Consider the following 45,183-nt stretch of genomic DNA (forward strand, 5'->3'; position numbering starts at 1 on the left):
GAGGCAGGCTGCCGCGCAGGCCGCCGCCGACGCCATCGCCCGGCTCACCGAGCAGGTGCGCGAAGCCGAGCTGATCGCCGCCGCAGCGAGTGCTACCAGCACCGCGTCGAGCGCCGCCCACACCGAGCGGCTTCGGTTGTGCACCGAAAACGACTCGCGCACGGCTATAGTCGCGGCACTGGAAGACGAGGCCCGCGAGGCCGCCGAAGCACAGGCGCTCGCGCGCGACGTCACTGTCGAGGCCGACGCCGCCGTCGAGCGGGCCGATGAACTTCTGGTCGCCGCCCAGCAGCGCGCCGACACCGCGCGCCGTCAAGTCGACGACCTGGTTCGCCGCGACGAGACGCAGCGCCTGACGACCAAGATCACGAAAATCGATGCCGCGCTCAGCGAGCGGGACGAGGTCACGAAAGAGCTGTCGACGATCACCGTGACCGACGACCTGCTCCGGCAGATCGAACAGGCCGCGGTGGCCGTCGAGCGGACGGAAAGCCAACTCGCATTGGTTTCGGCGACAGTCGAATTCGTCGCCGTCGCCGACATCGAGCTGGTTGTCGGCGATCAGCGGGTGTCGCTACCTGCCGGCGAACGCTGGTCGACCGTCGCGAACGCCGAGACCGAGATAGCGATTCCGGGCATTGCGACCGCCCGCGTCACGCCTGGCGCGTCAGCACTCGATATCCAGGAGCAATACGCTGCGGCGCAACAGAAGTTGGCCGTCGCGCTGGCGCTCGCACAGGTCGCGGACCTCGCTGCGGCACGGCACGCCGAGCGGCGGCGCCGCGAACTCGAGAGTTGTCGCGATCAGCTCACCGCGACGCTGACCGGGCTGTGCGGCGACGATGATGTCGAGCAACTGCGCGCCCGGCTTGTGGAATTGCAAGCATTGCCAACATTTCCCGACGACGCCACGGTCGACGGCGGCGCCGCGCGCGCCGAACTCCTCGAAGCGGTCGCGGCCCGCGCGCAGGCCGGTGTGGACTGCGAAACCCACCGCAAAGTTGCGGCGCTGGCGATGAAGAAACTCACCGAGGTATCCACGCGGGCAACGCGGGTGCACGACAAGCTGGCGGCCCAGCGAACCGAGCTGGTCACCGTCACCAGCCGGCTGGCCGAACAACGCGCCGTGGTGCCCGACGAACGACTGGCAGCGGACGTCGACGCCGACACGACCGCGGCGCACACCGCTGCAAGCCGCGTCGCCGAACTGTCCGAGCAGTTGGCCGCCGCGGCTCCCGATGCGGTCGCCGCGGAGCGCACCGATGCCATCGCGGCCGCCGCGGCACTGCGTGAGCGCCACGACAAAATCGCGCGCACCCTGCATGAGATCGCCGCGCAGCTCACGGTATTCGGCACCGAAGGCCGCAAGGGCAAGCTCGACGCCGCGGAGATTCAGCGCGAACACGCCAGGAACGAGCACGATCGGGTCGGTCGCCGGGCCAGGGCCGTGCAGTTGCTCCGCGACGTGATGGTGCGTCACCGCGACACCACCCGCCTGCGCTATGTGGAGCCGTTCCGCGCCGAACTGCAGCGGCTCGGCCGCCCGGTTTTCGGCCCGAGTTTCGAAGTCGACGTCGACAGCGACCTGTGCATCCGCAACCGCACCTTGGACGGTTGCACCGTCCCCTATGAATCATTGTCGGGCGGGGCCAAGGAACAACTCGGCATCTTGGCGCGACTGGCCGGCGCGGCCCTGGTTGCGAAGGAGGACGCCGTCCCGATCATGATCGATGATGCGCTCGGCTTCACCGATCCGCAGCGGTTGGTGAAGATGGCGACGGTGTTCGACACGCTGGGCGAACGCGGCCAGGTGATCGTATTGACCTGTACGCCAGGTCGATACGACGGCATCAAGGATGCGCAGCGGATCGAACTGTGCGCCTGAGGGTTCGCTAGGTACACACCTCGCGTCGGCTATTTCACCGTCGCGCGTCGACGTGGGCCGGGATCGGCCCCTTCGCGACAGTGGTGCACGGCGACTCGAGCGGAAAGTCCTTGTCCGTCGAACGGATCCGGATAGACCGAACGACGGTGGCGAGCGCGAGGGTCGTCACCAACATCGCGAAGTGTTCACCGATGCACGAACGTGGCCCGGCGGCGAACGGGATGAACTGCCAGCGGTCGCGGTTCGTGGAGTTCTCCGGGCTGAACCGATCGGGGTCGAAGACCAGCGGGCGTTCCCACAAGGCCGGATCCCGGTGCAGGGCATTGATCCCGACGGCCACAATGGTGCCCGCTTCCACTCGGTAGCCGTCTACCGCGATGTCGCACAGCGCCAACCGGCCGACCCCCGCGGCCGGCGGGCACAGTCGCAACGACTCGTTGAGCACCTGGGCGGTGTATGCGAGCCGGGGGACATCGTCGGGTGTCAGTTCTCTATCGCCGATCTCGGCGACCTCGGCGGCGATCCGGTTCTGGATGTCGGGATGGTGCCCCAGTTCCCACAAGGCGTAGGTCAGCATCGTCGCCGTTGTGTCGTGGCCGGACAGCATGAAGATCAGCAGCTCGTTGCAGATGTCGTCGTCGGAGAGCGGCCGGGCGGTGTCTGGGTCAGTGGCCGCGATCAACGCTTGAACCAGCGGTGCATCGCGGGTCGGATCTGCGCGGCACGCCTGCAGGATGTCCATGGTGACCTGGCGCATCGCCGCCACCGCGGCGCGAGCGCGACGGCGTGACGGCGTCGGGAGCCACCGGGGCGCCCGTATCGGCCGTAACGCACGATCGGTCGCGTAGGCCGATGCGACGTGCATGTTCTGTGCGATCTGGCTACCGAATTCGTTGACGTCGACACCGAGAATCGAGCGGCCGAGCGACCGCATGGCGAGTCGGCGGCACTCAGCATCGAGGTCGACGTCACCTACCTCGCGCCAGTGATCGGCGAACGTTTGCGCCGCCTGCGTCATGTGTTTGCCGAAGCCGTCGACGTTTTGTTTGGTGAATACCGGTTGTAGTGCGCGTCGGCGCGGAGCCCATTCTCGGTTGGGCAGGACAAACAGGTTGTCGCCCGCCACGTTCCGCACTTCCTGGTGGATCTGGCATCGCTCGGTGAGTCCGTCCGTGCGACCCAACACATCGCGCACCCCGTTGGGCGAGGTGACCAACACGAGGGCCGGGGCAACGAACCTTGGCAGCGGTACGAAGCGGGTCACCGGTCCGCCTGCTTTGCTCAGCAGTGGTAGTCCGGTGTGCAAGACTCGCGCCGCCGACAGCACCTGTCGAATGGGCAGCGGATTTTTCGGCGCGAGCGGAAGCGCGGCAACGTCGAGTCGGCCGATCGTCGCGGTCATGGCATCAAGAATTATGCACGTGTCTAGCGGATTGCAAGACTTTGCGCGTATTCCTGCCGCCAGATCCGGGTCCACGCTGCTACCTCAGCGCATGAAGCCGATCGCGGTGTAATCCAGGTCGGCCAGCCCGGCCGCGCCGAAGTTGGCCAGCGAGCTGTTGACCGCTAGGTTGCCGGGGGACTGGATCAGCGGCAGGCTGAATCCCTCGGCCCAGATCAGCTTGTCGACCTCGTTGGCCCGTGTCCGTGCTTTGGCCGGGTCCAGCTCTTGGAGCGTCTGCTCGATCTTGGCGTCGATGTCGGGGCCGCCGATCTTGCCGAAGTTGCTCTCCCCGGTGGACGCGTAGATCTGGGTGAGCGCCGATAGCGGGAAAGCGTCTCCCATCCAACCGAATTGGGCGATGTCGAACGCCCCGACGTTGATGTAGTTGGTGAAGAAGCCGCTGCCGGCCTTGGCCATCAGTTCGAGTTTGACACCGATTTGGGCGAGGCTGTGCTGCGCGATCAGACCGAACTGCCGACTGGTCTGCGCGTCGTAGAACAGGTCGCGCACCACCAACTGCTGGCCGTCACGTTCACGGAACCGCCCGTGGAGTTTCCAGCCAAGCGCATCGAGGTCGCGTTTGGCCTTCTCCGGGTTGTAGGCGACGACGCCGCTGTTGTCTTCGTAGCCCTGCTGGCCCTCGACGTAGATGTGGTTGTTCAGCGCCGCCGGGTGGCTGCTGAGCCCGTGCTGGGTAACGGCGGCGATGCTCTGCCGGTCGATGCCCTCGGCGACGGCGCGGCGCAACGCCGGGTCGGACAGGATCGAGCCCTTCGCGCCGTTGAAGGTGAAGTGATACCAGCTGGGAGTCGGCGCGCGCCGGATCGAGATACCTTCGGTCCGCCGAGCGATCGTCATCTGGTCCAGGCCGGCCACGCCGGTCGCGTCGATGGCCTTGTTCTGCAACGCCGGCAGGCGTGCGGCATCGTCGAGCACCAGGAACGTCATGCGATCCAGCCGTGGCCGCTCACCCCACCATTTGGGGTTGCGGGTCAACACAATTCGCTGCTTAGTCCGATCCAGCGCCGAGACGACGAATGGCCCGGCCGACGGTCCGGGACCGGAAAGCTGTGCGGTGTTGAACGCCTCGGGAGTTGCGGTCATGCGCTTTGGAAGAAGCATGGTGTTGCCGGCGAACATGCCGCGCCACTCGGCATACGGCTTGGCGAAGGTAACCACCGCCTGGCGGTCGTCGACGCCTTGAGTCACCGACTTGACCCGCTCGCTGCCGTTGGTGCCGGCGATCGCGAAGTTTTTGTCAGCCCCGCTGGTGGCATGGACCTGGCTGGCGATGTCCTCCCAGTTGAGCGGTGTGCCGTCCGACCAGATTGCTTTCGGGTTAATGGTGTAGGTGACGACCTGCGGGTTGGTCCCGGTGAGTTCGACGCTGCTGAAGTAGTCGGTGTCGACGGTGGTGGAGCCATCGGGCCCGATGACGAACGCACGCGGCATGGTGGCTTTCAGCATCGCGCCGACATCGGCGGAGTTGCCGTCGATGTGCAAGGTATTGAAGTTGGACGGGAATTCGGTCAGCGCTAGCCGCAGGTCGCCACCGTCGCGCAGCGTCGCGGGGTTCTGCGGGTTGATATCGCTGGTGGCGCCGACGGCGGTGGCAGGACCGGCCGGCACATAGTCGGCGCCCGACGAACAACCGCCTGCGATCAGGCTCACGGCGAGCGCGATCGCCGGCACTAAACGCTTAGCCACGAGCCGAATCCGGTTGCGGCACCGCGGCCAGCAAGCGCCGCGTGTATTCGTGTTGTGGCCGGTCGAAGATGTCGTCGCTGTCGCCCTGCTCCACGATGACACCGCGCAGCATCACCGCGACCTGGTGCGCGAGATGCTTGACCACCGAAAGATTATGCGAGACGAACAGATACGACAGGCCGAGCTCTTGCTGCAGGTCGAGCAGCAGGTTGATGATGCCGGCCTGGATCGAGACGTCGAGCGCGGAGACGGGTTCGTCGAGCGCCAGGATCTTGGGCCGCAGCGCCAACGCGCGCGCGATCCCGATGCGCTGCTTCTGCCCGCCGGAGAATTCCGCCGGGTAGCGGCTGGCATCGGCGTGCGGCAGCCCGACCGTGTCGAGCAGCTCGGCGACCCGCTTGCTGGTATCGGCCTTGCTGAATCCGTTGGCGTGCAACGGCTCCGCCAGCAATTCGAATACCGGCAGCCGCGGATCCAGTGACGCCGCCGGATCCTGAAAGATGACCTGAATGTCGCGCCGCATCGCCCGGCGACTCGAGCTGCTCAGCGTGGCGACGTCGGCCCCCAGCACATCGATCGAACCCGATTGCGGTGCAACCAACTCGAGAATCTCGTGCAGCGTCGTCGACTTCCCCGAGCCCGACTCGCCGACGATGGCCAGCGTGCGCCCCTGCCGCAGTTCGAAGCTGACGCCGTCGACCGCGCGGACCTCGCCGATATTTCGGCGAAACAACACGCCTTTGGTCAGCGGATACGTTCTGACCAGATCGCGGACCCGCACCACGACAGATGGTTCGCCGGGCGCGACGGCGTCGGCCTCGGTGCTGACTCCGTAGATCTCGGGAGCAGTACGGCCGACAACGTGTTCGGTGCGGATGCAGGCCGCCCCGTGCTCGGGAGCCACCGTTAACAGCTCGGGCTCCGCGGCGCGACACTCGTCGACGACCAGCGGACATCGAGGCGCGAATGGGCATCCCGGTTCAAGGGCCGACAGCGACGGGGGAGCGCCCGGGATCGGCACCAGCCGGGTTCCCTGTGGGGCGTCCAGCCGCGGTACCGAACCCAATAACCCTACGGTGTAAGGCATCCGGCGATCGCGGTAGACATCTCCGACGGCGGCCGACTCGACGATCTTGCCGGCATACATCACCAGTGCGCGGTCGGCGAATTCGCCGACCACCCCCAGATCGTGCGTGATGATGAGCACCCCGGCCCCGGTGACGTCCCGAGCGGTCTTGAGCACCTCGAGAATCTGCGCCTGCACGGTGACGTCGAGTGCGGTTGTGGGCTCGTCGCAGATCATCAGGTCGGGGTCGTTGGCGATCGCAATCGCGATGACGACGCGCTGGCGCTCGCCGCCGGAGAGTTCGTGCGGAAAGGCGCGTGCGCGCCGATCGGGCTGGGCTATGCCGACCAGTTCGAGCAATTCGACCGCGCGCCGGCGGGCCGCCTTCCTTCCGGTGCCCGGCTGGTGCACCTCAATGGCCTCCGCGATCTGATCGCCGACGGTGTACACCGGCGTCAGCGCCGACATCGGGTCCTGAAACACCGTGCCGATCGTGTTGCCGCGAAACCGTGACATCGCCTCGTCGGGGAGTCCGACCAGCTCGTTTCCCTGCAGCCGAACCGATCCGCGAACATCGGCGTACTCGGGAAGCAGGCCCACCACCGCCATCGCCGCGGTCGACTTGCCCGAGCCGGATTCGCCGACGATCGCGACGACCTCGCCGGAATCGACATGAAAGCCGATGCCGCGCACCGCTTTCAGTGGGGCACCGTCGGTTGGGAAGGTGACGGCCAAGTTGGTGACGTCCAGTAGCCGGCTCACCGGCGGCCTCCTCGCAACGCGCCGCTGGCTGGATCAAGCGCGTCGCGCAGACCGTCGCCGGTCAAATTGGCGCACACCAGGATCAACACCAGGACGCCCGCGGGGAACAGGAACACCCATGGGAAGCTGGTCGCAGACTGGGTGCCGTCGGCGATCAGTGTCCCCAGCGACACATCGGGAGGCTGGATACCGAAACCGAGGAAGCTCAGACCGGTCTCGGCCAAGATGGCCACGGCGACGTTCAGCGCGCTGTCGATGATCAGGATCGACGCCACATTTGGAACCACGTGATGGGTGATGATCCGCCGGCTGGAGACGCCCATGTACCTTGCGGCGCGGATGAATTCGCGTTCGCGCAGGCTCATCGTCATGCCGCGGACCATCCGCGAGCTGACCATCCAGCCGAATCCCGACAGCAGCAGCACCAGCACGATGACGTTGCCGGAGCTCTTGGTGCGCGGGGTCAGGATCATGATCAGCAGAAAGGCCGGCACCACAAGCATGAGGTCGACCAACCACATCAGCGCCCGGTCGCGCCAACCACCGAAGTAGCCCGAGATCGACCCGACGGTGGCCGCGATGCCGGTGGAGATGAGGGCCACGCACACCGCGATCAGCATCGACTTCTGCATGCCGCGCAAGGTCTGGGCCAGCAGATCCTGGCCAAGTGCGTTGGTACCCAACCAGTGTCGGGTGTCGGGCGGCTGGAGGAGTGCGTTGAAGTCGAGATCGGAGTAGGAGTAGGGCAGAAACGACGGCGCCGTGTAGCAGCCGATGAACAGCACCAGCAGCACGATCAGCGACGCCACCGCCGACGGGCGGCGCAGAAAACGACGCAACACCAACGTGCGTCGCGAGGCGAATTCCGGTGTCTCCAAGCCTGATTTGGCGTGCAGGGCGGCAGCGTCGGTCATGACACCCGAACCCGGGGATCAAGCGCGGCGTAAATGAAATCGGAGAGCAGACCCGCCAGCAACACCACCGCGCCGGCGAACACCGTGATCGCGGCGACGATGTTGGTGTCCTGGGTCGCCACGCCCTGCACCATCCACTCACCCATGCCGTGCCAGCCGAAGATCTTCTCGACGAACACCGCGCCGGTGACCAGACCGGCCACGCCGTAGGCGAACAGGGTGGCCAGCGGTATCAGTGCCGTGCGCAGACCGTGCTTGATCAGAGCGCGGCGGCGGCTCAGGCCTTTGGCGCGTGCGGTGCGGATGAAATCCTGGCCGAGTACGTCGAGCATCGCGTTGCGCTGATAGCGACTGAACCCTGCAGCGGTGCCCAGCGTCAGCGTGAGCGTGGGTAATACCAAGTGCTGCAAGCGATCCACGAATTGTGGCCACGCTCCGTCGATCAACGCCGGCGACGTTTCTCCGGTGTATTGGAACAGTTGTGTACCCAGTGCCCAGTTCACCCGCAGGGCCCCGAGGATCAGCAGGTTGGCGATCACGAACGTCGGGGCGGACAGCACCAGCAGCGACAGCATCGTGATGACGCGATCGCTCAGCCGGTACTGGCGGATCGCCCCCCAGGCGCCGAGCACGACCCCGATGATGGTGCCCGCCACCGAACCGATGACCAGCAGTCGAAGGCTGACGCCGATGCGGCGCCACAACTCGCCCGACACGGGCTGGCCGGTCACGGTGGCGCCGAAATCACCGCGCACCGCGTGTGCGGCCCAGCCCGCGTAACGCAACGGGACGGGCTTGTTCAGGCCGAGCTGAGCGGCCTTGGCATCGATCACCGCCTGCGGCGGACGCGGGCTGCGCTGCATCAGGCTTTCCAGCGGTGAGAACGCCACCGAGGTAAGGCAGAAGGTCAGAAACGACGCCAACGCCAACAGCACGACGTAATTCAACATGCGACGTGCGAGGAAGCGGGTCATGGCTACTGCCTTCGCCGCTGTCGCATTCGCACAGACTAAGAGACGCATCATCGATCAGCGTGAGCAACTGCACTGCGTATTGGGATCGGGTTGAGCCGGACCGGTGAAGTAATGGCCGTCAACTCGTAAAATTGTTGGCCGAACTGCTGGATTCAGCGATCGGACGAGGAGACGGCTGTGACGGTCACCGATGACTACTTAGCCAAAAATGCCGAATATGCCAAGTCCTTCGAAGGTCCATTGCCGCTGCCGCCGAGCAAGCATGTCGCGGTGCTGGCGTGCATGGATGCCCGACTCGACGTGCACAGCCTGCTCGGCATCAAAGAGGGCGAGGCGCATGTCATCCGCAACGCCGGCGGGGTGGTCACCGACGATGCGATCCGGTCGCTCGCGATCAGCCAGCGATTGCTGGGAACCACCGAGATCATCCTGATTCACCACACCGACTGCGGGATGTTGACCTTCACCGACGACGACTTCAAGCGTGCGATCCAGGACGAGACCGGGGTCAAGCCGCCGTGGTCGGCCGAAGCCTTCCCCGACCTCGCCGAAGATGTCCGGCAGTCGTTGCACCGCATCAAGCACAGCCCGTTCGTCACCAAGCACTCGTCGGCGCGTGGATTCATCTTCGACGTCGCGACCGGCAAGCTCACCGAGGTCACCGGCTAGCGATCGAGCCCGCCCCATCAGACCCAACAGTCTCTTCAATCGCTGAGCCAGGGACTGCTGTCTCCCGCGTTTCGACACCACCGGCGATATCACTCTCGAGGAGCGAGCTTGTCGCTCGAAGGCGGGCACATCGATCGCCAGCGAGGCCGGGGGATTGCAGGGGCAGAAGTGGTTGACAGAGCCACCCTCGGCTGGTTTCATACTGGGTATTGCTCATAATCTTGACCAAAACTACCAACTTTACCGAGAATCGGGGGCTGATGACCAGCCAAGAGGCAACCGCCGGCCCGGCAGCGGGGCAGTACGAATTGAGTCATCTGCGCTCTCTGGAGGCCGAGGCGATCCACATCATCCGCGAGGTGGCCGCCGAGTTCGAGCGTCCGGTGCTGCTGTTCTCGGGCGGCAAGGACTCGATCGTGATGCTGCATCTGGCGCTGAAGGCCTTCCGCCCCGGCCGCCTGCCGTTCCCGGTGATGCACGTCGATACCGGTCATAACTTCGACGAGGTCATCGCCACCCGCGACGAGTTGGTGGCCGAGACCGGCGTCCGGTTGGTGATCGCCAAGGTGCAAGACGACATCGACGCGGGCCGGGTGGTCGAAACCATCCCGTCGCGCAACCCGCTTCAAACCGTGACGCTGCTGCGCGCGATCGGGGAGAACAAGTTCGACGCCGCATTCGGCGGAGCCCGCCGTGACGAGGAGAAGGCACGAGCCAAAGAGCGGGTGTTCAGCTTCCGTGACGAGTTCGGTCAATGGGACCCGAAGGCACAGCGGCCCGAACTGTGGAACATCTACAACGGCCGGCACAACAAGGGCGAGCACATCCGCGTGTTCCCGCTTTCCAACTGGACCGAATTCGACATCTGGTCTTACATCGGCGCGGAGAAGATCAAGCTGCCGTCGATCTACTACGCCCACCAGCGCGAAGTTTTCGAGCGCGACGGAATGCTGCTGGCGGTCCACCGCCACCTGCAGCCGCGGGCTGACGAGAAGGTGGTCGAGAAGACCGTCCGGTTCCGCACCGTCGGCGACGTCACCTGCACGGGCTGTGTCGAATCCGACGCTTCCACCGTGGCCGAGGTCGTCGCCGAGACGGCGGTGTCACGGCTGACCGAGCGAGGTGCCACCAGAGCTGACGACCGGATCTCCGAAGCCGGGATGGAAGACCGCAAGAGGCAGGGGTATTTCTGATGGGTGCATCCACCACGCTGCTGCGCATCGCGACGGCCGGTTCGGTCGACGATGGCAAGTCCACTCTGATCGGGCGGCTGCTCTACGACTCCAAGGCCGTCATGGACGATCAGTGGGCCTCGGTCGAGCGGACCTCCAAAGATCGCGGCCACGAGTACACCGACCTGTCACTGGTCACCGACGGGCTGCGCGCCGAGCGGGAACAAGGCATCACGATCGACGTCGCCTACCGCTACTTCGCCACTCCCAAGCGCAAATTCATCATTGCCGACACCCCCGGTCACATTCAGTACACCCGCAACATGGTGACCGGCGCATCCACCGCCCAACTGGCCATCGTGCTCGTCGACGCCCGCCACGGTCTGCTGGAGCAGTCCCGTCGGCACACCTTCCTGGCGTCGCTGTTGGGCATCGAGCACATCGTGCTCGCGGTCAACAAGATGGACCTGATCGATTGGGACAAAGAAGCTTTCGAGGCGATCCGCGACGAGTTCTACGCCTTCGCCACCCGCCTGGACGTCCAAGACGTCCTCACCATCCCGATGTCGGCGCTACACGGCGACAACGTCGTCACCAAGTCCGAGCACACCCCGTGGTACGAGGGCCCGACGCTGCTGTCACACCTCGAAGAGGTCTACATCGCGGCCGACCGCAACCTCGTCGACGTCCGGTTTCCGGTGCAGTACGTCATCCGTCCGCAGACCCGCGATCACCAAGACCACCGCAGCTACGCGGGCACCGTCGCCAGCGGTGTGATGCGTCCCGGCGATGACGTCGTCGTGTTGCCGACCGGCAAGCCCAGCAGCATCACCGCGATCGAGGGCCCGAACGGGCCGGTGGACGAGGCATTTCCACCGATGGCCGTCTCGGTGAGCCTTGCCGACGACATCGACATCTCGCGCGGTGACATGATCGCCCGGCCGGCAAATGCGCCCAGGGTCACTCAGGACTTCGATGCGACGGTCTGCTGGATGGCCGACGCCTCGGCGCTGGAGCCCGGGCGGGACTATCTGATCAAGCACACCACCCAGACCACGCGGGTCAGGATCACCGGGCTGGATTACCGGCTCGACGTCAACACGCTGCGCCGAGACAAGGACGCAACGGCGTTGCAGCTGAACGAACTTGGCCGCGTCTCGCTGCGCTCCCAGGTGCCGCTGCTGCTCGACGAGTACACCCGGAACGCCAGCACAGGGTCTTTCATCCTGATCGACCCGACCACCAACGGGACCGTTGCGGCCGGCATGGTGCTGCGCGAGGTTTCCAACCTGTCGTCGAGCCCCAACACCGTGGTGCACCAGTCGCTGGTGACCGCCGAGGATCGGATGTCGAGGGGCCGCACCCTGTGGTTCACCGGGCTTTCGGGTTCCGGCAAGTCGTCGGTGGCCATGCTGGTCGAGCAGAAGCTGCTCGAAAAAGGCGTTCCCGCTTACGTTCTCGACGGCGACAATCTGCGCCACGGCCTCAACGCCGACCTGGGTTTCAGCATGGCCGATCGGGCCGAGAACCTGCGCCGGCTGGCACACGTCGCGGCCCTGATCGCCGATTCCGGCCACACCGTGCTGGTGCCCGCGATCAGCCCGCTGGAAGAGCATCGCGACCTGGCCCGCGCGGTGCATGCCGACGCCGGCCTCGACTTCGTCGAGGTGTTCTGCGACACCCCACTCGAGGACTGCGAGCGTCGAGACCCAAAGGGCCTCTACGCCAAGGCGCGGGCGGGTGAGATCACGCACTTCACCGGAATCGACAGCCCGTATCAGCGACCGAAGAACCCCGACCTGCGGCTCACGTCGGACCGCAGTTGTGACGAACTGGCTCAGCAGGTCGTCGAGCTGATCGAGGCCCGGAGTTGAGCGACCACAGTGACTACAGCGACCATGCGGTTGCCGCCCGGCTGGCTACCGAAGCCGGACAGCTGCTGCTTGAGGTGCGCGAGGAACTCGCCGACGCCACCGAGGCCGATCGAAAAGCCGCGGGGGACAAGCGGTCCCACGATTATCTGATGGAAGCGCTGGCGCGCGAGCGCCCGGATGATGCGGTGCTGTCCGAAGAGGGCATCGACGACCCGGTGCGCTTGACCGCACAACGGGTGTGGATCGTCGACCCGCTGGACGGCACCCGGGAGTTCTCCGAGCTCGGCCGCGAGGACTGGGCCGTGCACGTCGCGCTGTGGCAATCCGGCGCGCTGATCGCCGGCGCGGTTGCGCTTCCGGCGCAAGGCGTTACGTTGGCCACGCCCGATCCGGTACCGCCGCCGTCGTATTCCGGAGCGCCCCGCATCGTGGTTTCGCGTACCCGCCCGCCGGCGGTTGCGCTGGAGGTCCGCGATCACCTGAACGGCGCGCTGGTGGAGATGGGTTCGGCGGGAGCGAAGGTGGCCGCCGTCATTCAAGGGTTGGCCGACGTGTATGTCCACGCCGGCGGGCAGTACGAGTGGGATTCGGCGGCTCCGGTCGCGGTGGCCCGCGCCGCCGGGCTGCATACCTCGCGCATCGACGGGTCGCGGCTGGAGTACAACCGGGCCGACCCGCGGCTGCCCGACCTGGTGGTGTGCCGCCCCGAATACGCCGACGCCGTGCTCGCGGTGACCGGCTGAGTTGCAACCGGTGGGAGAATCCCATTCCATGCGGATGTCGGCGAAGGCGGAGTACGCGGTGCGGGCGATGGTCGAGCTGGCCACCGTCGATGACGGCCTGCTGGTCACCACCGACGATCTCGCCAACGCGCAGGGAATTCCGCCGCAGTTTCTTGTCGACATCTTGTCCGTCCTGCGCGCCGACCGGCTGGTGCGCAGCCACCGCGGACGAGACGGCGGCTACGAATTAGCCCGTCCCGGAACCGAAATCAGCATCGCTGACGTGTTGCGCTGCATCGACGGCCCACTGGCCAGCGTCCGCGACATCGGGCTGGGCGATCTGCCCTACGCGGGTCCGACCGCGGCGCTGACCGATGTCTGGCGGGCGCTGCGGGCCAGCATGCGCTCGGTGCTGGAGCGGACCAGCCTGGCTGACGTCGTGGCGGGGGCTTTGCCCGAGCACGTCGGTCGGCTGGCCGACGACTACCGCGACCAGGAGAGCCGCCGGCACGCCCAGCGCGGCGCCGGCTAGCTGCCCGATCCGTAGGGACGGGTGAGGATCTCCATGGAGTGCCCCGCCGGATCGGGAAAGTAAACCCCGCGGCCGTCGTCGCGGGTGTTGATCTCGCCGGGCCGTTGGCGGCCCGGGTCCGCCCAATGTTGCAGCCCGCGGGATTGGATTTTGCCGTAGATCGCGTCGAAGTCATCCTCGGAGACCAGGAACGCGTAGTGCTGCGGTCGGATCTCCTGGCCATCGGACACATCGGCATAGTCAAGGGTCGCGCCGTGCTCGAGCGCGATGGTGATGAAGGGCCCGAACGGCACAGGGCTGGGCAACCCGAACAGCTCGCTGAGAAACTCCGCCGACTTCCGTTTGTCGTGTGCGGCGACGATGGTGTGGTTGAACGCAATAGGCATTGTGCTTGCCAGTCAACCACTCTGGCCGGCCCGCCGCCATAAGCCGGCGCTACTTGGGTGCGGTCAGCTCCAGGGCGATGTTGTCCGGGTGGCGGAACTCCAGAATGTAGCTCGGTCCGATGTCTTTGACCGGCTCGTGGTCGATGCCGAGCTCGTCGAGATGCTCTGCCGCGAATTCCAATTCGGACTTGTCGGCTGCCCGGAACGCGATGTGGTCCAGGCCGGCGCGGTCCTCGTGGAAGCGGTCGGTGGCCACCGGTCGCAGCGCGAGCAACGCGCCGCCGAGGTCGTAGATGACACCGCCGAACAGAAACGCCAACTGGCTGCGGGTTGCCTCGTCGGCATTGTCGGGCACCTCGAGCAGGACGGGCCACCCGAAGACGCTCTCGTAGAACCGTCGAGATCGCTCGATGTCGGTGACGGTGAGCCGCACGTGTGCGATCGAGTTGGCGGTGATGACCATTCCGACGATGCTGCCACGTCGGCGGCCCTGGGCACCCAACAGTCTGCATGTCAGAATCGCGGTCGTGCAGGTAGCGATGACCATGCCGGTCATGGAGCCGGACTTGGACGCCGCCGTGCTGCGGAGTTGGGCGGCGGCCGTCGACCAGGGCCCGTTCTCGGCGCTGTGCTGGGGCGAGCGGATGGCCTTCGACAACCCGGAGACATTGACGTTGATGGGCGCCCTGGCCGCGTGGACCGATCGGGTCCGTTTGGTGACGACGGTGATCGTGCCGCAATTGCACGACCCGGTGATGCTGGCCAAGGCGTTGGCGACGGGGGACATGCTGTGCGGCGGCCGGTTGACCGTGGGCCTTGGTGTCGGTGGCCGGGTCGAGGATTACCACGCGGTTGGCGCGGATCCGGCTACGCAGACCATCCGCGGGCTGGCCGAGCTGGTCGCGGTGATGAAGCGGGTATGGGTCGGCGAGAAGATCACCGAGTCGCGGCTGCCGGTCGGGCCCGCACCGGCTCAGCCGGGTGGGCCGCCGCTGCTGGTCGGAACCATCGGGCCCAGGACCCTTCGCAGCGCCGCGGCATGGGCCGACGGACTGGCCGGCACCACGCTGGATCTCGACGTGGCCAAGCAGAACGAGTTGTTCGACGTCGCGCGCGACGCTTGGGCCGAGGCCGGCAAGCCCAAGCCGCACCTGGCCACCTCGTTCTGGTTCGCGCTCGGTGACGTCGACAATGCCCGCACGCAGGTGCACCGGCACCTGCGTCGCTACATGAACTGGATACCGGCCGAATACGTCGACGCGATGGCGCCCACGACCGGCTTCGCCGGAAGCGAAGAAGGTCTCGTCGCGGTGCTGCGCGAATTCGAAGCTGTCGGAACCGACGAAATCCAGCTCATTCCAACCAGTTCCGATGTCGATCAACTTCGACGCGTGGCCGAGATTGTGAGGGCGATCGATGGCTGACCGTAATGTGCTTGGTGGTCCGCTGGAACCGTGCGGTAGCGAGCCACTCACCGGCTTCTACCGCGACGGCTGCTGCTCGACCGGGCCGGAAGATCTTGGTTTGCACACGATCTGCGCGGTGGTGACTGCGGAATTCCTCGAGCATCAGCGCATGATCGGCAACGATCTGTCGACACCGATGCCGCAGTTCCGGTTTCCGGGCCTGGTGCCCGGGGACCGTTGGTGCGTCACCGCGGGCAACTGGCTGTTGGCTTATCGCGACGGTTTCGCCGCTCCGGTGGTGCTGGCGTCCACCCACGAGCGCACGCTCGACATCGTGCCGCTGGAAGCGCTGCAGCAGCACGCCGTCGACGTTCCCGACGACCTGGGTGGCTTGTAAGGTTTTTGCCCGGTATCGCGCGTTGGGCAGCTCAATCCGTTGGTGAGATATAGCCTTCCGCCATGATGCGGATCGCGATCGTGGGTGGTGGAGCTGCGGGGGTGCTCGCCGCGGCGCATCTGCGCCGGCGCAAGCCGGACGTACAGATCACAGTGATCGACGCGTCCGGGCATCCCGGTACTGGCGCGGCATACGGCACCGACGATTCCACCCACTTGCTCAACGTTCCCGCGCAACGCATGTCGGCGTGGCCGGACGATCCCGATCACTTTTGCCGCTGGCTCGACGAACGAGCGGTCTGGCCGTTCGAGGGCTTCGCCCCGCGGCTTGCCTACGGCCGCTACCTGCAAGAACAGCTCGCGGTCGCCGATGTGCGAATGGAAAATGCCGAGGTTGTGGGAGTGACACCGGGCTCTCCCGCGCGTCTCGCGCTGAAGGACGGGCGGTGGTTATCGGCCGACGCCGTCGTGCTGGCGTCCGGTCGCCCGCAAGGAAGCATGCCCGACGCGTTGGAACGGGCCTTCGCTCCGGTACTGGCCGCAGGAGCCGACGGCCGAGTGGTGCTGGACCCTTGGGCACCCGGCGCACTCGCGGCTCTTGGTGCCCGTCGGCCCGCCGACGCCTTGGTGATCGGTTCGGGACTCACCGGCATCGACGTTGCGCTGCACCTCATCGCCCGGGGGGCCACGGTCACGCTGCTGTCACGTCACGGCGCGCTGCCGCGTCGATTCCGCGCCACGGGCGCGCCGACGGAGTTGCCTCACCTCGATGCCCTCGCTGAGGAGGTCTCGCTCGAGGAATTGCGCACCGCGCTCGCCGCGGACCTTGCCCACGCGCGTGTCGCCGGCGCGGATTGGCGCCAGGTCGTCGACGCGGTACGGCCGCACACCGCCCGGCTGTGGCAGTCCTTGGGATGGGAAGACCAGCGTCGGTTCCTGCGCGAGGATCTGCGGGAGTGGGAGGTGCTTCGACACCGGATGCCGCCCACGATTGCCGACGCGATCAACGACGCGATCGACAAGGGTCAACTGATCATCGAGGCGGGCGAGGTCGCCGATGTGTCGTTGCACGGCAAGGGCGTTCAGCTGGTTGTCACGACGAGCGACGGATCGGTGCGCCGGCGGGGTGACGCGGTGGTCGTAGCGACCGGCGGAGCCTGGGATCGGCGGTCACTGCATCGTTCCCCGCTCTGGGTGAACCTCTTGGCCAACGATGTCGCGTCATTGCACCCGTGCGGCGTCGGCGTGCGACTCGATGCGGATGGCCATCTGATCGATGGGTCCGGTCACACGGTTCCGAACATCGTCTGCATCGGCTCCATCCGTCAGGGTGAATTGTGGGAAACGACTGCGATTCCCGAGATCCGAACGCAAGCAGCCGCCATCGCCGAGTTGCTTGCCGACGACACTCGTGACCACCCGGTGCGGGCGCCAGGTCTCATCCGGGCTGCCCCGGAGTTGACGGGTGCCGCCGCGTCGTATGCCGAGGGTGTGCGTCGTCTGCTCGCCGTTCAAGACGGCGCGTCGACCGCCTTCGCCGCCGCGGTGGCCGAAGATCCGAACCATGCGCGGGCTCATGTAGCGCTGGCGATGATCGCGACGGAACGGCCCGACCGCGCGGGCGGGCCGGACGCGGTGACCGGTCACCTCGCCCGGGCGCGCGCCGCGCTGGCACACGGCAGCGACGAAGACCGTAGCCACGTCGAGGCGATCGCGACGTGGTGCGAGAAGGGCAACGCGGCGGGAACCGACGCCCTCATCGACCACCTGGACCTCGTCCCGGACGACGCGGTCGCGTTGCTGGTGCTCGCGCCGTCGATTGCGTTCGCCGGCGCCGGAGACGCGTTGCCGGATGCGTGGCAGTACGTCGAGCGATTTACCGGCGTGCACGGCGAGGCGCCGTGGTACCTCGGGTTACGCGCCTACGGCCGAACGGAACAGGGCCTGTGGTACGACGCAGCCGACTTAGCCGACGCCGCATTGGAACTCGATCCCGGCAACGGCAACGCCGCGCATGCGCTGACACACGTGCACTATGAAACCGATGCGCATGGGGCCGGGCTCAAGTGGCTGACGGACTGGATCCCTGGCGACGGCAGCACGCAGCGCTACGTTCCGCACTTTCAGTGGCACGCCGCGCTGCACGAACTCGCGATGGGCGATGCGCCCGCTGCGGCGCGACGGTACAACGCCTTTCTGGCGCCGCCCCATTCGAAGGACGTGCGATGTCTGGTCGATGCGGGTTCACTGGCATGGCGGGCGCGGCTGCATCCGGATTGGGTCACTCCACCGGATCCGATGCTGATCATCGCCGAGGTCGATTCGCTGGCATACCGGCCGCAAACCCCGTTCATCGCGTTCCACGCGTTGCTGGTGCTGGCCGCGGCGAATGATCCGGCCGCGATCCGCGCGATCGACGTCCCGGGCGCGACGGATGCGCAGGCGATGACGTTGCGTCTGATCGGTGAAGGGCTTATCGCGCTGACGGCGGGTGAGCCGCGCGCCGCACTCGACTATCTCCTCGAATCGCTTCCCGGCCTTCCGTCGATCGGCGGCAGTCGGGTGCAACAAGAGGTGGTCCTGGAGACGGCGTTGGCCGCGATGCTTCAACTCGGCGCACCGGGCCAGGCCGCGCGCCTGTTGTCGCGGCACCGTGCCGCGCCGGGGCCGCAGGTGACCCGCGGCGCGGTGAACTGACCTGGCGTGCAAGGGATCACGACGTCTCGATGCTGAACCCCCGGTCAGCTGAAGCCGTATTCCGGTTGCACATGATTCCCGGCAGAGCCACGCAGCCGGGCATAGACACTGGCTACGGCGCTGAAGCGGCGTTCGACGGCGAGGCGGTCGAACTCTTCGGGCACTGACTCGACGTTGGCGCGTTGAATCATGTCGGCTTCGTTCATCAGTGCACGAGCCTGATCGGGGTCGGTGGTCTGCTCCATGATCGCTTTGATCGCTTCAAGTTGGCGCATCAGTAGGGCGGGCATACCGCGACTGGCCTGGCGGATCTTGTCGAATGACCGCTGTACCAAATTTTGGTAACTGACCTGTTCGCAAATGACCCGGATGGCGCCGGTGCGGTCGCGGTAGGCCTGTGCCGGCGTCCACACTTTCGCGAGCTTGCACAGCGTGTTGCTGAGCCAGTCCACGCAGGTCAACGCCGTGTATGTGTCGTTGACCGCCGGCGAGAGTGCCCGGATGGCGATCTCGACCAGTTGGTCGATACCGAAGGCGGGGTCCTGGGCCAGTGTGCGGACCGGGCCGGTGACCTGTGCTCGTTTCAGGCGGCGGGTCATGCGGTCGGCAGCCTCGGGCGGCCACACTGCGGCGAGTTCACTGTCCTCGACCAAGAAGTTCCCCGGGCGATAGGGCAGGTGCACCACCGCGTCGGCGGCCGACGCGGCGCGAATCAACATGCCGTAGCGGATGGCCTGCAGGTAACCGCCTTTCGGGGTACGGATCGTCGCGCCTGAAGACTTGATGGTGTCGACCAGGGCGGCGATTTCTTCACTGTCATCTGGCTCGTCTGCGGTGGCCATCCGGATGTCGGGCCTTCGCACATGGAGGTAGCGCCTCAAATCTCCGGCAATACTGGCGATCACGAAGGGCAGCTGAATCTGGATGGCGATGTGGTGCAGGAAGTAGATGAGTACCGCCAAATCGACGAGCACCAGCAGGAATACCACGTCGACGGAAAAGTGCGGCACGAACACTCCGTGCTCTGCCGGACCGATTGCCAGCAGCACCAACACGCAGTACACCGCGGTCGCCACAAAGGTGCCCAGCGTCAACTGGGTACCGCGATCGCGGATGAAGTTACGTAGCATTCGGGGCCCGAATTGCGTTGACGCCAGCGTCAAAGTGACGATCGTGACCGAGAAGTTGATCCCGATCACCGTCATGATCGCTGCGGCCACAGCGAGGAGAATCTCGCGTGCGGTGTCTGCGCTGCCGGCTTCCACCCATTTCGGAAGTGTGAGTGCGCCGTGGTAGACGGCACGATCTACCTCCAAGGTGGCCCAAAATAGGAAGACCGACGCGACCACTTCCATGCTTGGGACCAGCCAGAAGTTGGTCCGCAGTATTTCGCGTCGCCACTGCGACAAAGACATCCCCGCGATAAATTGCATCAGGCCAGGCTAAAGGACCGAGCCAGTTCTCCCCGGCTCGGGTCTCGCCGATTCGGAAATCTTTGAATTACGCATGAGTCGGGCCTAATATCGGCCACAATATCCTTAATTGAATCCTGACACGGCATCCGAGTGCCATGAGCAATTGGGGAAATCATGAAGCCGTTACGGACATTGGCCGCTTCACTCGTCGTTGCGGCCGCAACACTGACTCTGCCCGCTACTGCGTTCGCCGGTGGACCACCCAATGACGGCGGCGGTGGCGGTGCTGCGGCCACGTCAGGCACGTGTGGCGATGGCGACCTCGCGGTCACCAACGGGCCGATCGAGCCGGCCAACACGTTGCGCCGGGTCGTCGTCTCGTTCAAGAACACATCGCCGAACATGTGCATGCTCGTCGGCTACCCCGACGCGAACCTGGTCACCGCCGCAGGCGGCGTGCTGGTTCACGTCGAGCCACGGCAAGCCCCGGCGGCACATGTGCTGCACCTCAACCCCGGCGACATCGCGAACGCTGACGTTCAGTCGTCTGCGCTGGACGTCAATGGGTCGGGAAACCCTTGCCCCCGCGAAGGCACGCTGGTAGTGACCGCGCCGAAAGGCTCAGTCGCGCACACGCTTCCAATCGCATTACCCATCTGCAGCGCGACGATCAGCTCGGTGGACTAAGGCCGTTATGCGACGGCTTATCGTGTGGTTCGGCGCGATGAACTGACCGGCTCGCGCGGCTACTCGAAGAGTTGCAGAAACCGTTCGACGGCGTCGGCCGCTGCGTGCCCGCGCCCTTGTAGCTCGGAAACGCAGTAGATGGCCAAGTCGACGGATCCATAGATGTGAAAAGCGATCATCGCCAAATGTGAAAGCTGTTCGCTGTCGAGTCTTTCCGGGTGAGCGAGGTCGCGGACGTAGACGATGTCGGCCTCGAGCAGCTGGTTACCCGGGTTGCGGGCGTCGCCGCTGAACACCGTTGGAGCAATCGGCCACTTCTTCACCTCGGGCATCGCATGCGGCGCAAACCCCTGCGACCGCAACTCGCTATCCACTTCGCCGAACGTGGGCTGATCCTGGTAAAGCGGGACGAAAGACACCTCGGTCTGCACTGCGACCGCGTTGCGCAGTCGTTCGCGTCCATGCTGCAAAACCATCAACTCTGCGCCCTGGATATCGATCTTCAGCAGGTCGAAGTCGTCGATGTCGAGGTCATCGAGGCGATGGGTCTGGACGTCGACCTCCTCGACGACCGAACCCCAATCTGGGAACGGCGTGAACAAGCGGAGCTGATTGACGTCGGGCGTCAGCAGGCTGGTCATGCCTTCCGCTTTGGTGATTTTCAGCCGATGCGGGTGGCCGTCGCCCACCACGTGCGGAAGGTATCGCTCCATCGGCCCCTTGCGCAGCTCCAATTCGGCCAGCGCGCGCCGCTGAGGCTCGAACCCGGTGACCCAGCACAGGCCGTCATCAAGCATCTGCTGGTAGCGCGGAGCACCGTCGACGGGGTTGGCGCCGATGTCGAGAATGCTGGTCGGCCGGGAGCAGCCCACCAGATCGCGAAGGAGCAGCGTAGACGTCATGCGCGCGCGACTGCCCAGCCACTATGCGACGCCGAGATTTTGGACACACCGTGCGCTTTCATCCCGCAAAGCATGGCGAACTGATGCCGTTGGCAGCAAGATGCCGACTATGAAGTATGTGATGACCGCGGCACTGATCGCCGCCACCATGCTGACCGCGCCGGTCGGGTCTGCCGACCCCGACCCGCATAAGCCCGACCCGGGTGCCCACTACTGCCCGGGTGGTGGGACGGTCGACATGATGTCCCCTCTCGAGCCGTCGTGCGACGGTGTGCCCTATGACGATGGCGCATACTGGCGCGCCATAAATCGGGGCGCCCCAGGGACGGCATCAATGGTAGTTGTGCAGTGCGTCAAGCCCCCGCCACCGCCCGGACCCTTTGGTGGTCTGGTGCCGCAACAGACCGCACCCGTACCGGCACCGCCAGGCAGTTGCCAGTAAGCCTCTGAACTGCGGTTCGTAACTGCCCCTGGCAGGATTCGAAGCCGAGGCCTTCGGGACGCAAGGATTCCGCAAGGTGTCTGCGGGACGATGCTTTCACTACAGAGGGAGTTGTTATGCAGGTTCGGACAGTGGCGGCTGCTGCGGCGGTCGCGTTCGGGTTGTCTCTTGGTGCGCCGGCGATAGCGTCGGCTGATCCGTGGGTGCCGGGCAGTGGCCCGTTGCATCCGATTCGGCACTATGCCGCGGATTTGACGCACCCGTTCTGGGCGATGAGGCACCCAATCCGCGCGATGATTCCCTGATCTACTGCGGTAGCCCGTGGTCAGGGACTTTTGGTTCTCTGACCTAATTCACCAGGAACTTTCTGGGGACCTGGGACCGCAGACGTCAGTTGCTGTGGTTGACGGCGGATACAGAGCCGGCATCACTCGACGAACTCCCCCGCCGGTGAACGACCGCCCGTGAGCGGCGAGCCGGCACCCAGACGATACCGTCGTTGTGAGGGCGTTCGCCTCGCGCATCGGTTGGCGCGAAACGGAATTCCCGCAGCAGCGTGCGCAGGGTGATGTCCATCTCCATGTTGGCGAACGATGCGCCGGGGCAGCGGTTTACGCCCCCGCCGAACGGAACCCACACGTACGGCGGCGGGCTGGCGCCGACGAAACGGTCCGGGTCAAACGACCCCGCATCCGGAAAAATCTCTTCGGACATATGGGCCAGTTCGTTATAGACGAGCACCGAGGTGTGCTCAGGAATGACCCACTGCCCCAACCGGACTCGTTTATTCGTGCGCCGCACTGAGCCGTCGGAAACGGACCGCACGCGCTGGACTTCGAAGATCGTCGCGTGCCGCAATGCAGATCCGCCGGCGTCGACTTCCTCAGTCAGTCGCGATAGAAGTTCTGGATGACGGCGCAAGCGCTCCAGTATCCAGGCCAATTGTGAGGCGGTTGTCTCGTGACCAGCGGCGACGAAGGTCAGTAATTCGTCGGCGATATGCCGATCCGGGATCGGCTCGCCGTTCTCGTCACGGGCCCGCAACAGAAGCGCGAGCACGTCGGTGCGCTCTTCGAAGGCCGGGTCGGCACGGGCATCGGCGATGAGCGAGTCGATGACAGCATCAAACCGGCGTCGGTACTCCTTGTACCGTCCTCCCGGGCTCCACCGACCGAAGTCACGCCGCACAATCGGCGGAACCATGATGAGTCGGGCGCCAAGCGCCACCAGGGGCGGCAGCAGGGCGCGAAGTTCGTCCAGTGCGGCTTTCTCGGCGCCGAAAACGGCCCGCAGGATCGCGCCGAGGGTGATGCGCAGCATCGGCGCGAGTGTTTCGAACTCGCGGCCCTCCGGCCAGTTCGCGATTTCGCGTATCACCTCGTCTTCGACGATCTGGTCATAGTTTTTCATCCGCTTCCCACGAAACGGTGGGGTCAGTAGTCTGCGGCGCGCGAGGTGCTGCTCGCCGACCAGGCTAAATGTCGAGCCAGGACCGAAAAGCTCACCCAGAGTAAGGAGATCAATCGGGCGTTCGATCAGATCGGTGCTCGCGCTGTAGAGATCCTTGAACAAGGTTGGGTCGCTGACTATTACGGTCTGGCCCATGACCGGCAAATTGAGGGTGAACGTGCCGCCCCACCGCCGGGACAGAGCGCCAAACATTTCACGCTTTGCAGCCAACCATACGATGCCCTGGACCGCCTTCGGCAGTCGAAGCCGGGGCGGTAGCCGCACCGGTTCGGTTGTCGCCGTTGCCATCTCGTATCCTCCCGATATCGTATTTCAACGATCCCCGCGCCGGCACTCCAAAATACCCGAGGTCATCGTGTCCCGGAGACGTTTGCTCGAAAGGCGGAATCCGGCGTTCGTGCAGTGCACTGACAGGAATTAGAACGAGCGCTGGGCCGGCCTCCGCGCGACCGACGTCGCTCAATCCTTGACGAAGCTATACATCCGGTAGGAGTTCCGTCCCCGTTCTAGTTCGCGGTATATCAACGTGCCCGGCACCCCGGCGAATAGTCGGCCGAACGGGCGCATGATCGCGGGCAGACGGTCGACTAGTTGCAGAGACCCAGTCGAATTCTTCCCTAACGCGCGCAGAACCTCCGGATTGATGACGCGTTCGGAAAGCAGCCGCAGCGGGGCGTCGGCCAGTTCCGTCTCCCACTCGGAAATCTCTTGGTGGCCGCGCATATCGGCGTAAAGGAAATGCCCTCCCGGGCGCAGCACACGCGCCACTTCCGCGATGAAACGCGGAAACTGAGGGTAGGCGTGCGAGGCTTCGACATTGAGCACCGCGTCGAAGGATTCATCGGGGAAGGGCAGGTTTTCGGCGTCGCCGTGGACGAAATCGAGGCCCGGCAGCTGGTGTCTTTTTTGGCAGAAGGCGATGCCGTCCGGGTTGAAGTCCAGCCCCGTGTAGGCGACGGGACGTAGCGTCCGCATCAGGTAGGAGGCTCCGCCGCCATGGCCACAACTGACTTCCAGCACCTTCTTGCCGCTGAGGTCAACCTGAGTCGCGGTCTGGTGGTAGAGCTGGATGCCGTACCGGTTTCGCTCGTCGGATTCGTCGAGCGGCAGCCCCAGCGGTGGATCGGCCTCGTAGCCGTAGTTGAGAAATACGACGTCGTCCTCGCCGAACCGGCGGCTAAGCAGGGGGTACCAGTACTTGCTGATGAATTTTTTAGACAACTTGGTCATGCCGATGGGCTTGATGCGAGGCTTGTGGCTGACGGGCATAGCAGGGGAGTATGCCAGCCACAGCAGATCACCGCGCGGGACTCGCCAATCTCGGTGCGCCAGCGCGCTGCCGGGGTATGCGCATTGGCGGGGTTGAAAGTGTCCTATCGGCTCGCATAATTTGCACGCCCAGGTTGAGCAGACCGTAACGAATGAAGACGTTTGGGAGTTCCCTCAAAACGGCCCGGAGCGGGGTGTATTCGCTAAGTCCTCGAACAGCTTTCGCTGTTTTGCAAGCGACGCAATGATGACGAAGATCTCTCGTGCGACCTCATTGCCCTCGGTCAGCAGCAGGACGCCGTATGCATGGAAAGTTGCACGTCGAAACGGCTCCCAAAGTTTTTCGGAGAGCATAGCTCGATAGGTTTGCTCATTTGCTTTGGGGTAGAAGGATTTTCGACGCTAACGCTCCGCGATCCGTCGAGGCGGCTATCCTCAATGTCGTTCAGCGTGCCTGGGCGGCTCTGCGCAGATTGTGCCGCGCTACATCACAGCGTGAGCACGTTGAACCGACCGCTGACGATGATCGCGACGATGGCGACCGTCACGGTCGCGATGTTCCCCTAGTCGACCTCGCCCTGCCGGCCGTAGCCGATGCCCGAGTACGAAGACCAGCACCAGGACGGCGACGATGCCGCCAGCCATCGCCCACGGCGGCGAACGCATGACCCGGAAGTGCTGGCGATGGCTCGCCGGCGCTGGGGAAACATCGCACCCAGATCGCGCGACCGGGGCTGCTACACCGTCCAAATCGCCTCTGAGCTGCAACAAGGCATCGTGCCCCCGGCAGGATTCGAACCTGCGGCCTTCTGCTCCGGAGGCAGACGCTCTATCCCCTGAGCTACGGGGGCGCACACCAAAAACGTTGCGCCAACGGGCCACGACAGACTAACGCATCACAGCGGCCGGTCGAGCACCGGAATGGATTCGAGGGCTGAGGACCTCAGCCAATAGGATGGCCTGCGTGAACCCCGCCGACCTGGCCGAGCTGCTGAAGGCCACCGCGACCGCGGTGCTGGCCGAGCATGCGCTCGACATCGCCGCGCTGCCGCCGACGGTCGCCGTCGAGCGGCCGCGTAATCCCGAGCACGGCGATTACGCCAGCAACCTGGCGCTGCAGCTCTCCAAGAAGGTCGGTGTCAACCCGCGCGAGCTGGCCGGATGGCTCGCCGACGCACTGGCCCAGGCCGACGGCATCGCCTCGGCCGAGATCGCCGGGCCGGGCTTCATCAACCTGCGGTTGGACGCCTCGGCGCAGGGCCTGATCGTCAACAACGTCATCGACGCCGGTCGCAGCTATGGCAACTCCGATGCCGAGGCCGGCCGCAAGATCAACCTCGAGTTCGTCTCCGCCAACCCGACCGGACCGATTCACATCGGCGGCACCCGGTGGGCCGCTGTCGGCGACGCCCTGGGTCGGCTGCTGACCACGCAGGGCGCCGACGTGGTACGCGAGTACTACTTCAACGATCACGGTGCCCAGATCGACCGGTTCGCCAACTCGTTGATCGCCGCCGCCAAGGGCGAACCCACCCCGGAAGACGGCTACGCGGGCACATACATCGCCGACATCGCCGCGCAGATCCTGCAGCAGGAGCCGGACGCGCTGACCCAACCCGACGCCCAGCAGCACGAAACCTTCCGCAGCATCGGCGTCGACTTGATGTTCAGCCACATCAAGAAATCGCTGCACGAATTCGGCACCGACTTCGACGTCTACACCCACGAAGAGTCGATGCACACCAGCGGCCGCGTGGAGCAGGCGATCGCACGTCTGCGCGAGAACGGCAACATCTACGAGAAAGACGGCGCAACCTGGTTGCGCACCAGTGCTTTTGGTGACGATAAGGACCGGGTCGTGATCAAGAGCGACGGCAAGCACGCATACATCGCCGGCGACCTCGCCTATTACCTGGACAAGCGGGGTCGCGGTTTCGACCTGTGTATCTACATGCTCGGCGCCGACCACCACGGCTACATCTCCCGGCTCAAGGCCGCGGCCGAAGCGTTCGGCGACGACCCCGGCACCGTCGAGGTGCTGATCGGCCAGATGGTCAACCTGGTCCGCGACGGGCAGCCGGTGAAGATGAGCAAGCGGGCCGGCACCGTGATCACCCTCGACGACCTGGTCGAGGCGATCGGCGTCGACGCCGCGCGCTACAGCCTGATCCGGTCGTCGGTGGACACCCCGATCGACATCGATCTCGCACTGTGGTCATCGGCCTCCAACGAAAACCCGGTCTACTACGTGCAATACGCACACGCCCGGCTTTCCGCGTTGGCCCGCAGCGCCGCCGAGCTGGGCCTGATACCCGACACCGGCCACCTCGAGCTGCTCACGCACGACAAGGAAGGCGCGCTGGTCCGTAATCTCGGCGAGTTCCCCCGGGTGTTGAAAACCGCTGCTGCACTGCGCGAACCGCACCGAGTGTGCCGGTATCTCGAGGATCTCGCCGGCGACTATCACCGGTTCTACGACTCGTGTCGGGTGTTGCCGCAGGGTGACGAGGAGCCCAACGAACTGCACACCGCACGTCTGGCGCTCTGCCAGGCGACCCGCCAGGTGATCGCCAACGGACTGACCATCCTCGGCGTCAGCGCTCCGGAGCGAATGTGAACGCGCACCCGGCTGGTCCCCGACACGCCGAAGAGTTCCATCACGGCGGCGTTCCACCCTGCCCGAAAACGGTGCAGGAACTCCTGGAGCTGGCGCCGAATGTCTGGCCGCGCAACGCTGTTCGAGGCGAAGACGGCGGTGTCATCATTGCCGGCGTCTCGCTGCAATCACTTGCCCAGGAATACGGCACACCGCTGTTCGTGATCGACGAAGACGACTTCCGATCGCGGTGTCGCGAGATGGCGGCCGCGTTCGGTGGCGGCGTCAACGTGCACTATGCCGGAAAGGCCTTCCTATCCAGTGAAATAGCGCGCTGGATCGACGAGGAGGGCCTGTCGCTGGACGTGTGCACCGGAGGCGAGCTGGCGATCGCTCTGCACGCGGATTTTCCACCCGAACGAATCGCGTTCCACGGCAACAACAAATCGGTTCCCGAACTGACCGCGGCGGTCAAGGCCGGCATCGCACACGTGGTGGTCGACTCAATGGTCGAGATCGAGCGCCTCGACGCCATCGCCGGCGAAGCGGGCATCGTCCAGGATGTGCTGGTGCGCGTCACCGTCGGCGTCGAAGCGCACACCCACGAGTTCATCTCCACGGCCCACGAAGATCAGAAGTTCGGGTTGTCACTGGCCAACGGTGCGGCGATGGCCGCGGTTCGGCGAGTCTTCGCGAGCGAACATCTCCGCCTGGTGGGTCTGCACAGTCACATCGGTTCGCAGATCTTCGATGTCGGTGGTTTTGAAATCGCGGCGCACCGCGTGATCGGCCTACTGCGCGACGTGGTTGCCGAGTTCGGCGTCGACAAGACCGCGCAGATCGCCACCGTCGACCTTGGTGGCGGACTGGGTATCTCGTACCTACCCAACGACGATCCGCCCCCGATGGACGAGCTGGCCAACAAGCTCAGCGACATCGTGCGCAACGAGTCGGCTGCGGTCGGACTGCCGGCTCCGCGACTGGTCGTCGAGCCCGGACGCGCGATTGCCGGACCGGGGACAGTGACCCTGTACGAGGTCGGCACCGTCAAAGACGTCGGCGTGAGCGCGACAGCACACCGGCGGTACGTCAGCGTGGACGGCGGCATGAGCGACAACATCCGCACCTCGCTGTACGGCGCCGATTACGACGTGCGTCTGGTCTCCCGCGCCACCGAGGCGATGCCGACCATTGCTCGCATCGTCGGAAAGCATTGTGAGAGCGGCGACATCGTGGTCCGGGATACCTGGGTCCCGGATGACATCACGCCGGGTGACCTGGTTGCGGTGGCCGCGACCGGCGCCTACTGCTATTCGTTGTCGAGCCGCTATAACCTGATCGGCCGCCCCGCAGTGGTGGCTGTGCGCGACGGACGGCCCCGTCTGATTCTGCGCAGGGAGACGGTCGACGACCTGTTGAGTCTGGAAGTGAGGTGAAGCGTGAGCAGTGATGAAAAGCCGGTCGGTGTAGCGGTATTGGGACTGGGCAATGTGGGCAGTGAGGTTGTTCGCATCATCCAGGAGAGCGCTGACGACCTTGCCGCCCGGGTCGGTGCGCCGCTGGTACTGCGCGGCATCGGCGTTCGCCGGGTGGCCGACGACCGCGGTGTGCCCGCCGATTTGCTCACCGACGACATCGAGAAACTCGTCTCCCGCGACGACGTCGACATCGTCGTGGAGGTGATGGGTCCGGTCGAGCCGTCGCGCAAGGCAATCCTGTCCGCGCTCGAGCACGGCAAGTCGGTGGTGACGGCGAACAAGGCGCTGCTCTCGGTCTCCACCGGAGAGTTGGCACAGGCCGCCGAAAACGCCCGGGTGGACCTCTATTTCGAGGCCGCCGTGGCGGGCGCCATCCCGGTGATCCGTCCACTGACCCAGTCGCTGGCCGGCGACACCGTGCAGCGGGTAGCCGGCATCGTCAACGGCACCACCAATTACATCCTGTCCGAAATGGACAGTACCGGAGCCGACTACGAGCGGGCACTGGCCGATGCCAGCGCGCTCGGCTACGCCGAGGCCGACCCCACCGCCGACGTCGAAGGCTTCGACGCCGCAGCGAAGGCCGCCATCCTGGCGTCGATCGCGTTCCACACCCGAGTGACCGCCGACGACGTGTACCGCGAGGGCATCACGAAGATCAGCCCCGACGATTTTCTGTCCGCGCGTGCACTGGGCTGCACGATCAAACTGCTGTCGATCTGCGAGCGGATCGCAGGAGACGATGGGCAGCAGCGGGTTTCGGCTCGCGTCTACCCCGCGTTGGTGCCGCTGGAGCATCCGCTGGCCACGGTCAACGGCGCATTCAACGCCGTGGTGGTCGAGGCAAAGGCCGCGGGCCGGCTGATGTTCTACGGGCAGGGTGCCGGCGGAGCGCCCACCGCATCGGCGGTGACCGGCGATCTGGTGATGGCGGCCCGTAACCGGGTACTGGGCAGTCGGGCGCCCAAAGAGTCCAAGTACGCCCAGCTGCCCATCGCACCGATGGGCGTGATTCCCACCCGCTACTACGTCAGCATGGACGTCGCCGACAAGCCCGGTGTCTTGTCCACCGTCGCAGCGGAATTCGCCAAACGCGAAGTCAGCATCGCCGAAGTTCGCCAGGAGGGCGTGGTCGGCGAGGGCGGACGACGCATCGGTGCGCGCGTTGTGGTGGTCACCCACACCGCCACCGACGCCGCCCTGTCCGAAACCGTGGCCGCGCTGGCCGAGCTTGACGTAGTGCTGGGTGTAGCGAGTGTTCTGCGCTTGGAAGGGACCAACGCATGAGTTCGTCCAAGGCCGCCATTCATCAGCAGTGGCCGGGCCTCATCGAGGCATATCGGGACCGGTTGCCGGTCGGCGACGACTGGGTCCCTGTCACCCTCTACGAAGGCGGCACACCGCTGATTCCCGCGCCCAGGCTCTCGGCGACGACCGGGTGCACGGTGCATCTCAAGGTCGAGGGGCTCAATCCCACCGGCTCCTTCAAGGACCGCGGCATGACGATGGCCGTCACCGACGCGGTGGCCCGCGGTCAGCAGGCCGTGCTGTGCGCGTCGACGGGTAATACGTCGGCGTCGGCAGCCGCGTACGCCGCGCGCGCCGGTATCACCTGCGCGGTGCTGATCCCGCAGGGCAAGATCGCGATGGGCAAGCTCGCGCAGGCCGTCATGCACGGCGCCAAGATCATTCAGATCGATGGCAACTTCGACGACTGCCTGGAGGTTGCCCGCAAGATCGTCGCCGACTTCCCGACGATCTCGTTGGTCAACTCCGTCAACCCGCTTCGCATCGAGGGCCAGAAGACCGCGGCGTTCGAGATCGTCGACGTGCTGGGCTATGCGCCGGACATCCACGCGCTGCCGGTCGGCAACGCAGGCAACATCACCGCCTACTGGAAGGGCTACACCGAGTACCACGGTGACGGCGTCATCGACAAGCTGCCGCGCATGCTGGGCACCCAAGCGGCCGGCGCGGCGCCGTTGGTGTCCGGTGAACCGGTGAGTCATCCCGAGACCATCGCCACCGCGATCCGCATCGGCTCGCCGGCGTCGTGGGGGCCGGCCGTTGCGGCGCAGGAACAGTCCAACGGGCGTTTCCTGGCCGCCACCGACGACGAGATCCTCGCCGCATATCACCTGGTCGCCGGCACCGAGGGCGTTTTCGTCGAGCCAGCGTCGGCGGCAAGTATCGCGGGCCTGCTCAAGTCAGTCGAGGACGGCTGGGTGACGCCGGGGTCGACCGTGGTGTGCACGGTGACGGGCAACGGCCTCAAGGACCCCGATACCGCGCTGCGCGACATGCCTACCGTGTCACCGGTTCCCGTCGACCCCGTCGCCGTCGTGGCGAAGTTGGGGTTGGTCTGATGCTTGCTTCCGGGCTGCTGGCCCGCTCGGTGGTCGCGGCCTCCAGCGCGAACCTGGGCCCGGGCTTCGACAGCATCGGCTTGGCACTGAGCCTCTACGACGAAATCATCGTCGAGACAACCGATTCCGGACTGGTCGTCGAGGTCGAAGGGGAAGGCGCCGGAGAGCTGGTGCTCGACGCCGGCCACTTGGTGGTTCGTGCCGTCGAGCACGGACTGAAGGCAGCCGGTGTCAGCGCGTCCGGCTTGAAAGTTCGGTGCCGCAACGCAATCCCGCACTCACGGGGGCTCGGGTCTTCGGCCGCCGCAGTTGTCGGCGGCCTTGCAGCAGTCAATGGTCTACTCGCGCAAGCGGGTTTGACGCCGTTGAGCCAACCCGAGCTGATTCAATTGTCGTCGGAATTCGAAGGTCATCCGGACAACGCGGCAGCTGCGGTGTTGGGTGGCGCTGTCGTCTCGTGGACCGACTCCAGCGCCGGACCGCCGGCCTTCTCGGCGGCGCCGCTGCGGCTGCACCCCGACATTCGGTTGTTCCCGGCGATTCCCACCCAGCGTTCATCGACGGTGGAGGCGCGGGTACTGCTGCCTACCCAGGTCAGCCACGAGGACGCTCGCTTCAACGTCAGCCGGGCAGCGCTGCTCGTAGTGGCGCTCACCGAGCGACCGGATTTGCTGATGGCCGCCACCGAAGACGTCCTTCATCAGCCGCACCGCGCGCCCGCGATGCCGTCGTCGGCGGAATTTCTGCAGCTATTGCGTCGTTATGGTTTGGCAGCTGTGCTTTCCGGCGCCGGTCCGGCGGTGATAGCGCTGAGCACGGCGGCTGACCTGCCTGTCGAGGTGCTCGATTACGCCACTGAAAACGGGTTTGATCTCAGCGAAATGAGCGCAGGCGAAGGTGTTCGCTGGAGTTCTGGGGTAGCAGTTCCCAGCTAGCGTCCCCGGGCGCGGCAGACGAGCTTCTTGCTTCCGGCATCGAAGCAGGTTATCCTCGTAGCCGTCCAGCAATCGCAGCATCTGTACCTGCGTTGACATAGGACGAACACCAAATTCTTCTCGTGGACGATGGTTCGCCATTTAAACCGCCAATCTTGGCAATCACCGTTGCAGAGTCGACCTTTGGCAGCACTCGGCGATTTGGCTGAATGCAACTAACCCCTGGCTTGATTCGATCGGCGAGGGAGAGAAAGGAAATCCGTGACTGATACGGACCTCGTTACGGCTGGCGACAGCACCGAAAATGACAAGCTGTCCCAATCCGCGACTCCAGAAACTTCCAGCGAGGCCGACGCGCATTCGAATGCGTCCGATGGCTCGCTGGCAACCATGGTGCTTCCCGAACTGCGCGCGCTGGCCAACCGGTCCGGCGTCAAGGGCACCTCGGGGATGCGCAAAAGCGAACTGATCGCGGCCATCCGGGAAACCCGGCAGGGTGGCCACGCCAATGGCGCGTCGTCCAATGATGGCCCCGGAGCCGAGTCAGACAACCGCGACGCCAAGCCGGCCGAAAATAGCGCCGACGTGGCCGACGACACGAGCCACACCGACTCCGGCGAGCGGGCATCCTCCAGCGATCACGCGGGGGAGCAGAACCACCGGAACGACAAGAAGCAGCAGAACGGGAACGACAAGCCCGCTCGCGACCGCGGCCAACAGGGCACCAAGTCCGAAGGCTCAGAGTCCCCAAAGGACTCTGAAAAGGACCTGGACAAGGGCGGCGATCAACAGGGCTCCGGCGGGCAACAGAACCGCGGCGGCTCGAATCAGCAAGGCGGCTCGAACCAGCAAGACGACGACGGCGACGGCCGTGGCGGCCGTCGAGGCCGCCGATTCCGGGAGCGCAGGCGTCGTGGCGATCGGCCCGGCGACGGGGGCGGTGACAACACCGAACTGCGCGAAGACGACGTCATCCAGCCGGTCGCCGGCATCCTCGACGTTCTCGACAACTACGCATTCGTGCGCACGTCCGGTTACCTGGCCGGTCCACACGACGTCTACGTCTCGATGAACATGGTGCGCAAGAACGGCTTACGCCGCGGCGACGCGGTGACCGGCGCGGTGCGGGTGCCCAAGGACGGCGAACAACCCAACCAGCGGCAGAAGTTCAACCCGTTGGTGCGCTTGGACACCGTCAACGGCGGGCCGGTTGAAGACGCCAAGGACCGTCCCGATTTCTCCAAACTGACGCCGCTGTACCCCAACCAGCGGCTGCGTCTGGAAACCACGCCCGACCAGTTGACCACCAGGGTTATCGATCTCATCATGCCGATCGGAAAGGGCCAGCGCGCACTGATCGTGTCGCCGCCCAAAGCCGGTAAGACGATGATCCTGCAGGCCATCGCCAACGCGATCACCAAGAACAACCCGGAGTGCCACCTGATGGTCGTGCTCGTCGATGAGCGGCCCGAAGAGGTCACCGATATGGCGCGCTCGGTCAAGGGCGAAGTCATCGCGTCGACGTTCGACCGGCCGCCGTCTGACCACACGTCGGTCGCCGAGCTGGCGATCGAGCGCGCCAAGCGTCTTGTGGAACAAGACAAAGACGTCGTCGTGCTGCTGGACTCGATCACCCGTCTGGGTCGCGCGTACAACAACGCGTCGCCGGCGTCGGGCCGCATCCTGTCCGGTGGTGTCGACTCCACCGCGCTGTACCCGCCCAAGCGCTTCCTCGGCGCAGCCCGCAACATCGAAGGGGGCGGATCGTTGACGATCATCGCCACCGCGATGGTCGAGACCGGATCTACGGGTGACACAGTCATTTTCGAGGAGTTCAAGGGCACCGGTAACGCCGAGCTCAAGCTGGACCGCAAGATCTCCGAGCGTCGGGTGTTCCCCGCCGTCGACGTGAACCCCTCGGGCACACGTAAGGACGAATTGCTGCTGTCGCCCGACGAGTTCGGCATTGTGCACAAACTGCGTCGGGTGCTGTCGGGGTTGGATTCTCATCAAGCCATCGACTTGCTGATGTCGCAGCTGCGCAAGACGAAGACCAATTACGAGTTCCTGGTTCAGGTGTCCAAGACGACACCGGGCGGGGACAACGACTAGCCGGTTAGCGCATCTTCGCCGTCGACCAACATCGCCCTTACCTCTGAGCAGCTGATGCTGCGGCGGTAGCCTGCGCCTGTCGGGGACCGACGGGAAAGTGGTGAGCTGTGGCGGACACTATTCAGCAGCTGCTGCGCACGCGCAGCGGCGACTCCACGCCGGCGGTCAAATACGGCGACCGGGTGTGGACCTGGCGTGAACATCTGGCAGACGCATCGGCGGCCGCCGCCGCACTGATCGGCATCGCCGATCCCAAGCGCCCGATGCATGTCGGTGCGCTGCTGGGCAATACGCCCGAAATGCTCACCGCGATGGCATCCGCCGCGCTCGGCGGCTACGTGCTGTGCGGCATCAACGACACCCGCCGCGGCGCGGCGCTGGCCAAAGACATCCTGTGTGCCGACTGCCAGATACTGCTGATCGATCCCGCCCATCGGGCGCTGCTCGACGATGTGGATCTACCTGGAATTCGCGTCATCGACGTCACCAGCGACGAGTGGTCGGATCTGCTCGCATCGGCCGGGCCGTTGGTGCCGCATCGCGAGGTCGTCCCCACCGACACGCTGATGATGATCTTCACCTCGGGCACCAGCGGTGAGCCGAAGGCTGTCCAGATCACTCATCTGACCGTTATCTTCGCGGGCGCCAACCTGATTGGCCGGTTCGACGTCGATTCATCTGGCGTTTGCTACCTGTCGATGCCGCTGTTTCACTCCAACGCCCTGCTTGCCGGCTGGAGCGTGGCGGTCGGCTCCGGCTCGGCGATGGTGCCCGCCACGTTCTCGGCGTCCGGTTTGCTGGCAGACCTGCGTCGCTACGGCGCCACGTACATGAACTACGTCGGCAAGCCGTTGGCCTACGTTCTGGCCACACCCGAGCAGCCCGACGACACGGACAACCCGCTGAAGGTCGCGTTCGGCAACGAAGCAAGCGACCGCGACATCGCAGAGTTCAGCCGGCGTTTCGACTGCACGGTCTGGGACGGCTTCGGCTCCAGCGAGGGCGCGATCATCATCACCCGCGAAGACGGTTGTCCGCCCGGCTCACTCGGCCGTGGCTTCCCCGGAGTCGGGATCTACAACTCCGACACGCTCGCCGAATGCGCGGTGGCCAGATTCGACGACGACGGCACTCTGCTCAACCCGGACGAAGCGATCGGGGAGTTGGTCAACACCACCGGTGCCGGCCTGTTCGCCGGCTACTACAACGACAAGGACGCCACCGACGCGCGCTTGCGCAACGGCATGTTCTGGTCCGGCGACCTGGCCTACCGCGACGCCGACGGCTGGATCTACTTCGCCGGCCGCAGCGGAGATTGGCTGCGCGTCGACGGCGAGAACATGACGACCGCGCCGATCGAGCGCATCCTGCAGCGCCTGCCAGCGGTCAGCCAGGTCGCGGTGTACGCGGTCCCCGATGAGCAGGTGGGGGATCAGGTGATGGCGGCATTGGTGCTGGTGGACGGCGCTGAGCTGACGCCGAGCGCGTTCAGCCAGTTCCTGGCAGGCCAGCCGGATCTCTCACCGAAGGCCTGGCCGAGGCACGTCTGGATCACCGACAGGCTACCGACGACCGCCACCAACAAGATCCTCAAACGCGAGCTCAAAGCCCGCGGCAGCACCCCCAACGGCGGCCTGTTGTGGACCCGGCCTGGCCGCGACACCAGTTATGCCATCGTGGACCGTTCAATCAAAGCCGAGGTCAGCCCTGGTTAGCGGCACCGGCGGCCCGGGAATGCGCGGGCCTCGGCGGGCGTTTAGGGACACAGCGGCTGAGCTGGCATAATCGACAGCCGAACACAGGTTCCGGTTCACGTCCTATCGCTCTCACGATCTGGCGACCCGGCGACCGACGATTGAAGAGGACACCATGAAAGCTGACATTCATCCCGCTTACGGCGAGACCACTGTGGTCTGCGGTTGCGGTAACACCTTCCAGACCCGCAGCACCAAAGAAAGCGGCCACATCGTGGTCGAGGTCTGCTCGCAGTGCCACCCGTTCTACACGGGCAAGCAGAAGATTCTGGACAGCGGTGGACGGGTCGCTCGCTTCGAGCGCCGCTACGGCAAGCGCAAGGCTGGCGCCGAGAAGGAAGCCTCGGCCGACAAGTAGCAGGATCGACGCCCGAACTGTCGCGGAAACCGCACAGGACGGGCGTCGTTTTGCGTTCGGATGTATCCCGATGTCGAGGAGGTGGGCATGACACAGGCGATTGATGCGCTGGTAGCCGAGCACGCCGACCTCGAGCGGCAGTTGTCCGATCCCGAACTGCACAGCAATCCCGGCAACGCGCGCAAAGTCGGGCGCCGATTCGCACAGTTGGCCCCGATCGTATCGACGCATCGCAAGCTCACTGCGGCGCGCGACGATCTGGAGACCGCTCGCGAACTCGCGGTCGACGACGCGTCCTTTGCCGACGAGGTCACTGAGTTGGAGTCGCGGGTTGCCGAATTGGACGTCCAGCTCACCGACATGCTGGCGCCGCGCGACCCCCACGACGCCGACGATGTCGTGCTGGAGGTCAAATCCGGTGAGGGCGGGGAAGAATCGGCCCTGTTCGCCGCGGACCTGGCCAGGATGTACATCCGCTACGCCGAGCGGCACGGCTGGACCGTGACGGTCTTGGACGAAACCACCTCGGATTTGGGTGGCTACAAAGACGCGACTCTGACGATAGCCAGCAAGGGCGACTCGGCCGACGGTGTGTGGTCGCGGCTGAAGTTCGAGGGTGGCGTGCATCGCGTACAGCGGGTGCCGGTCACCGAATCCCAAGGCCGCGTGCACACTTCGGCGGCCGGCGTGCTGGTCTATCCCGAGCCCGAAGAAGTGGGCGAGGTGCAGATCGACGAGTCTGACCTCCGTATCGACGTGTACCGGTCGTCCGGTAAGGGCGGCCAGGGTGTCAACACCACCGATTCCGCGGTGCGAATCACCCACCTGCCCACCGGAATTGTCGTCACCTGCCAGAATGAGCGATCACAATTGCAGAACAAAGCGCGTGCCATGCTGGTGCTGGCGGCCCGACTGCAAGCACTCGCCGAAGAACAGGCGTCGGCCGACGCATCGGCTGACCGGGCCAGCCAGATCCGCACCGTGGACCGCAGCGAGCGCATCCGCACCTACAACTTCCCGGAGAACCGGGTAACCGATCACCGAATCGGCTACAAGGCACATAATCTCGATCAGCTTCTCGACGGTGACGTCGACGCATTGTTCGATGCTCTGGCCGCCGCCGACAAGCAGTCCCGGCTGCAGCACCAGGCATGACCACTCGACTGCGGTCTGCGATCGACTCCGCGACGACGCTGCTCGCAGACGCTGGAATCGACTCTGCGCGTTACGACGCCGAGGAATTGGCCGCGCACCTGGCTGGCACCGAGCGTGGCCGACTGTCCCTGATCGACTCGCCCGATGACATGTTCTTCGACCACTACCACGCAGCGATCGCCGCGCGATCACGCCGGGTGCCGTTGCAGCACCTCACCGGCACAGCCGCTTTCGGGTCGTTGACGTTGTCGGTAGGGCCAGGCGTGTTCATCCCGCGCCCGGAAACCGAATCCATCCTGGAATGGGCTGCTGCACAAACTCTTCCGGCTAAACCGGTCGTCGTCGACATTTGCACGGGTTCGGGTGCGTTGGCGCTCGCACTCGCGCAGCACTGGCCCGACGCGCGGGTTATCGGTCTCGACGATTCCGATGCGGCGCTGGACTATGCGCATAGAAACGCCAAGGGCACCACGGTGGAGTTTGTCCGCGCCGATGTGGCTGACCCGGTCATTCTGATCGAACTCGACGGGCAGGTCGACCTCGTAGTCGCCAACCCGCCCTACGTTCCCGATGGTGCCGAACTCGACCCCGAAGTGGTCGACCACGATCCGCCGCATGCTGTGTTCGGCGGTCCAGACGGTATGGCGGTGATTCCCGCCGTCGTGCGGCTCGCCGAACGCCTGCTGCGCCCACGCGGCCTGTTCGCCGTCGAGCATGACGACACCACATCCTCGCAGACCTGCGAGATACTCGGTGATACAGCATTTTTCGACGAAATCATGGCGCGAAAGGACTTGACCGGACGGCCCCGATTTGTGACGGCCCGCAAGAAAGTGGTCGCTCATGACTGACGTATTCGATTGCAGCAACCCCGAACAGCGTTCGCGCGGAATAGTATCGGCGGCCGTGGCCGTCAAAAATGGTGGGCTGGTGGTTCTTCCGACGGACACCGTGTACGGCGTTGGCGCCGACGCGTTCGACGGCGCGGCAGTGGCGGCGCTGCTCTCGGCCAAGGGCCGCGGACGCGATATGCCAGTGCCGGTGCTGGTCGGCTCCTGGCACACCATCGACGGCCTTGCCCTCTCGGTTTCCAACGCGATGCGGGATCTGATCCGTGCGTTCTGGCCTGGCGCTCTGAGTCTGGTGGTCCGGCAGGCGCCGTCGGTGCAATGGGATCTCGGCGATGCCCGTGGCACGGTGATGCTGCGGATGCCACTGCACCCGGTCGCGATCGAGTTGTTGCGCGAGGTTGGGCCGATGGCGGTGTCCAGTGCCAACGTTTCCGGTCGCCCGCCCGCCGTGGACGCCAAGAACGCTCGTGAGCAGCTGGGCGACCTCGTCGACGTCTACCTCGATGCCGGCCCCTCGGCCCAGCAGGCGGCCTCGACGATCCTGGACCTGACCGGCGCGGAGCCGCGCATCGTCCGATCTGGCCCGGTCAGCGCCGAGCGCATCGCCGAAGTACTCGGCGTGGACGCCGGGAGTTTGGCCGGCTGATCGGCCGGGCGCCTCAGTTCGGTCTCAGGGCGGTGCATTACGGTTTTTCGGATGGTCAGCGGTGCCGACAACCTCGCCGGAGGTCTGCTCGCCCTGGCTGATCGTGGCGCCGGTGTCCCGCTGCGTGAACTCGCACTCGTCGGGCTGACCGCGGCGATCATCACCTTCTTCGCGACCGGACCGGTGCGCGTGCTGGCGACTCGATTCGGCGCGGTGGCCTATCCGCGCGAACGCGATGTGCACGAGACGCCGACACCGCGGATGGGCGGCCTGGCGATGTACATCGGGGTCGTCGCAGCGGTGTTTCTCGCATCTCAGCTTCCCGCCCTCACACGCGGTTTCGTCTATTCGGCGGGTATGCCCGCGGTGGTATTGGCCGGCGGACTGATCATGGGCATCGGTCTGATCGACGACCGCTGGGGCCTGGACGCGTTGACGAAGTTCGCCGGGCAGATCACCGCTGCCAGCGTGCTGGTCACAATGGGTGTCGCGTGGAGTGTCCTCTACATCCCGCTGGGCGGGGTGGGGACCATCGTGCTCGACCAGGCGTCGTCGATTCTGCTCACGCTGGCGCTGACCGTGTCGATCGTCAACGCGATGAACTTCGTCGACGGCCTGGACGGCCTGGCTGCCGGATTGGGCCTGATCACCGCGCTGGCTATCTGCATGTTCTCGGTCGGCTTGCTGCGTGACCACGGCGGTGACGTGCTGTTCTACCCGCCGGCGGTGATCTCAGTGGTGCTGGCCGGAGCCTGTCTGGGCTTTCTGCCGCACAACTTCCATCCCGCCAAGATCTTCATGGGCGATTCCGGTTCGATGCTGATCGGCCTGATGCTCGCTGCGGCGTCGACGACGGCCGCGGGACCGATCTCGCAGAACGCCTACGGCGCCCGAGATGTGTTTGCTCTGCTGTCGCCATTCCTCTTGGTGGTGGCGGTCATGTTCGTGCCAATGCTCGACCTGCTGCTGGCGATCGTTCGGCGCACCCGGGCGGGCCGTAGCGCCTTCAGCCCCGACAAGATGCACCTGCATCACCGGCTGCTGCAGATCGGTCACTCGCACCGGCGGGTCGTGCTGATCATCTACTTGTGGGTCGGCATCGTCGCTTTCGGCACCGCAAGCACGATCTTCTTCAACCCGCGGGACACTGCGGCGGTCATGTTGGGCGCGATTGCGATCGCGGTTATCGCGACGCTGATCCCGTTGCTGCGACGCCGTGACGATGTCTACGACGAGGAGTAGTAGAGTCCTCGTCGATGTGGTACGGTGCTGGTAGAACCCGAATTAACCTCGCGGGTTGCCGGCCACCGGCCATCGGAGTCAGCTCCGATAGTGCCGACAAACGACCGACAAAGGGGAGCTGTCCCTTGGGTGATGCGAGGGCGATGAAAGCCCTCCGATACGCTCAACGGGCCACGCAACGAGCAACCAGGCAACTCCCCCCGAACGAGGACTGAGGTGCTGCAGTGACTACACCAGCGCAAGACGCGCCGTTGGTGTTTCCCTCCGTTGCTTTCCGGCCGATTCGGCTGTTCACCATGTCGGTCTTGCTGACCGTCGCCGCGGTCGCCGCGGCGGGTTCGCTGCACCGCCCGATGATTGGTGTGTTCTTCGGCGTCGGGCTCCTCCTGGGTTTGCTCAACGCCCTCGGCGTGCAACGGTCGGTGGCGGCGATCACCGCCGAGGAGCATCCGCTGAAGAAGAAGATGGCGGTGAACTCCGCAACGCGGCTGCTGTTCATCACTGTCGTCGGACTGAGCGTCGCATTCGTATTTCGACCGGACGGGCTCGGCGTCGTGTTTGGGCTTGCGCTGTTCCAGGTACTGCTGGTGGCATCGACCGCGCTGCCGGTCTTGAAGAAGCTGCGTACCGGGGCCGCCGACGAGAGTGAAGGGACGGGACACAGCGATGACTGACACGCTGCTGGCTGAGGGCGCCATCGAAGTCGGCCATCACGAGACCGCGAAGTTGTTCGGCCTCACGATCAACGTCGACACCGTGACGTCCGCCGGTATCGCCGCCGTCATCGTCATCGGGCTGGCATTCTTCTTGCGCGCCAAGGTCACCTCGACAGGTGTACCGGGCGGTGTGCAGTTGTTCTTTGAGGCGATCACCATTCAGATGCGCAACCAGATCGAATCCGCAATCGGGATGCGCATCGCGCCCTTCGTGTTGCCACTGGCGGTCACGCTTTTCGTGTACATCCTGATCTCGAATTGGCTGTCGGTGCTGCCGGTGCAATACAGCCACGGCTCAGGCGGGTCTCCGAAAGAGTTGTTCGCCCCGCCGGCGTCGGACATCAACTATGTGTTGGCGTTGGCGCTGTTCGTGTTCCTTTGCTATCACCTGGCCGGCATCTGGCGCAGCGGCGTGATTGGGTACCCGGCCAAGATCGTCAAGGGGCACGTGTGGGACACCCTGCCTAAAGCCGTTGGGGTGATTTTCTCGCCAATCAACGTGGTCGAGGAACTCGCCAAGCCGATCTCGTTGTCGCTCCGACTTTTCGGCAACATCTTCGCCGGCGGCATCCTGGTCGCGCTGATCGCGCTATTCCCGCCGTATATCTTGTGGGCGCCGAACGCGATCTGGAAGGCGTTCGACTTGTTCGTCGGCGCGATCCAGGCGTTCATCTTCGCGCTGCTGACCGTCTTGTACTTCAGCCAATCGATGGAGTTGGAAGGGGAACACCATTAGGCCCCCGGCTCCGCAACCCCGCAAATTTGACAGTCCCTTTCCAATTATCAAGGAGGATAAGTAATGAACCCCACAATCGCTGCCGGCGCCCTTATCGGCGGTGGACTCATCATGGCCGGAGGCGCGATCGGCGCAGGTATCGGTGACGGTGTCGCCGGTAACGCGTTGATCTCCGGTATCGCCCGGCAACCCGAGGCACAGGGCCGACTCTTCGTACCGTTCTTCATCACGGTGGGTCTGGTTGAGGCCGCGTACTTCATCAACCTGGCCTTCATGGCACTGTTCGTCTTCGCCACTCCCGTCAAGTAATTCGTCGATATGGGTGACATGAGCGCCGCTGTCGTGGCTGCCGCCAGCCAGGCTGAGGGAAATTTCCTCCTGCCCAACGGCACCTTCTTCGTTGTGCTGATCATCTTCTTGATCGTGCTCGGCGTGATCGGCACCTTCGTTGTGCCGCCGATCATGAGGGTGCTCAACGAACGCGACAACATGGTCACCAAGACGGCTGCTGACAACAAGAAATCGGCCGAGCAGTTCGCCGCTGCCCGGGAAGACTACGAAGCGGCCATGGCCGAAGGTCGGGTCAAGGCATCGGCGGCCCGCGACGAGGCTCGGACAGAGGGCCGCAAGGTCCTCGAGGAACAGCGCGGCCGTGCAGAGGAGCAGGTTTCCTCGACACTGCAGGACGCTGCCGAGCAACTCAAGCGGGAGGGCGACGTCGTGGCTGCGGAACTTCGTGCGCGGGTGGACTCCATCTCCTCCACGTTGGCGAGCCGCATCCTCGGCGTCGAGGTCACTACCTCGGTCTCGGCCAGCGGTTCGGGGCGGTAGCAGAAAATGTCAACATTCCTCGGACAGCTGTTCGGCTTCGTCGCCATCGTGTTGCTCGTATGGCGCTATGTCGTCCCGCCGGTGCGCAAGATGATGGCCGACCAGCAAGAAACGGTGCGCCGACAATTGGCCGACTCCGCGGCTGCTGCCGACCGACTCGCGGAAGCGAGCCGCGCGCACGAGAAGGCGAAGGAAGACGCCAAGGCAGAGGCCAAGCGACTCACCGAAGAGGCGCAGTCGGACGCCAAGCGCATCGGCGAGCAGTTGCGGGCGCAGGCCGACAGCGAAGTCGAGCGGATCAAAGTGCAAGGCGCCAGGCAGGTCGAGCTGTTGCGTGCGCAGCTGATTCGCCAGCTGCGCCAGGACACTGGCGCCGAATCCGTCCGGCGGGCAGGTGAATTGGTGCGTGGCTACGTCGCCGAATCGGCTCAGCAGGCGGCCACCGTGGACCGCTTCCTGGACGACCTCGACGCAATGGCCCCTTCTGAGACAGAGGTTCAGTACCCGGTTGCGGCGAAGATGCGCTCGGCCAGCCGGACGGCGCTGACCGGTCTGCTCAAGGCTTTCAACGAAACCACCGAGGGCCTTGACGATCAAGGACTGTCGACACTCGCCGACGATCTGACGTCAGTGGCGGGATTGTTGCTCCGAGAATCCGTCGTCACGCGTTACCTCACGGTGGCCGCTGAGGACGCCTCACCCCGAGTTCGACTGCTCGAGCGATTGGTGTCAGACAAAGTCAGCCAGCCGGCCCTCGATGTACTCAAAAGTGCCGTGTCCGAACGCTGGTCTGCCGAGCCGGATCTCGTCGACGCCCTTGAACTAGCGTCGCGACACGCTTTGTTGGTCCGCACCGAGCGAGCCGGACAGCTCGACGAGGTAGAAGAGCAACTGTTCAGGTTTTCGCGCATTCTGGACACACAGCCCCGCCTCTCAATCTTGTTGGGCGACTACGAGGTAGCCCCAGACGCGCGGGTTCGATTGCTGCGCAACGTGCTCGATAGTGCGGGCTCCGGCGTGAGTCCGGTTACGGCGGAACTGCTCGCCAAGACAGTCGAGCTGTTACGAGGACATTCGGCCGAGGCGGCGGTGCGGGAACTCGCCGAAGTGGCGGTGGGCCGGCGCGGCGAAGTCGTCGCACATGTCAGTGCGGCGGCCGAACTCAGCAAGGCCCAACAGACCCGCCTCGCCGAGGTGTTGAGCCGGATTTACGGCCATCCCGTGACACCGCAATACCAACTAGACCCTGAGCTGCTCGGCGGGCTCGCGATCACGGTCGGCGACGAGATCATCGACGGTACGCTTTCGTCGCGTCTCGCCGCTGCCCAAAGCCAATTGCCGGACTGAAACACCAACTACTCCAGATCATCGACAAGCAGGAAGACGAAAACCCATGGCAGAGTTAACAATCTCCGCTGACGACATCCAGGGCGCGATCGAGGAATACGTAAGCTCCTTCACCTCCGACACCGCCAAGGAAGAAGTGGGCACCGTTGTGGATGCCGGAGACGGCATCGCGCACGTTGAAGGCTTGCCGTCAGTGATGACCCAAGAACTCCTCGAGTTCTCCGGTGGGGTGTTGGGCGTCGCGCTCAACCTCGACGAGCACAGCGTGGGCGCGGTGATCCTGGGTGACTTCGAGAAGCTCGAACAGGGCCAGCAGGTCAAGCGCACCGGCGAGGTTCTGTCGGTGCCTGTCGGCGACGCGTTCCTGGGCCGGGTCATCAATCCATTGGGCGAGCCGATCGACGGACAGGGCGACATCAAAGCCGACAGCCGTCGTGCGTTGGAGATTCAGGCGCCGTCGGTGGTGCAGCGCCAGGGCGTCAGTGAGCCGCTTCAGACGGGCATCAAGGCGATCGACTCCCAGACCCCGATCGGTCGCGGCCAACGTCAGCTGATCATCGGCGACCGCAAGACCGGCAAGACCGCGGTATGCGTGGACACCATTCTGAACCAGCGCCAGAACTGGGAGTCCGGCGACGAGAAGAAGCAGGTGCGGTGCGTCTACGTGGCCATCGGTCAGAAGGGCACCACGATCGCCTCGGTTAGGCGCGCGCTGGACGAAGGCGGCGCGATGGACTACACAACCATCGTCGCGGCCCCGGCCTCGGACTCGGCCGGGTTCAAATGGCTTGCGCCGTACACGGGTTCGGCCATCGCCCAGCACTGGATGTACGACGGCAAGCACGTCCTGATCGTCTTCGACGACCTGAGCAAGCAGGCTGAGGCCTATCGTGCGATCTCACTGCTGCTGCGCCGCCCACCCGGCCGTGAGGCTTACCCGGGCGACGTGTTCTATCTGCACTCGCGGCTGCTGGAGCGTTGCGCCAAGCTGTCCGACGAGCTGGGTGGCGGATCGTTGACCGGTCTGCCGGTCATCGAGACAAAGGCCAACGACATCTCGGCATACATTCCCACCAATGTCATCTCGATCACTGACGGCCAGTGCTTCCTGGAGTCCGACTTGTTCAACCAGGGTGTGCGGCCGGCGATCAACGTCGGTGTGTCGGTGTCCCGGGTGGGTGGTGCCGCACAGATCAAGGCGATGAAAGAGGTGGCGGGAAGTCTCCGCTTGGACCTGTCGCAGTTCCGCGAGCTGGAGTCGTTCGCGGC

The 45,183-nt window shown here is 65.1% G+C and carries 41 protein-coding genes and 1 tRNA gene; 30 read left to right on the plus strand and 12 right to left on the minus strand.

The features are described from left to right. Window positions 1-1,885: ATP-binding protein (locus WAO18_RS05610; RefSeq protein ID WP_422204571.1), on the plus strand; the 1,885-nt coding region annotated here is incomplete at its 5' end. Between the two features lie 34 nt (window positions 1,886-1,919). On the opposite strand, the gene WAO18_RS05615 is transcribed toward WAO18_RS05610, so the two are convergent. The 5 genes from WAO18_RS05615 to WAO18_RS05635 form a co-directional block, all read right to left on the minus strand. Further along, window positions 1,920-3,287, minus strand: a complete 1,368-nt coding sequence (locus WAO18_RS05615) for a cytochrome P450 (protein WP_422204574.1) — start codon at window positions 3,285-3,287, stop codon at window positions 1,920-1,922. Window positions 3,288-3,371: 84 nt separating this feature from the next. Further along, window positions 3,372-5,000 carry an ABC transporter family substrate-binding protein gene (locus WAO18_RS05620; protein WP_422204632.1) on the minus strand — a complete coding sequence of 543 codons (1,629 nt, stop codon included), beginning with the start codon at window positions 4,998-5,000 and terminating at the stop codon, window positions 3,372-3,374. Between the two features lie 28 nt (window positions 5,001-5,028). After that, window positions 5,029-6,864: a dipeptide ABC transporter ATP-binding protein gene (locus tag WAO18_RS05625; RefSeq protein WP_422204575.1), complete on the minus strand. Its 1,836-nt coding sequence runs from the start codon at window positions 6,862-6,864 to the stop codon at window positions 5,029-5,031. Next, window positions 6,861-7,778 (minus strand): ABC transporter permease, encoded by a 918-nt coding sequence (locus WAO18_RS05630; protein WP_422204576.1) that lies wholly within the window; start codon window positions 7,776-7,778, stop codon window positions 6,861-6,863. The genes WAO18_RS05625 and WAO18_RS05630 overlap by 4 nt, the downstream gene beginning before the upstream one ends. Continuing rightward, the gene (locus tag WAO18_RS05635) at window positions 7,775-8,752 is read right to left on the minus strand and encodes an ABC transporter permease (protein ID WP_422204577.1); all 978 of its coding nucleotides are present in this window, start codon (window positions 8,750-8,752) and stop codon (window positions 7,775-7,777) included. The genes WAO18_RS05630 and WAO18_RS05635 overlap by 4 nt, the downstream gene beginning before the upstream one ends. A gap of 177 nt (window positions 8,753-8,929) precedes the next feature. Here WAO18_RS05635 and WAO18_RS05640 point away from each other — a divergent pair, with 177 nt between their 5' ends. From WAO18_RS05640 to WAO18_RS05660, 5 genes are all read left to right on the plus strand, one after another. After that, the gene (locus tag WAO18_RS05640; protein ID WP_422204578.1) at window positions 8,930-9,421 is read left to right on the plus strand and encodes a beta-class carbonic anhydrase; all 492 of its coding nucleotides are present in this window, start codon (window positions 8,930-8,932) and stop codon (window positions 9,419-9,421) included. 260 nt (window positions 9,422-9,681) lie between these two features. Further along, a complete protein-coding gene (cysD, locus tag WAO18_RS05645) occupies window positions 9,682-10,614 on the plus strand; it encodes a sulfate adenylyltransferase subunit CysD (RefSeq protein ID WP_422204580.1) in 933 nt (310 codons plus the stop codon). Continuing rightward, complete coding sequence (gene cysC, locus WAO18_RS05650) at window positions 10,614-12,467, plus strand: adenylyl-sulfate kinase (RefSeq protein WP_422204582.1); 1,854 nt, start codon at window positions 10,614-10,616, stop codon at window positions 12,465-12,467. Before cysD ends, cysC begins: the two co-directional genes overlap by 1 nt. Then, window positions 12,464-13,210: a 3'(2'),5'-bisphosphate nucleotidase CysQ gene (locus tag WAO18_RS05655; RefSeq protein ID WP_422204584.1), complete on the plus strand. Its 747-nt coding sequence runs from the start codon at window positions 12,464-12,466 to the stop codon at window positions 13,208-13,210. Before cysC ends, WAO18_RS05655 begins: the two co-directional genes overlap by 4 nt. Before the next feature lie 28 nt (window positions 13,211-13,238). After that, window positions 13,239-13,721 (plus strand): Rrf2 family transcriptional regulator, encoded by a 483-nt coding sequence (locus tag WAO18_RS05660; RefSeq protein WP_422204633.1) that lies wholly within the window; start codon window positions 13,239-13,241, stop codon window positions 13,719-13,721. On the opposite strand, the gene WAO18_RS05665 is transcribed toward WAO18_RS05660, so the two are convergent. Continuing rightward, window positions 13,718-14,107 (minus strand): VOC family protein, encoded by a 390-nt coding sequence (locus WAO18_RS05665; protein WP_422204586.1) that lies wholly within the window; start codon window positions 14,105-14,107, stop codon window positions 13,718-13,720. The genes WAO18_RS05660 and WAO18_RS05665 overlap by 4 nt on opposite strands. Before the next feature lie 49 nt (window positions 14,108-14,156). Beyond that, the gene (locus WAO18_RS05670; RefSeq protein WP_422204588.1) at window positions 14,157-14,570 is read right to left on the minus strand and encodes a VOC family protein; all 414 of its coding nucleotides are present in this window, start codon (window positions 14,568-14,570) and stop codon (window positions 14,157-14,159) included. Between the two features lie 76 nt (window positions 14,571-14,646). Between WAO18_RS05670 and WAO18_RS05675 the strand changes: the two genes are divergently transcribed. The 3 genes from WAO18_RS05675 (at window position 14,647) to WAO18_RS05685 (ending at window position 18,606) form a co-directional block, all read left to right on the plus strand. After that, window positions 14,647-15,531 (plus strand): LLM class flavin-dependent oxidoreductase, encoded by an 885-nt coding sequence (locus WAO18_RS05675; RefSeq protein WP_422204635.1) that lies wholly within the window; start codon window positions 14,647-14,649, stop codon window positions 15,529-15,531. Further along, on the plus strand, window positions 15,524-15,910 hold the full coding sequence (locus WAO18_RS05680; RefSeq protein WP_422204589.1) for a DUF2237 family protein: 387 nt from the start codon (window positions 15,524-15,526) through the stop codon (window positions 15,908-15,910). The genes WAO18_RS05675 and WAO18_RS05680 overlap by 8 nt, the downstream gene beginning before the upstream one ends. 62 nt (window positions 15,911-15,972) lie before the next feature. Continuing rightward, window positions 15,973-18,606 (plus strand): FAD/NAD(P)-binding protein, encoded by a 2,634-nt coding sequence (locus WAO18_RS05685; RefSeq protein WP_422204591.1) that lies wholly within the window; start codon window positions 15,973-15,975, stop codon window positions 18,604-18,606. A gap of 44 nt (window positions 18,607-18,650) precedes the next feature. Here the strand turns inward: WAO18_RS05685 and WAO18_RS05690 are convergent, their stop codons facing one another. Beyond that, entirely contained in the window at window positions 18,651-20,039 is a 1,389-nt protein-coding gene (locus WAO18_RS05690) for a DUF2254 domain-containing protein (RefSeq protein WP_422204592.1), read from the minus strand. A 156-nt stretch (window positions 20,040-20,195) separates the two neighbouring features. Between WAO18_RS05690 and WAO18_RS05695 the strand changes: the two genes are divergently transcribed. After that, window positions 20,196-20,708, plus strand: coding sequence for a DUF4232 domain-containing protein (locus tag WAO18_RS05695; RefSeq protein WP_422204594.1), 513 nt, complete (start codon window positions 20,196-20,198; stop codon window positions 20,706-20,708). Between the two features lie 59 nt (window positions 20,709-20,767). On the opposite strand, the gene WAO18_RS05700 is transcribed toward WAO18_RS05695, so the two are convergent. Then, window positions 20,768-21,610 (minus strand): FkbM family methyltransferase, encoded by an 843-nt coding sequence (locus WAO18_RS05700; protein ID WP_422204596.1) that lies wholly within the window; start codon window positions 21,608-21,610, stop codon window positions 20,768-20,770. A 121-nt stretch (window positions 21,611-21,731) separates the two neighbouring features. Between WAO18_RS05700 and WAO18_RS05705 the strand changes: the two genes are divergently transcribed. Both WAO18_RS05705 and WAO18_RS05710 read left to right on the plus strand, forming a co-directional pair. Then, a complete protein-coding gene (locus tag WAO18_RS05705) occupies window positions 21,732-22,052 on the plus strand; it encodes a hypothetical protein (protein WP_422204598.1) in 321 nt (106 codons plus the stop codon). 116 nt (window positions 22,053-22,168) lie between these two features. Next, entirely contained in the window at window positions 22,169-22,357 is a 189-nt protein-coding gene (locus WAO18_RS05710; protein WP_422204600.1) for a hypothetical protein, read from the plus strand. An 85-nt stretch (window positions 22,358-22,442) separates the two neighbouring features. Here WAO18_RS05710 and WAO18_RS05715 read toward each other — a convergent pair whose 3' ends face one another. The 3 genes from WAO18_RS05715 to WAO18_RS05725 form a co-directional block, all read right to left on the minus strand. Then, entirely contained in the window at window positions 22,443-23,810 is a 1,368-nt protein-coding gene (locus tag WAO18_RS05715; RefSeq protein ID WP_422204602.1) for a cytochrome P450, read from the minus strand. Window positions 23,811-23,981: 171 nt separating this feature from the next. Continuing rightward, window positions 23,982-24,791: a phthiotriol/phenolphthiotriol dimycocerosates methyltransferase gene (locus tag WAO18_RS05720; protein WP_422204604.1), complete on the minus strand. Its 810-nt coding sequence runs from the start codon at window positions 24,789-24,791 to the stop codon at window positions 23,982-23,984. A gap of 778 nt (window positions 24,792-25,569) precedes the next feature. Further along, a tRNA-Arg gene (locus tag WAO18_RS05725) sits at window positions 25,570-25,642 on the minus strand. A gap of 113 nt (window positions 25,643-25,755) precedes the next feature. On the opposite strand from WAO18_RS05725, the gene argS reads away from it, so the two are divergent. The 18 genes from argS to atpA all read left to right on the plus strand — a co-directional run. Beyond that, a complete protein-coding gene (gene argS, locus WAO18_RS05730; protein WP_422204605.1) occupies window positions 25,756-27,408 on the plus strand; it encodes an arginine--tRNA ligase in 1,653 nt (550 codons plus the stop codon). A gap of 71 nt (window positions 27,409-27,479) precedes the next feature. Beyond that, window positions 27,480-28,823, plus strand: a complete 1,344-nt coding sequence (lysA, locus tag WAO18_RS05735) for a diaminopimelate decarboxylase (RefSeq protein WP_422204636.1) — start codon at window positions 27,480-27,482, stop codon at window positions 28,821-28,823. A gap of 3 nt (window positions 28,824-28,826) precedes the next feature. After that, window positions 28,827-30,152, plus strand: a complete 1,326-nt coding sequence (locus WAO18_RS05740) for a homoserine dehydrogenase (RefSeq protein ID WP_422204608.1) — start codon at window positions 28,827-28,829, stop codon at window positions 30,150-30,152. Further along, window positions 30,149-31,231 (plus strand): threonine synthase, encoded by a 1,083-nt coding sequence (gene thrC / locus WAO18_RS05745; RefSeq protein ID WP_422204610.1) that lies wholly within the window; start codon window positions 30,149-30,151, stop codon window positions 31,229-31,231. The genes WAO18_RS05740 and thrC overlap by 4 nt, the downstream gene beginning before the upstream one ends. Beyond that, window positions 31,231-32,166: a homoserine kinase gene (gene thrB / locus WAO18_RS05750; protein ID WP_422204611.1), complete on the plus strand. Its 936-nt coding sequence runs from the start codon at window positions 31,231-31,233 to the stop codon at window positions 32,164-32,166. The genes thrC and thrB overlap by 1 nt, the downstream gene beginning before the upstream one ends. Before the next feature lie 261 nt (window positions 32,167-32,427). Further along, the gene (gene rho, locus WAO18_RS05755; protein WP_422204613.1) at window positions 32,428-34,278 is read left to right on the plus strand and encodes a transcription termination factor Rho; all 1,851 of its coding nucleotides are present in this window, start codon (window positions 32,428-32,430) and stop codon (window positions 34,276-34,278) included. A 107-nt stretch (window positions 34,279-34,385) separates the two neighbouring features. Further along, complete coding sequence (gene fadD1 / locus WAO18_RS05760; RefSeq protein WP_422204614.1) at window positions 34,386-35,993, plus strand: fatty-acid--CoA ligase FadD1; 1,608 nt, start codon at window positions 34,386-34,388, stop codon at window positions 35,991-35,993. Window positions 35,994-36,147: 154 nt separating this feature from the next. After that, a complete protein-coding gene (gene rpmE, locus WAO18_RS05765) occupies window positions 36,148-36,390 on the plus strand; it encodes a 50S ribosomal protein L31 (RefSeq protein ID WP_422204615.1) in 243 nt (80 codons plus the stop codon). An 87-nt stretch (window positions 36,391-36,477) separates the two neighbouring features. Continuing rightward, window positions 36,478-37,545 (plus strand): peptide chain release factor 1, encoded by a 1,068-nt coding sequence (gene prfA, locus WAO18_RS05770; protein ID WP_422204616.1) that lies wholly within the window; start codon window positions 36,478-36,480, stop codon window positions 37,543-37,545. Next, entirely contained in the window at window positions 37,542-38,396 is an 855-nt protein-coding gene (gene prmC / locus WAO18_RS05775) for a peptide chain release factor N(5)-glutamine methyltransferase (RefSeq protein WP_422204618.1), read from the plus strand. Before prfA ends, prmC begins: the two co-directional genes overlap by 4 nt. Further along, entirely contained in the window at window positions 38,389-39,042 is a 654-nt protein-coding gene (locus WAO18_RS05780; RefSeq protein ID WP_422204619.1) for an L-threonylcarbamoyladenylate synthase, read from the plus strand. Before prmC ends, WAO18_RS05780 begins: the two co-directional genes overlap by 8 nt. A 51-nt stretch (window positions 39,043-39,093) precedes the next feature. Then, window positions 39,094-40,284: a glycosyltransferase family 4 protein gene (locus WAO18_RS05785; protein ID WP_422204621.1), complete on the plus strand. Its 1,191-nt coding sequence runs from the start codon at window positions 39,094-39,096 to the stop codon at window positions 40,282-40,284. Between the two features lie 224 nt (window positions 40,285-40,508). After that, the gene (locus tag WAO18_RS05790; RefSeq protein WP_422204623.1) at window positions 40,509-40,958 is read left to right on the plus strand and encodes an ATP synthase subunit I; all 450 of its coding nucleotides are present in this window, start codon (window positions 40,509-40,511) and stop codon (window positions 40,956-40,958) included. Then, a complete protein-coding gene (gene atpB, locus WAO18_RS05795; RefSeq protein ID WP_422204625.1) occupies window positions 40,951-41,736 on the plus strand; it encodes a F0F1 ATP synthase subunit A in 786 nt (261 codons plus the stop codon). Before WAO18_RS05790 ends, atpB begins: the two co-directional genes overlap by 8 nt. Before the next feature lie 63 nt (window positions 41,737-41,799). Beyond that, window positions 41,800-42,045 (plus strand): F0F1 ATP synthase subunit C, encoded by a 246-nt coding sequence (locus WAO18_RS05800; protein WP_331516282.1) that lies wholly within the window; start codon window positions 41,800-41,802, stop codon window positions 42,043-42,045. Window positions 42,046-42,054: 9 nt separating this feature from the next. Next, a complete protein-coding gene (locus tag WAO18_RS05805) occupies window positions 42,055-42,567 on the plus strand; it encodes a F0F1 ATP synthase subunit B (RefSeq protein ID WP_422204627.1) in 513 nt (170 codons plus the stop codon). A 6-nt stretch (window positions 42,568-42,573) separates the two neighbouring features. Next, the gene (locus WAO18_RS05810) at window positions 42,574-43,914 is read left to right on the plus strand and encodes a F0F1 ATP synthase subunit B/delta (RefSeq protein WP_422204628.1); all 1,341 of its coding nucleotides are present in this window, start codon (window positions 42,574-42,576) and stop codon (window positions 43,912-43,914) included. Window positions 43,915-43,960: 46 nt separating this feature from the next. Further along, on the plus strand, window positions 43,961-45,183 hold a 1,223-nt coding region (atpA, locus tag WAO18_RS05815), incomplete at its 3' end, for a F0F1 ATP synthase subunit alpha (protein ID WP_422204630.1).

This window comes from Mycobacterium sp. (assembly GCF_049278535.1).
In the GTDB taxonomy this organism is placed as follows: Bacteria; Actinomycetota; Actinomycetes; order Mycobacteriales; family Mycobacteriaceae; genus Mycobacterium.

Excerpts from the sequence above, each read along its gene's own strand:
- WAO18_RS05720 (WP_422204604.1), bottom strand. The coding sequence starts at position 24,791 with ATGCCCGTCAGCCACAAGCCTCGCATCAAGCCCATCGGCATGACCAAG.
- WAO18_RS05715 (WP_422204602.1), bottom strand. The coding sequence starts at position 23,810 with ATGGCAACGGCGACAACCGAACCGGTGCGGCTACCGCCCCGGCTTCGA.
- WAO18_RS05805 (WP_422204627.1), top strand. The coding sequence starts at position 42,055 with ATGGGTGACATGAGCGCCGCTGTCGTGGCTGCCGCCAGCCAGGCTGAG.
- WAO18_RS05615 (WP_422204574.1), bottom strand. The coding sequence starts at position 3,287 with ATGACCGCGACGATCGGCCGACTCGACGTTGCCGCGCTTCCGCTCGCG.
- WAO18_RS05695 (WP_422204594.1), top strand. The coding sequence starts at position 20,196 with ATGAAGCCGTTACGGACATTGGCCGCTTCACTCGTCGTTGCGGCCGCA.
- WAO18_RS05785 (WP_422204621.1), top strand. The coding sequence starts at position 39,094 with ATGGTCAGCGGTGCCGACAACCTCGCCGGAGGTCTGCTCGCCCTGGCT.
- WAO18_RS05800 (WP_331516282.1), top strand. The coding sequence starts at position 41,800 with ATGAACCCCACAATCGCTGCCGGCGCCCTTATCGGCGGTGGACTCATC.
- rpmE (WP_422204615.1), top strand. The coding sequence starts at position 36,148 with ATGAAAGCTGACATTCATCCCGCTTACGGCGAGACCACTGTGGTCTGC.
- thrC (WP_422204610.1), top strand. The coding sequence starts at position 30,149 with ATGAGTTCGTCCAAGGCCGCCATTCATCAGCAGTGGCCGGGCCTCATC.
- WAO18_RS05680 (WP_422204589.1), top strand. The coding sequence starts at position 15,524 with ATGGCTGACCGTAATGTGCTTGGTGGTCCGCTGGAACCGTGCGGTAGC.
- WAO18_RS05690 (WP_422204592.1), bottom strand. The coding sequence starts at position 20,039 with ATGCAATTTATCGCGGGGATGTCTTTGTCGCAGTGGCGACGCGAAATA.
- WAO18_RS05810 (WP_422204628.1), top strand. The coding sequence starts at position 42,574 with ATGTCAACATTCCTCGGACAGCTGTTCGGCTTCGTCGCCATCGTGTTG.
- WAO18_RS05675 (WP_422204635.1), top strand. The coding sequence starts at position 14,647 with ATGACCATGCCGGTCATGGAGCCGGACTTGGACGCCGCCGTGCTGCGG.
- WAO18_RS05700 (WP_422204596.1), bottom strand. The coding sequence starts at position 21,610 with ATGACGTCTACGCTGCTCCTTCGCGATCTGGTGGGCTGCTCCCGGCCG.
- WAO18_RS05635 (WP_422204577.1), bottom strand. The coding sequence starts at position 8,752 with ATGACCCGCTTCCTCGCACGTCGCATGTTGAATTACGTCGTGCTGTTG.
- WAO18_RS05705 (WP_422204598.1), top strand. The coding sequence starts at position 21,732 with ATGACCGCGGCACTGATCGCCGCCACCATGCTGACCGCGCCGGTCGGG.
- prmC (WP_422204618.1), top strand. The coding sequence starts at position 37,542 with ATGACCACTCGACTGCGGTCTGCGATCGACTCCGCGACGACGCTGCTC.
- WAO18_RS05780 (WP_422204619.1), top strand. The coding sequence starts at position 38,389 with ATGACTGACGTATTCGATTGCAGCAACCCCGAACAGCGTTCGCGCGGA.
- cysD (WP_422204580.1), top strand. The coding sequence starts at position 9,682 with ATGACCAGCCAAGAGGCAACCGCCGGCCCGGCAGCGGGGCAGTACGAA.
- WAO18_RS05670 (WP_422204588.1), bottom strand. The coding sequence starts at position 14,570 with ATGGTCATCACCGCCAACTCGATCGCACACGTGCGGCTCACCGTCACC.
- thrB (WP_422204611.1), top strand. The coding sequence starts at position 31,231 with ATGCTTGCTTCCGGGCTGCTGGCCCGCTCGGTGGTCGCGGCCTCCAGC.
- WAO18_RS05710 (WP_422204600.1), top strand. The coding sequence starts at position 22,169 with ATGCAGGTTCGGACAGTGGCGGCTGCTGCGGCGGTCGCGTTCGGGTTG.
- WAO18_RS05660 (WP_422204633.1), top strand. The coding sequence starts at position 13,239 with ATGCGGATGTCGGCGAAGGCGGAGTACGCGGTGCGGGCGATGGTCGAG.
- WAO18_RS05685 (WP_422204591.1), top strand. The coding sequence starts at position 15,973 with ATGATGCGGATCGCGATCGTGGGTGGTGGAGCTGCGGGGGTGCTCGCC.
- WAO18_RS05630 (WP_422204576.1), bottom strand. The coding sequence starts at position 7,778 with ATGACCGACGCTGCCGCCCTGCACGCCAAATCAGGCTTGGAGACACCG.
- prfA (WP_422204616.1), top strand. The coding sequence starts at position 36,478 with ATGACACAGGCGATTGATGCGCTGGTAGCCGAGCACGCCGACCTCGAG.
- cysC (WP_422204582.1), top strand. The coding sequence starts at position 10,614 with ATGGGTGCATCCACCACGCTGCTGCGCATCGCGACGGCCGGTTCGGTC.
- atpB (WP_422204625.1), top strand. The coding sequence starts at position 40,951 with ATGACTGACACGCTGCTGGCTGAGGGCGCCATCGAAGTCGGCCATCAC.
- WAO18_RS05665 (WP_422204586.1), bottom strand. The coding sequence starts at position 14,107 with ATGCCTATTGCGTTCAACCACACCATCGTCGCCGCACACGACAAACGG.